The 57671-nt window shown below is 40.4% G+C and carries 46 protein-coding genes, 2 tRNA genes, 3 rRNA genes and 3 pseudogenes (1 of these 54 running past the window's edge); 19 read left to right on the plus strand and 35 right to left on the minus strand.

Features of this window, described 5'->3' with window-relative positions; all coding sequences use genetic code 11:
• Positions 1-239: pseudogene (locus tag F948_RS14465) on the plus strand (IS4 family transposase); the annotation flags it as partial.
• A 53-nt stretch (positions 240-292) separates the two neighbouring features.
• Here the strand turns inward: F948_RS14465 and F948_RS14470 are convergent.
• Positions 293-1048, minus strand: a complete 756-nt coding sequence (locus F948_RS14470; RefSeq protein WP_004965168.1) for an SDR family oxidoreductase — start codon at positions 1046-1048, stop codon at positions 293-295.
• Positions 1049-1170: 122 nt separating this feature from the next.
• Here F948_RS14470 and F948_RS14475 point away from each other — a divergent pair, with 122 nt between their 5' ends.
• Entirely contained in the window at positions 1171-2067 is an 897-nt protein-coding gene (locus F948_RS14475) for a LysR family transcriptional regulator (RefSeq protein WP_004965170.1), read from the plus strand.
• Between the two features lie 40 nt (positions 2068-2107).
• Here the strand turns inward: F948_RS14475 and F948_RS14480 are convergent, their stop codons facing one another.
• The 3 genes from F948_RS14480 to ilvD form a co-directional block, all read right to left on the minus strand.
• Positions 2108-2515 (minus strand): DUF4259 domain-containing protein, encoded by a 408-nt coding sequence (locus tag F948_RS14480; protein WP_004965172.1) that lies wholly within the window; start codon positions 2513-2515, stop codon positions 2108-2110.
• A 42-nt stretch (positions 2516-2557) separates the two neighbouring features.
• Complete coding sequence (locus F948_RS14485) at positions 2558-3844, minus strand: hypothetical protein (RefSeq protein WP_004965174.1); 1287 nt, start codon at positions 3842-3844, stop codon at positions 2558-2560.
• 161 nt (positions 3845-4005) lie between these two features.
• Positions 4006-5835, minus strand: coding sequence for a dihydroxy-acid dehydratase (gene ilvD / locus F948_RS14490; protein ID WP_004965176.1), 1830 nt, complete (start codon positions 5833-5835; stop codon positions 4006-4008).
• Positions 5836-6045: 210 nt separating this feature from the next.
• On the opposite strand from ilvD, the gene fmt reads away from it, so the two are divergent.
• Positions 6046-7008, plus strand: a complete 963-nt coding sequence (gene fmt / locus F948_RS14495) for a methionyl-tRNA formyltransferase (protein ID WP_004965177.1) — start codon at positions 6046-6048, stop codon at positions 7006-7008.
• Positions 7005-8312: a 16S rRNA (cytosine(967)-C(5))-methyltransferase RsmB gene (gene rsmB, locus F948_RS14500; RefSeq protein ID WP_004965180.1), complete on the plus strand. Its 1308-nt coding sequence runs from the start codon at positions 7005-7007 to the stop codon at positions 8310-8312. Before fmt ends, rsmB begins: the two co-directional genes overlap by 4 nt.
• 41 nt (positions 8313-8353) lie before the next feature.
• On the opposite strand, the gene F948_RS16255 is transcribed toward rsmB, so the two are convergent.
• The 3 genes from F948_RS16255 to F948_RS14510 form a co-directional block, all read right to left on the minus strand.
• Positions 8354-8497, minus strand: a complete 144-nt coding sequence (locus tag F948_RS16255; RefSeq protein WP_004910340.1) for a methionine/alanine import family NSS transporter small subunit — start codon at positions 8495-8497, stop codon at positions 8354-8356.
• Between the two features lie 12 nt (positions 8498-8509).
• Positions 8510-9988 (minus strand): sodium-dependent transporter, encoded by a 1479-nt coding sequence (locus F948_RS14505; RefSeq protein WP_004910343.1) that lies wholly within the window; start codon positions 9986-9988, stop codon positions 8510-8512.
• Between the two features lie 371 nt (positions 9989-10359).
• The gene (locus tag F948_RS14510) at positions 10360-11802 is read right to left on the minus strand and encodes an aldehyde dehydrogenase family protein (protein ID WP_004951060.1); all 1443 of its coding nucleotides are present in this window, start codon (positions 11800-11802) and stop codon (positions 10360-10362) included.
• A gap of 131 nt (positions 11803-11933) precedes the next feature.
• On the opposite strand from F948_RS14510, the gene F948_RS14515 reads away from it, so the two are divergent.
• Positions 11934-12629, plus strand: coding sequence for a TIGR04219 family outer membrane beta-barrel protein (locus F948_RS14515; RefSeq protein ID WP_004951059.1), 696 nt, complete (start codon positions 11934-11936; stop codon positions 12627-12629).
• A 283-nt stretch (positions 12630-12912) separates the two neighbouring features.
• On the opposite strand, the gene F948_RS14520 is transcribed toward F948_RS14515, so the two are convergent.
• From F948_RS14520 to tyrS, 8 genes are all read right to left on the minus strand, one after another.
• The gene (locus F948_RS14520; RefSeq protein WP_004965185.1) at positions 12913-13224 is read right to left on the minus strand and encodes an ankyrin repeat domain-containing protein; all 312 of its coding nucleotides are present in this window, start codon (positions 13222-13224) and stop codon (positions 12913-12915) included.
• 27 nt (positions 13225-13251) lie between these two features.
• On the minus strand, positions 13252-13884 hold the full coding sequence (locus F948_RS14525; protein WP_004965188.1) for a hypothetical protein: 633 nt from the start codon (positions 13882-13884) through the stop codon (positions 13252-13254).
• 91 nt (positions 13885-13975) lie between these two features.
• A 5S ribosomal RNA gene (gene rrf, locus F948_RS14530) occupies positions 13976-14090 on the minus strand.
• A 187-nt stretch (positions 14091-14277) separates the two neighbouring features.
• Positions 14278-17168 (minus strand): 23S ribosomal RNA (locus F948_RS14535).
• A 424-nt stretch (positions 17169-17592) separates the two neighbouring features.
• A tRNA-Ala gene (locus F948_RS14540) sits at positions 17593-17668 on the minus strand.
• A 70-nt stretch (positions 17669-17738) separates the two neighbouring features.
• A tRNA-Ile gene (locus F948_RS14545) sits at positions 17739-17815 on the minus strand.
• 59 nt (positions 17816-17874) lie between these two features.
• Positions 17875-19411, minus strand: a 16S ribosomal RNA gene (locus tag F948_RS14550).
• The 16S, 23S and 5S rRNA genes sit together here with 2 tRNA genes alongside, the layout of an rRNA operon.
• A 509-nt stretch (positions 19412-19920) precedes the next feature.
• Positions 19921-21153 carry a tyrosine--tRNA ligase gene (gene tyrS / locus F948_RS14555; protein ID WP_005404005.1) on the minus strand — a complete coding sequence of 411 codons (1233 nt, stop codon included), beginning with the start codon at positions 21151-21153 and terminating at the stop codon, positions 19921-19923.
• Between the two features lie 61 nt (positions 21154-21214).
• On the opposite strand from tyrS, the gene F948_RS14560 reads away from it, so the two are divergent.
• The gene (locus F948_RS14560; protein WP_004965193.1) at positions 21215-22348 is read left to right on the plus strand and encodes an anhydro-N-acetylmuramic acid kinase; all 1134 of its coding nucleotides are present in this window, start codon (positions 21215-21217) and stop codon (positions 22346-22348) included.
• Between the two features lie 50 nt (positions 22349-22398).
• Here the strand turns inward: F948_RS14560 and erpA are convergent, their stop codons facing one another.
• From erpA to F948_RS14590, 6 genes and pseudogenes are all read right to left on the minus strand, one after another.
• Complete coding sequence (gene erpA / locus F948_RS14565) at positions 22399-22734, minus strand: iron-sulfur cluster insertion protein ErpA (RefSeq protein WP_004914604.1); 336 nt, start codon at positions 22732-22734, stop codon at positions 22399-22401.
• 123 nt (positions 22735-22857) lie between these two features.
• Positions 22858-23862 (minus strand): putative solute-binding protein, encoded by a 1005-nt coding sequence (locus F948_RS14570; protein WP_004914600.1) that lies wholly within the window; start codon positions 23860-23862, stop codon positions 22858-22860.
• 277 nt (positions 23863-24139) lie between these two features.
• Complete coding sequence (locus tag F948_RS14575) at positions 24140-25147, minus strand: putative solute-binding protein (protein ID WP_004965197.1); 1008 nt, start codon at positions 25145-25147, stop codon at positions 24140-24142.
• Positions 25148-25362: 215 nt separating this feature from the next.
• Positions 25363-26364 (minus strand): putative solute-binding protein, encoded by a 1002-nt coding sequence (locus tag F948_RS14580; protein ID WP_017397501.1) that lies wholly within the window; start codon positions 26362-26364, stop codon positions 25363-25365.
• 222 nt (positions 26365-26586) lie between these two features.
• On the minus strand, positions 26587-27555 hold the full coding sequence (locus tag F948_RS14585) for a putative solute-binding protein (RefSeq protein ID WP_004965202.1): 969 nt from the start codon (positions 27553-27555) through the stop codon (positions 26587-26589).
• Positions 27556-27641: 86 nt separating this feature from the next.
• Positions 27642-28647, minus strand: a pseudogene (locus F948_RS14590) (putative solute-binding protein).
• A 211-nt stretch (positions 28648-28858) separates the two neighbouring features.
• Here F948_RS14590 and F948_RS14595 point away from each other — a divergent pair.
• Together F948_RS14595 and F948_RS14600 are read left to right on the plus strand one after the other, a co-directional pair.
• Positions 28859-30787: an ATP-binding cassette domain-containing protein gene (locus F948_RS14595; RefSeq protein WP_004965207.1), complete on the plus strand. Its 1929-nt coding sequence runs from the start codon at positions 28859-28861 to the stop codon at positions 30785-30787.
• A 305-nt stretch (positions 30788-31092) separates the two neighbouring features.
• Positions 31093-31650, plus strand: coding sequence for a VTT domain-containing protein (locus tag F948_RS14600; protein ID WP_004965210.1), 558 nt, complete (start codon positions 31093-31095; stop codon positions 31648-31650).
• A gap of 87 nt (positions 31651-31737) precedes the next feature.
• On the opposite strand, the gene cybC is transcribed toward F948_RS14600, so the two are convergent.
• The 5 genes from cybC to dnaA form a co-directional block, all read right to left on the minus strand.
• Positions 31738-32127 carry a cytochrome b562 gene (cybC, locus tag F948_RS14605; RefSeq protein WP_004965213.1) on the minus strand — a complete coding sequence of 130 codons (390 nt, stop codon included), beginning with the start codon at positions 32125-32127 and terminating at the stop codon, positions 31738-31740.
• A gap of 21 nt (positions 32128-32148) precedes the next feature.
• Positions 32149-34617 carry a DNA topoisomerase (ATP-hydrolyzing) subunit B gene (gene gyrB, locus F948_RS14610; protein ID WP_004950013.1) on the minus strand — a complete coding sequence of 823 codons (2469 nt, stop codon included), beginning with the start codon at positions 34615-34617 and terminating at the stop codon, positions 32149-32151.
• Positions 34618-34666: 49 nt separating this feature from the next.
• Positions 34667-35749 carry a DNA replication/repair protein RecF gene (gene recF, locus F948_RS14615; RefSeq protein WP_004914572.1) on the minus strand — a complete coding sequence of 361 codons (1083 nt, stop codon included), beginning with the start codon at positions 35747-35749 and terminating at the stop codon, positions 34667-34669.
• Between the two features lie 27 nt (positions 35750-35776).
• Positions 35777-36925 (minus strand): DNA polymerase III subunit beta, encoded by a 1149-nt coding sequence (dnaN, locus tag F948_RS16760; protein WP_004914569.1) that lies wholly within the window; start codon positions 36923-36925, stop codon positions 35777-35779.
• A gap of 90 nt (positions 36926-37015) precedes the next feature.
• Positions 37016-38410 (minus strand): chromosomal replication initiator protein DnaA, encoded by a 1395-nt coding sequence (dnaA, locus tag F948_RS14625; protein WP_004914566.1) that lies wholly within the window; start codon positions 38408-38410, stop codon positions 37016-37018.
• 672 nt (positions 38411-39082) lie between these two features.
• On the opposite strand from dnaA, the gene rpmH reads away from it, so the two are divergent.
• From rpmH to F948_RS14655, 6 genes are all read left to right on the plus strand, one after another.
• On the plus strand, positions 39083-39217 hold the full coding sequence (gene rpmH, locus F948_RS14630) for a 50S ribosomal protein L34 (RefSeq protein WP_000831329.1): 135 nt from the start codon (positions 39083-39085) through the stop codon (positions 39215-39217).
• A gap of 28 nt (positions 39218-39245) precedes the next feature.
• Positions 39246-39641: a ribonuclease P protein component gene (gene rnpA, locus F948_RS14635; RefSeq protein ID WP_004950005.1), complete on the plus strand. Its 396-nt coding sequence runs from the start codon at positions 39246-39248 to the stop codon at positions 39639-39641.
• Positions 39642-39650: 9 nt separating this feature from the next.
• Positions 39651-39971: a membrane protein insertion efficiency factor YidD gene (gene yidD, locus F948_RS14640; RefSeq protein WP_004950001.1), complete on the plus strand. Its 321-nt coding sequence runs from the start codon at positions 39651-39653 to the stop codon at positions 39969-39971.
• A 5-nt stretch (positions 39972-39976) separates the two neighbouring features.
• Positions 39977-41734, plus strand: coding sequence for a membrane protein insertase YidC (gene yidC / locus F948_RS14645; protein WP_004965220.1), 1758 nt, complete (start codon positions 39977-39979; stop codon positions 41732-41734).
• A 90-nt stretch (positions 41735-41824) separates the two neighbouring features.
• Entirely contained in the window at positions 41825-43180 is a 1356-nt protein-coding gene (gene mnmE / locus F948_RS14650; protein WP_026057420.1) for a tRNA uridine-5-carboxymethylaminomethyl(34) synthesis GTPase MnmE, read from the plus strand.
• Between the two features lie 89 nt (positions 43181-43269).
• Positions 43270-44016, plus strand: a complete 747-nt coding sequence (locus F948_RS14655) for an IS5 family transposase (RefSeq protein ID WP_004912080.1) — start codon at positions 43270-43272, stop codon at positions 44014-44016.
• Positions 44017-44094: 78 nt separating this feature from the next.
• On the opposite strand, the gene F948_RS14660 is transcribed toward F948_RS14655, so the two are convergent.
• Positions 44095-45270 carry a PilT/PilU family type 4a pilus ATPase gene (locus F948_RS14660; RefSeq protein ID WP_004914541.1) on the minus strand — a complete coding sequence of 392 codons (1176 nt, stop codon included), beginning with the start codon at positions 45268-45270 and terminating at the stop codon, positions 44095-44097.
• Between the two features lie 379 nt (positions 45271-45649).
• Here F948_RS14660 and F948_RS14665 point away from each other — a divergent pair, with 379 nt between their 5' ends.
• Positions 45650-46348: a DsbC family protein gene (locus tag F948_RS14665; protein WP_004965227.1), complete on the plus strand. Its 699-nt coding sequence runs from the start codon at positions 45650-45652 to the stop codon at positions 46346-46348.
• Positions 46349-46397: 49 nt separating this feature from the next.
• Here the strand turns inward: F948_RS14665 and F948_RS14670 are convergent, their stop codons facing one another.
• The 4 genes from F948_RS14670 to F948_RS14685 form a co-directional block, all read right to left on the minus strand.
• Entirely contained in the window at positions 46398-46649 is a 252-nt protein-coding gene (locus F948_RS14670) for a GlsB/YeaQ/YmgE family stress response membrane protein (RefSeq protein WP_004914533.1), read from the minus strand.
• A 227-nt stretch (positions 46650-46876) separates the two neighbouring features.
• Entirely contained in the window at positions 46877-47404 is a 528-nt protein-coding gene (gene hpt / locus F948_RS14675; protein WP_004914531.1) for a hypoxanthine phosphoribosyltransferase, read from the minus strand.
• 216 nt (positions 47405-47620) lie between these two features.
• Positions 47621-48946, minus strand: coding sequence for a guanine deaminase (gene guaD, locus F948_RS14680; RefSeq protein WP_004965234.1), 1326 nt, complete (start codon positions 48944-48946; stop codon positions 47621-47623).
• A 200-nt stretch (positions 48947-49146) separates the two neighbouring features.
• Positions 49147-49893 (minus strand): IS5 family transposase, encoded by a 747-nt coding sequence (locus F948_RS14685; RefSeq protein WP_004912080.1) that lies wholly within the window; start codon positions 49891-49893, stop codon positions 49147-49149.
• 98 nt (positions 49894-49991) lie between these two features.
• Here F948_RS14685 and F948_RS14690 point away from each other — a divergent pair, with 98 nt between their 5' ends.
• The gene (locus F948_RS14690) at positions 49992-50465 is read left to right on the plus strand and encodes a hypothetical protein (RefSeq protein WP_004914520.1); all 474 of its coding nucleotides are present in this window, start codon (positions 49992-49994) and stop codon (positions 50463-50465) included.
• Between the two features lie 61 nt (positions 50466-50526).
• Here F948_RS14690 and F948_RS14695 read toward each other — a convergent pair whose 3' ends face one another.
• The 3 genes from F948_RS14695 to F948_RS14705 form a co-directional block, all read right to left on the minus strand.
• Entirely contained in the window at positions 50527-51687 is a 1161-nt protein-coding gene (locus tag F948_RS14695) for a glutathionylspermidine synthase family protein (protein WP_004965236.1), read from the minus strand.
• Between the two features lie 14 nt (positions 51688-51701).
• A complete protein-coding gene (locus F948_RS14700) occupies positions 51702-52076 on the minus strand; it encodes a hypothetical protein (RefSeq protein ID WP_017397592.1) in 375 nt (124 codons plus the stop codon).
• A gap of 189 nt (positions 52077-52265) precedes the next feature.
• Positions 52266-53222, minus strand: coding sequence for a TerC family protein (locus tag F948_RS14705; RefSeq protein WP_004914511.1), 957 nt, complete (start codon positions 53220-53222; stop codon positions 52266-52268).
• 391 nt (positions 53223-53613) lie between these two features.
• Here F948_RS14705 and F948_RS16830 point away from each other — a divergent pair.
• Positions 53614-54777: pseudogene (locus F948_RS16830) on the plus strand (low temperature requirement protein A).
• A gap of 60 nt (positions 54778-54837) precedes the next feature.
• Here F948_RS16830 and F948_RS14715 read toward each other — a convergent pair.
• Entirely contained in the window at positions 54838-55752 is a 915-nt protein-coding gene (locus F948_RS14715) for a LysR family transcriptional regulator (protein WP_004965249.1), read from the minus strand.
• Between the two features lie 106 nt (positions 55753-55858).
• On the opposite strand from F948_RS14715, the gene F948_RS14720 reads away from it, so the two are divergent.
• Both F948_RS14720 and F948_RS14725 read left to right on the plus strand, forming a co-directional pair.
• Positions 55859-57088: an acyl-CoA dehydrogenase family protein gene (locus F948_RS14720; RefSeq protein ID WP_017397593.1), complete on the plus strand. Its 1230-nt coding sequence runs from the start codon at positions 55859-55861 to the stop codon at positions 57086-57088.
• Between the two features lie 13 nt (positions 57089-57101).
• Positions 57102-57671: the 5' portion of a phosphotransferase family protein gene (locus F948_RS14725; RefSeq protein ID WP_004965254.1), read on the plus strand. 552 nt of this gene lie beyond the right edge of the window; only the first 570 of its 1122 coding nucleotides appear in the window; the start codon lies at positions 57102-57104; its stop codon lies off the right edge, out of view.

Below are 57671 nucleotides of genomic sequence, written 5' to 3' on the forward strand. Positions count from 1 at the left end.
AACTGAAGTCATTTCTAGGTCGAAGCCGCAATGCGATACAAACGCAAATATGGATTGCATTAATTGCCTATTTGCTGGTGAACTTCGCTAAACACATGGCACAAGAAGGATGGAGTGTTCAGCGTTTACTGAGAATTATTCAGGTCAATTTATTTGAAAGGAAACTTTTAAGGTCACTCTTTGTGCCTGATAAAAAATGGCGAAAACAAGAAAAACCTCAATTGAGGTTCTTCTTGTGATATTTGTGGGACAGCAGTGGCATGAGCTGCCTTTTTTCACCCTGTTCAATTGGTTATACGATCCCACCATTTACTCGAATAGTCTGAGCATTAATCCAGTTACCATCATCACTAACTACAAAATTAAGTACCGCCGCAATGTCTTCAACTGTGCCCAAACGCTCAAGTGGGGATGCTTTTGCCAATTGAGCAATCAACTCATCACTTTTTCCTTCAAAAAATAATTCCGTTGCAGTTGGACCGGGTGCGACTGCATTCACAGTAATATTTTTAGCTCTAAGTTCCTTGGCTAGAATGGCAGTCAAAGACTCGATCGCAGCTTTAGAGGCTGTATACATTCCATATCCTTCTAGTTTCATACCAATCACACTACTCGATAAATTAATAATTTTCCCGCCTTGCTCAAGTCGTTTCGCTGCTTCTCGCATGGCATACAAAGAGCCTTTTAGATTAATCGCAATCACTTTATCGATTGTTGCATCATCCAATAGCGCAATTTTTTTGAAATTCATAATGCCCGCATTATTGATCAGAACATCTATTTTTCCATACATATTAATCACGTAATCAAACAATAATTCCACCTGATTTGATTGGCTGACATCCGCTTTAAATCGGCTCGCAGTACCTCCAGCCGCTTTAATATTTTCTACGATTTGAGTGGCTTGTTGATCATTATTGGCATAGTTAATCACCACCTTATGTCCTTGTTGCGCTAACAAAGTTGCGGTAAAAGCACCAATTCCGCGTGATGCACCTGTAATCAGAACAACTTTTTTATCATCGCGATCATTTGAAGATGTATTCATTATAGACCTCACATAAGTCAACTTATCATTGAATACCAATCATGATAATGTTCTGTTAGAGGCAAATAATCCTGATAAATTCGGCATCATTATCCGAAGAATACGAACAAAAGAAGGGCGCTATGGATAAACTCAATGCGATGTCAGCATTTATACAGGTGGTTGAGCATAAGAGTTTCACTAAAGCAGCGCAGTTCCTTAATTTACCTCGCTCGACCCTTACTGATGCTGTCCAGCAATTGGAGGCTCAACTCAATACACGTCTACTTTTTCGCACAACTCGTCAAGTGAGCCTGACTGATGAAGGTGCGATCTATTATCAACATTGCAAATATATTCTGGCTTATATTGATGAATCCGAAAATGACTTCATTCATGCTAAGCCTAAAGGCATATTAAAAATCGAAGTGCATGGAATCTTCGCATCTCATTTCATCATTCCACATTTACATTTATTTTTAGCAGAGTATCCAGACATACAACTTCATTTGACTGAAAGTGACCGATATGTCGATCTCATAAAAGAAGGAATTGATTGTGTTATTCGAATCGGACAACTGAATGACAGTGAACTTGTCGTTAGAGCACTAGGACAGGTTGAACAAATCACACTTGCGAGCCCTAAATACTTAGAAAAATATGGTGTACCAAAAACATTAGCGGATTTAAAACAGCATTTTATGGTCGGGTTTTATTCTTCAGCTCGACAAAAACCACTACCTTTAGAATTTGTAGTGCGTAATGAGTTAAAGCTATATGAGCTAAATTCAATGCTTCAAGTCAACGGCGCTCACTCATACTCAGCCGCAGCAATTCAAGGTTTTGGAATTATCCAAGCGCCTCGTTATGGTCATCTAGAAGAAATTGAAAATGGACTACTTTGCCCATTATTAACAGAATATATCGTCCCCTCTTTACCAGTCTCTTTACTTTATCCATCTAAATCATTGGTCTCGCCTAGACAACGTGTGTTTATCGATTGGGTTGTCCAGCATTTTAAAGATCATCCTTTAAGGTAGTACTCAAAAATAAAGAGCCACAAATGCGGCTCTTTTTCTTTTAATTTAAAGCATCTTTTAACTGCTGAATGTTCCCCAACCATAACTCATATTCATCGGACTCTAGCCACAATTCCTTGAGTTCAGAATCATCAGCAACTATTCGTTCCAAAACACGCTTCGCCAATGACAACAGATCATCACTTGGTTGCTCCGAAATGGTTTCTAACCATTGATCTACTTTCTCAGTGTAAACATCGGATTGAGTCCCTTTGCCAAGACGCTTTGCAATTACTTCAACCGCAGCAATGGCTTCCATCGCTAAATCAGCATCTAAATACTCATCGCCCTCATCAAGTGCCACCTGTAAAGCAGCCTCAATCACTGAAAAGTCTGTCGCATCCTCTAGTTCGTATGCCCAGTCATTTGCAGTGTCATTTCCAAACGATTCATGTGACCATGTTCCCATCATTTTTTCCTTTTTTATTGTTCAGTATTAAAATGCTCAAAGTTACTCTTGGCTTTGTTGTTTATACTTTTCTTCTAAAACATTACTAATAATGCTTTCAATCATCCACACTCGATACAAACTATTAAACACATAAGTTTGTCCGTCTATACGAAACTCTAAGACTGGAAAATCAGGTTGATGCTTTTCCTGACACAGAACATCATTTTGCTTTAAGTATTGTTCAACATCTTGTTCAGTCAGTTGGTCAATATCCAGACGCTTTTGCATTTTTTGAAAATGCGCCTTAAAGGATAAGTCTTTTCCACGTGTCCAAACCGCTTCTAAAATCTCATGCATGCAGTCGACTTGTTGCTCAACAGGGACGCTATAAAACAATTTTGCCATTTCATAGGTTGCCTCTTTGGTTGGTCGACAAAAAGGTGTAAATGCAACTTGTGTCCGCTTAGATACTCGTGTTGCCAAACTCCAATCAAACCAATCACGTCCGTGATAACTTAATGGATACACGCTTAATTGGATATTGTAATAATTTGCCAGTTCTTCTTTGATGTAGGCGAGTAATAGCCAGCTCATTGGATCTTCAAGAGCGATATATAAATCCAGCTCTGGATGCAAACCTTGAACTTCAGTTATAGACTCACCGTCATTGATTAAATGCTCTCGCCACTCAATATGATTAATCAAAAAGATGGGATTACCCGTAAGTAGTTTTTGTTGTTTTAAACGGCGGGTCAAACGTAATAAATCATCAACAGCTTGATACTTACGCTCACCAAATTCGAAATAGCTAGCAATCACTGGCACATCTTTAAAAATGCGTTCTGGGTAATTTTGTGGAGTTTGATGCTTGCTGGCCATGGCATGCAAAGTACGTAATTTTCCATATTGCTGCTGCCAAAGCATATGAAAAACATCTTCTAGTAAATGTAAAAAATTTTGTTCTCTTAATGGCGTATTTCTTAGAATTGTTTCTGCTTGTTGTAAGGCTTCTGCTGTTGGTATTTCAGGTGTATCGTCAAATCCAAAACGATGCTGTTTTGCTAGAATCTTGGCATCATTTAGACAATATTGAAGCCAATCTTCGGCTGTCATTCCATTTGGGGGTTCTGCACCCTGTCTAGATATAATCACCTTTAATGGTTTGAGTTCGTCACTCAAAATCTCATTCAACTGATCCAGTTGTTGTACCGCAAGATAACTATAAACATCGTCTAAACGAAGATAAATGCTTAAACCCTGTTCCGTGGGTAATTCCGCCTGCCGAGAAGGTTTTTGGTAAAACCAACGCGATCGGATGGGATCAAACCAACGACGTAACAAAGACATGTCGATAGCCTCTAATGGTCATAAAATCTGTAAGTGAATGAAATTGTACTCACGTATCAATTTATACGTCAGCAAAAATTATCTTCAGTATCTAATAAAATCAAAAAAAAATCCCCCTTTTATTGTAAGAGGGATCTCGCCGCTTTAAGCGGCGATCAGAATTACAGAACGCGAATAGCGCCTTTTGCTGCGCTCGTAGAGTGCATTGCATAAATCTTAAGTGATTTAGAAACTTTACGCTTGCGCTCTTCAGCTGGATGCCAGCCTTTCGCTTCTTGAACCGTACGACGATGAGCCATCGTTGCATCATCTACATTCAAGTGAATCGTACGATTTGGAATATCGATTTCAATGGTATCGCCATCTTCAACTAACCCAATCGCACCGCCTTCAGCAGCTTCAGGAGACACGTGACCAATTGATAAGCCTGAAGAACCACCAGAGAAACGACCATCCGTAATCAAAGCGCAGTCTTTACCTAAACCTTTTGATTTCAAGTAGCTTGTTGGATACAACATTTCTTGCATACCTGGACCACCGCGTGGACCTTCGTAGCGAATCACAACAATGTCACCTGCAACGATCTTATGATCTAAGATTGCTTCAACCGCTGAATCTTGGCTTTCAAAAACACGTGCTGTGCCGGTGAATTTCAGAATCGATTCATCTACACCCGCTGTTTTAACGATACAACCATCTAATGCGATGTTACCGTAAAGTACAGCTAAACCACCGTCTTTAGAGAAAGCATGTTCCGCATTACGGATTACGCCTTTCTCACGGTCACCATCAAGCGTTGAATAATAACGGTTTTGTGAGAATGCGACTTGCGTAGGAACACCGCCTGGAGAAGAGCGATAGAATTCATAAACATCAGGATCTTCAGTGCGAATAATATCCCACTTATCTAAAGCATCTTTCAGTGTTTTTTCATGTACGGTTGGGCATGAAGTATTCAGTAGATTGGCACGATCAAGCTCACCTAAGATCGCCATAATACCGCCCGCACGATGCACATCTTCCATATGTACATCAGATTTTGCAGGTGCAACTTTAGACAACACTGGTACTTGACGAGACAAGCGATCAATATCATCCATTGTAAAATCAACTTCAGCTTCATGTGCAGCTGCAAGTAAGTGTAATACGGTGTTGGTTGAACCACCCATTGCAATATCAAGCGTCATTGCATTTTCAAACGCAGCTTTAGTTGCAATTGAACGCGGCAAAATGCTGTCATCATTCTGTTCGTAATAACGCTTCGCAAGTTCAACAACTAAACGACCCGCTTTTAGGAATAATTTTTCACGATTGGCATGAGTTGCAACAATTGAACCATTGCCTGGTAATGATAAACCTAATGCTTCTGTTAAACAGTTCATCGAGTTTGCAGTAAACATACCTGAACATGAACCACAAGTAGGACACGCAGAGCGTTCGAAAGCAGCAACTTCTTCATCGGTATAGCTTTCATCAGCAGCAACAACCATCGCATCAACAAGGTCAATCGCTTTTTCATCGCCACGGAATTTAACTTTACCCGCTTCCATTGGGCCGCCAGAAACGAAAACCACTGGAATATTAAGGCGCATAGCCGCCATGAGCATTCCTGGTGTGATCTTGTCACAGTTCGAGATACAAACCATCGCATCTGCACAGTGCGCATTGACCATGTATTCTACAGAATCGGCAATTAAATCACGTGATGGTAGTGAATACAGCATCCCGTCATGCCCCATGGCAATCCCATCATCCACGGCAATGGTATTAAATTCTTTTGCGACACCACCAGAAGCTTCAATTTCTCGTGCAACCAGTTGCCCTAAATCTTTAAGATGCACGTGACCTGGAACGAATTGGGTAAATGAGTTGACCACCGCAATAATTGGTTTGCCAAAATCTTCATCTTTCATACCAGTCGCACGCCATAAACCGCGCGCGCCCGCCATATTTCTTCCATGTGTTGATGTTTTTGAACGATAATCAGGCATTTTGTATTCCCAACAAGTGTGTGCTCGAGATGAATAAGACATTCTCTCTGGCGAAATGATACTGAGCTTTTCCCATCATACTACAAGTTATCGTTTAACTGATGACCAGCGAACCTATCTTTTTTGTTCAAAGACAATTCCTTTCACCTAATTAGGGGCTAGTGGCTTTTTGGCTTATAATTTGGGGCAAATTTTCTGTGGATTATCTTTGTGAAGATCATTTTTGCTGGTACGCCTGAATTTGCGGCAACCGCATTGGCGGCATTATTAAAAACACCACACCAGATTATTGCGGTTTACACTCAACCTGATCGTAAATCAGGACGCGGACAAAAGCTTACACCTTCTCCTGTGAAGCAACTTGCACTTGAACATGGCTTACCTGTTTTTCAACCACTGCATTTTAAAGCGTCAACTGAAGAAGGTTTAGCTGCCCAACAAGAGCTAGCAGCTTTGGGTGCTGATGTCATGGTAGTCGCCGCTTATGGTCTGATCTTGCCACAAACCGTATTAGATACGCCTAAATATGGTTGTTTAAACATTCACGGTTCTCTATTACCTCGTTGGCGTGGAGCAGCTCCGATTCAACGTGCAATCGCAACAGGAGATGCTGAAACAGGTATCACCATCATGCAAATGGCAGCAGGTTTGGACACAGGCGATATGATGTACAAAACCTATTGCCCAATTACTGCAGAAGATACCTCTGCAACCTTGCATGACAAGTTGGCAACTCAAGGTGCTGAAGCCATTTGTACCGTGCTTGAATCTGAGCAAAGTTTGCAATCATTTATTGCCAAACGTGAAGTTCAAGATGAATCCCTGACGGTTTATGCACATAAATTAGTAAAATCAGAAGCACGTATTGATTGGACAAAAACTGCAATCCAAATCGACCGCAATATTCGTGCGTTCAACCCTTGGCCTGTGGCTTTTATTCAATTGGATGAAAATAACGCCTTACGTGTTTGGAGTTCAATGCCCTCCGAGATCAGTAAAGCAAATGCTCAATTAGGTGAAATTCTTGCAATTGATAAGCAAGGCGTACATGTCGCTTGTGGTGAAAACAGTGTCGTGTGCTTAACCAGTTTACAGTGGTCAGGTGGTAAAGCGCTCAATGCTGTCCAAATTGCCCAAACTCAAAAATTACATCTTGGACAAATTCTCCCATGAGCCAATCGAATCAATCATCTATAAAAAATCTGAATCTACGTGCGCAAGTGATCAAAACACTTTTGGCTGTTCAAAATGGACAATCTTTGACTTCCGTATTGAATCAACATATCAATATAGTCTCTGAACGTGATCGTGGTTTATATCACGAACTGACTTTAGGTTGTTTACGCCAGTGGTTTTCATTAAAAGCCATTACCTTACCATTGCTCACCAAACCGTTAGACAATGAAGCATTAGAAAGTTGTTTATATCTTGGCTTATATCAAATTTTATGTACCCGTATTCCTGTACATGCTGCAATCTCGGAAACTGTAAATGCTGCTAAGCAATTAGGTTTCGAGCCAATGAGTGGTTTGGTCAATGCGATTCTGCGTCGTGTTTCACGTGAAACAGATGAATTTCAAATAGCTTTGAATAGTACACATGGTTTACCAAGTTGGTTATTCAAACGAATCAAAAAAGATTGGCCTGAGCAAGCAGAGTATCTATGCCAAGCCTTAAAACAAGTCGCGCCACTCACCCTGCGCGTCAATGAACGCCAAGTTAGTCGTGATGAATATTTAGAGATTTTGGACGAAGAACAGATTGATGCTCGTCCTTGCATGCTTTCCGACGTTGGTATTGTTTTGGAACAAACGGGCAATATTACCCATTTACCAGGTTTCGAAGAAGGTGGCTTTTCTGTTCAGGATGAACATGCTCAATTGTGCGCCACGCTTTTACCGAACCTAGATGGCAAAGTGGTGGTTGATGCTTGTGCTGCACCAGGCGGAAAGACAGCACACATCCTTGAGCGCTTTAATCCTAAAAAGCTGATCGCATTAGATCATGATGCAAAACGTTTATTGCGTGTTTCTGAAAATATCGAACGTCTTGGCTTAGATCAAACTGAGGTGGAGATTATCGCAGCCGATGCCACCACATGGCAGGCACCAGAACCCGTCGATTGTATCGTGCTGGATGCACCTTGTTCTGCAACAGGTGTTATTCGTCGTCATCCTGATATTCGCTTGCTCAGACAATCCACAGACATCGCACAAACCGTGGCTTTACAGCAACAGATTTTGAGACAGATGTGGCAACAGCTTAAAGTTGGCGGTACGCTGCTTTATATCACCTGCTCAATATTAAAAGTCGAGAATGAGCAGCAGATGGTCGAGTTTTTTGCAGACCATCCCGATGCAAAAGAAATTAAAATCTCTGCGGATTGGGGTATAGAACAGATTCATGGTCGTCAGCTGTTGCCTTCAAATCAATCAGGTGATGGTTTCTACTATTGTCATATCCAAAAACAAGCGTAATAAAAAAGCAGGCTTAAAAGCCTGCTTTTTTTAAGAATCAATCATAGCGTATGCTGATCTTTAACTTCTTCAAGAACATCATCTAAATCTTCTGGATTCTTCATTAGGTGGCGAATCGACAAAGCGAGTCCACCCCATAAAAACACCATTGAAATAATCATCATTACGATTGCTGAAGTATTCATAATTTTATTCTCCTAGCGATCTTTCATTCTGCTTAAAACTAGCGCAACGACAGCACAGAAAATGACACTGCCCCATCCAAACACGCCTTGTAAGCTCATACTATAAGTATCGTAACCGTTCTTAATCAAGTTAATCACTGTCATGCTCAAAGTCGTTAACAGGATCAATGATGTGATCACAGTAAGCGTAAACGCCCAACCTTTACCTAACTGAATCGTAGAAATACGGTTCACATGATCACGAAGTTCAATCAAAGCAGAGCGTTTAAACCAAGCAATACTAATGATAGAAACCAATGCTCCGCCAATAATACCGATGTTATTGATGAAGTGATCCACAATATCCACCAGCTTAATGGCATTAACGCTTGAGAATAGAATCACTGAAACTAGCGCACTACCACCACCGATGATCGTTACTGCCTTCTTACGTCCCCATTTCAATTTATCCTGCATTGCTGCGATTGGCACTTCAAGAATACTCACCATCGATGAAATACCAGCAACAAACAACGATGAGAAGAACAACAGACCAAATACGTCTGCGCCTGCACCTAAGCTTGAAATAATTTTAGGGAATGCAATAAATGCCAGACCAATACCACCACTTACGACATCTTTAACTTCTGTACCCGCAGCATGTGCCATAAAGCCAAGTGCAGCAAAAATACCAATACCAGCAAGGATTTCAGTCGATGCATTGGCAAAACCAACGATCAAACCAGAGCCTGTTAAGTTAGTTTTAGGCTTCAAGTAAGATGCATAGGTCACCATGATCCCGAAGCCTACAGAAAGTGAGAAGAACGTATGACCATAAGCTGCTAACCAAACTTTATAGTCCATCATCGCTGCCCAGTTTGGCGTAAAGAAAGCATTTAAGCCTTGAACCGCACCAGGTAAACGTAAAGATTGAACAACAAGGATAGTGAACAATACGAACAGTAAAGGCATGAAAATCTTGTTCGATAGTTCAACACCTTTTTTAACTCCACCATAAAGAATGATGAGTGTTAATGCCCAAATTCCCACAATTGGCCAGAATAGATGACTAACAAACTGGAAATCAAAACCTGAAGCTTTTGAAGTTTGTAGGTAAGTATTAAAGAAGAAGCTTTCAGGATCACTACCCCACGCTTGCCCGATCGAGAAATAAATATAACTTCCCGCCCAAGTCAAAACACTAGCGTAATATAAACCGATGATAATACAGACACAGACTTGCCACCAACCTAATGTTTCACCGCCTTTAAACAAAGAACGATAAGCTTTCGGTGGAGAATTACGAGCACGATGACCTGTGGCATAATCTAAAAATAAAAGCGGTAAACCCGCAGTGATAAGTGCCAATAAATACGGGATAAGAAAGGCACCACCACCATTTTCATAGGCAACATATGGAAAGCGCCAGATATTACCTAAACCTACAGCTGAACCTACAGCTGCAATAATAAAACCAGATCGTGATGTCCAGTTTTCACGAGAATCTGCCATAGAACACCTAATATATTCATGTGGCACTTTTCAAACTGCGTTCACTTGTTATTATCCAACAGAGAGAAAAGTACCGTAAAAATCTTGTTTTGCTTGCATGAAAGTTCAACCTTGTGGGTCTCTTATTTCCATGTACAAACAAGCAAAAACCAAACCATCTTCCTTAAAGATTGGATTTTGTTTTTCTGCTTTTAATAGCTGAACAATACCTGTTTTTATTTCTTTTTACTGTAAATTCCTGACGAAAAAATCACACTTTTCGAGCGATTGATTATTTTTCAACTCAGTCAATAGTTGACCTTACAGTCAAATGATAAATTTAAGATACAGAAAACTATTAGGTGCAGAATCATAAGGTCTACCTGAATAATCTATTGCTTGATCGCCAGCAACCGTTCTTCCTGCATATCTCGAATCGCGGATTGAATTCCCTCTCGACCTAAGCCTGAGTCTTTCACACCGCCATACGGCATATTATCGACACGGAAGGTTGGCACATCATTGATAATTACACCTCCTACATGTAAATGGTCCCATGCATACAACATTTTATTGAGATTTTGTGTATAAACTCCTGCTTGTAATCCAAAACGACTTTGATTAATTGTTGCAATTCCTTGCTCGAAATCCTTATATTTTTCTAAAATGGCAACGGGGCCAAATGCTTCATCCTTATAAATTTCTAACTTTGAATCAACATTTTCCAATAAGGTGGGTTCAAAACAAACGCCATCTAAAACACCACCAACAAGTATTTTTGCACCTTTCTTCTCGGCTTTATCAATCCATTTTTTCAGTCGAATCGCTTCAGCTTCTTTAATCATTGGACCGACCAATGTCGTTGCTAAACTTGGATCATCAACTTTAATCTTTTTTAATTTTGTGATTAATTTCTTTTTTAGATCCGCATAAATATCAGCATGCACTAAAATCCGCTGCACGCTGATGCAAATCTGACCTGCATGACCATAAGCTGCACCAATTAAACGGTCAATCAAAGCATCATCAATGATTGCATCCGCCTCAATCATCACCGCAGCATTACCCCCCAATTCAAGCGTAACCTTTTTACGACCTGCTCGCGCTTTCATATCCCAGCCGACTTGATCAGAACCCGTAAAGCTGAGCAACTTAAAACGATCATCCGTAACTAAAATATCCGCCGCTTGACGATCACAAGGCAATACTGACCATGAACCTTTAGGCAAATCTGTTTCAGCCAATACCTCTGCAATTTTAAGCGAACTAATTGGCGTTAAACTTGCTGGTTTCAGTACAAAAGGACAACCCGCTGCAATTGCAGGTGCGATCTTATGCGCCACTAAATTCAAAGGAAAATTAAATGGACTAATTAAGGAAACTGCGCCAATCGGCACCTGTTTAACCATCCCACGATAACGAGAAGCTGCTGGTGTGACCGCTAAAGGTATTATTCGGCCATCATCCATTTGAGTCACTGCATCCGCAGCCAATTGGAAGGTATTAATCAGCCGTTCAACCTCAGCACTTGCTGCACCACGAGGCTTGCCGCCTTCCGCAATCAAAATCTCAGTCAATTCACCACGCAATTCATTGAACCGTTTAACGCAATGCAACAATATTTTTTGTTTTTCAAAAGGTTTTAAAGCAGCCATTTCAGCTTCGGCTTTAACAGCTGATGCAATTGCCTTTTCTAGAGTTTTAGCATCAGCCAAAGCAACTCGTGCGAAAACCTGAGTCTGATATTTATGATGTACATCTAACCACGCTGCTGTTTTTACCGCTTTACCAGCCAAATATAATGGATATTCAACAACGTTTTCTTGCTCTTTCATTTCTTATTCTCTTTTCAAAAAACTAAAATTAGACTACTGCATAATTTTACAGATCACTATATGATTCGCCCAATCTATGATGAATTCACAACAATTCATTACGGTTTACGCTCATAAATTAGGACTATACGATGAAAATTTTAAAAATATCGATGCTTGCTTTAGGAACAAGTCTTTGTGGTTTAGCACAAGCAGATGTTATTGGTGTCAAAGGTGATGTGAGCTACTGGGCATACGACGGTAAAGCAAATATGGCAACCCAAACTTCTGCTCAAGATCAAGACCTTGACCGTAAAGGGGCTGCACAAATTTCTCTTGCTGTTGAACACCCTGTTCCATTAATTCCAAATGCAAAAATCCGTTATGTGAATTTAAAAACACAAACTGAAAATGAAGTTTTAGGTCAACCTGTTTATGACTTAGATATCGATCATACCGATTTCATTTTATATTATGAAATTCTCGATAACGTTGTGAATGCAGATGTTGGTTTTGGTGCAACCAATTTGAATGGCGATGTCAAAACGTTGAATTTAACAAAAACTGATATCGATAAAACCATTCCAGTAATCTACGGTTCAGCTGGGGTCAAACTACCGTTTACAGGTTTGAGTGCTAAAGGTGAGTTACTCTACAGCAACTTTAATGATGCTAAAATCACAGATGCCCAAGCAGAATTACAATATAACTTTATTGATAATTTATTGGTCGATGTAGGATTGAAAGCAGGCTACCGTATCTTAAACATCGAATTAGATGATTATGAAAAAAATGATCTTAAATTTGATTTTAAAGGGCCATATGTTGGTTTAGACATTCATTTCTAAATCAAATTAATAAAAAGCGGAGTCTGATGATTCCGCTTTTTTATTATAAAGCATATATTTTCCATGTAAGCTTAAGCCTACAACCATCGTCGTCATTGGCGAATAGCTCAATTTAAAACTCTTCCTTATCATATAAAACATAAAGAGACAGGAAGTCTCATTGAAAATAACAAGATACGCAGGAAGCGGTCGTTGATAAGGAATATAAACGACAAGAAACTGAATACTAAGAAGCCCCGTCAGCATGATGGGGCTTCTTTTTATTTATCATTTTATGCGTGATTTAAAGACTTTTTAGGTAGACAACCACTTCGTCATGCTCTGCCATTTCTGCAAGCTGCAGCGCAGTATATTCGCCTTTATAAGCCACATTTGCCCCTTTACTCACTAGTAGCTTCACCACCGCCAAATGATCATTCTCAGCAGCAGCCTGTAACGCGCTATACCCTTCATCATCAGTCTGGTTTGGATCTATACCGTCAGCCAATAATTGTTCGACTTGTTCCATATCACCAAGAGAAGCCCAATAGACCAGTTCAGGAAGATGAAGTTCTTCATCATCTTCGGAGAGTGGAGAGAAAGAGTTTTGTTTCATAATAATTCTCTTTAATAACCTTTCAAATTAATAATTCTCAGCGATAAATTCGCCATGAGATTCAGCAACAAGAAATTGAACCACATTTTCACGTGTCTCTAGAACCCATACACCTGTAAATTCTGGTGTCCGTATTACAGTAAAATACAACTTAAAAAGATCACGGATGGAACTTATACCATCCCTTACTACTAAAGCAAAATCTTCCCATTCTTTATTGTTGCCCCAAGGATTATCAGCGTGTAAATATTTTCCTAATCGATCATACAATTTAATAAACTGATTTTTGTCAAAGAATTTTCCTGTTTTTCTATCAAAATGCCAAGTCCCATTCTCTAACTTCTCAGCTGGTAACAAAGGTATAGGGTAAAAGTCAGAATTTATTCCACTTAAAGCTTTTAAAATTGAGCTAGCTTTATAATCTTTTGTATAGTCAGGATTTTTATCAGCTTGAGCACGATATTCTTGATATTTAATTTTATTTGGGGCGATCGAAGCTAAAGCAAATATTTCTAATGCTTTACGTAAATGTAATATTGAGGATTCTAAATCTAATAAATCTTTGATTTCGAAATATGACTCTATAAGACTTTCACACTTCTGTAATCTAAAAAGTGCCTCGTTTACTTTATCAGTATAAATTTTTTGTAAATCTTTCATTTTAATATCTGTTTAAAATTCAAACAATATATTACTTTCGCAATAAAAAACACCCCCTCTGCAATAGCGGAGGGGGTGTTTTAGAATTAAAAGCTGGCGATGACTTACTCTCACATGGCAAACGCCACACTACCATCAGCGCGAAGAGGTTTCACTTCTGAGTTCGGGAAGGGATCAGGTGGTTCACTCTTGCTATTGTCGCCAGCAAACTGTTGTGGTGTTTTCGGGTCTTATTCACATTAATTAATAATGTTTGCCTTACTTACGATCCAAAGAGTTATTAACGGATTAGATATTGAGTCTAACTTTGTGTTCAGCATTTTAACTAGTTTATACACTAAATCAAGTTGTGTATTGAATTTATCTTGAATACAACAACTGTTTGGGTGTTGTATAGTCAAGCCTCACGAGCAATTAGTATTGGTCAGCTTCACACGTCACCGTGCTTCCACACCCAACCTATCAACGTCCTAGTCTCGAACGGCTCTTTAGAGGAATAAATTCCTAGGGAAATCTTATCTTGAGGTAGGCTTCCCGCTTAGATGCTTTCAGCGGTTATCCCTTCCGAACATAGCTACCCGGCGATGCCACTGGCGTGACAACCGGTACACCAGAGGTTCGTCCACTCTGGTCCTCTCGTACTAGGAGCAGATCCTCTCAAATTTCCAGCGCCCACGGTAGATAGGGACCGAACTGTCTCACGACGTTCTAAACCCAGCTCGCGTACCTCTTTAAATGGCGAACAGCCATACCCTTGGGACCTGCTTCAGCCCCAGGATGAGATGAGCCGACATCGAGGTGCCAAACACCGCCGTCGATATGAACTCTTGGGCGGTATCAGCCTGTTATCCCCAGAGTACCTTTTATCCGTTGAGCGATGGCCCTTCCATACAGAACCACCGGATCACTAAGACCTACTTTCGTACCTGCTCGACTTGTGGGTCTCGCAGTTAAGCGCGCTTTTGCCTTTATACTCTACGCGTGATTTCCGACCACGCTGAGCGCACCTTCGTACTCCTCCGTTACTCTTTAGGAGGAGACCGCCCCAGTCAAACTACCCACCAGACATGGTCCTCGTCCCGGATTACGGGACAGAGTTAGAACCTCAACATTACCAGGGTGGTATTTCAAGGACGGCTCCATTGGAACTAGCGTTCCAACTTCAAAGCCTCCCACCTATCCTACACAAGTAAGGTCAAAGTTCAATGTCAAGCTGCAGTAAAGGTTCACGGGGTCTTTCCGTCTAGCCGCGGGTACACTGCATCTTCACAGCGATTTCGATTTCACTGAGCCTCTGCTGGAGACAGCGCCGCCATCATTATGCCATTCGTGCAGGTCGGAACTTACCCGACAAGGAATTTCGCTACCTTAGGACCGTTATAGTTACGGCCGCCGTTTACTGGGGCTTCGATCAAGAGCTTCGCTTACGCTAACCCCATCAATTAACCTTCCAGCACCGGGCAGGCATCACACCCTATACGTCCACTTTCGTGTTTGCAGAGTGCTATGTTTTTAATAAACAGTTGCAGCGGCCTGGTTTCTGCGGCTGCCAACCGCTCAGGGAGCAAGTCCCATCACCGTCAGCAGCGTACCTTCTCCCGAAGTTACGGTACCATTTTGCCTAGTTCCTTCAGCAGAGTTCTCTCAAGCGCTTTGGTCTACTCGACCTGACCACCTGTGTCGGTTTCGGGTACGATTCCTGTGTAACTGAAGCTTAGAGACTTTTCCTGGAAGCATGGTATCAGCCACTTCACTGTACAAGTACAGCTTGCTATCGACTCTCAGCATAGAGCACCCCGGATTTGCCTAAGATGCATGCCTACGGTCTTCCACCTGGACAACCAACGCCAGGCTGACTTAACCTTCTCCGTCCTCTCATCGCATTACACAGAAGTATTGGAATATTAACCAATTTCCCATCGACTACGCCTCTCGGCCTCGCCTTAGGGGTCGACTCACCCAGCCCCGATTAACGTTGGACTGGAACCCTTGGTCTTTCAGCGAACGGGTTTTTCACCCGTTTTGTCGTTACTCACGTCAGCATTCGCACTTCTGATACCTCCAGCATACTTCTCAATACACCTTCATCGGCTTACAGAACGCTCCCCTACCACTTGACTAATGTCAAATCCGCAGCTTCGGCACATAGTTTTAGCCCCGTTACATCTTCCGCGCAGGCCGACTCGACTAGTGAGCTATTACGCTTTCTTTAAAGGGTGGCTGCTTCTAAGCCAACCTCCTAGCTGTCTATGCCTTCCCACATCGTTTCCCACTTAACTATGATTTTGGGGCCTTAGCTGGCGGTCTGGATTGTTTTCCTCTTGACTACGGACGTTAGCACCCGCAGTCTGTCTCCCGGATAGTACTCATTGGTATTCGGAGTTTGCATCGGTTTGGTAAGTCGGGATGACCCCCTAGCCGAAACAGTGCTCTACCCCCAATGGTATTCGTCCGAGGCGCTACCTAAATAGCTTTCGGGGAGAACCAGCTATCACCAGGCTTGATTAGCCTTTCACCCCTATCCACAAGTCATCCCCTGGCTTTTCAACGACAGTGGGTTCGGTCCTCCAGTTAGTGTTACCCAACCTTCAACCTGCTCATGGATAGATCGCCTGGTTTCGGGTCTATACCCAGCAACTAAACGCCCTATTAAGACTCGATTTCTCTACGGCTCCCCTATTCGGTTAACCTCGCTACTGAATATAAGTCGCTGACCCATTATACAAAAGGTACGCAGTCACCGAACAAGTCGGCTCCCACTGCTTGTATGCATGCGGTTTCAGGATCTATTTCACTCCCCTCACAGGGGTTCTTTTCGCCTTTCCCTCACGGTACTGGTTCACTATCGGTCAGTCAGGAGTATTTAGCCTTGGAGGATGGTCCCCCCATATTCAGACAAGGTTTCACGTGCCTCGCCCTACTCGTCATCATTATGTGTGCCCTTTCGTGTACGGGAATATCACCCTCTACGTTCGCACTTCCCAGAGCGTTCCACTAAAACACACATAACTTAATGGGCTGCTCCCCGTTCGCTCGCCGCTACTAAGGGAATCTCAATTGATTTCTTTTCCTAAGGGTACTGAGATGTTTCACTTCCCCTCGTTCGCTTCATAAACCTATGTATTCAGTTTATGATACCCGCCTTATAGCGGGTGGGTTCCCCCATTCAGAAATCTCCGGATCAAAGGATATTTGCCGCCTCCCCGGAGCTTTTCGCAGGCTATCACGTCTTTCATCGCCTCTGACTGCCAAGGCATCCACCACATGCACTTAATTACTTGACTATACAACCCCAAACAGTCGTTAACACATACAAGTGAGTGTTATCGTTGCAAACTTAATTGCTACTGGTTTGTTGTCTGTGAATTTAATCACCATACAGCTTCAATCTAAATTCATATACCAAAACGCTTGATTCAGTGTTTTTGCTAGTTCTCAGATTAAATATTAATTTAACAATTACTTGTTATCTTCCTATTTAATCGAGTTTGAACAATTTATTTCAGACTCAATTTTCTAATCTGTTAATGATTAACTACCACCTCGTCGGTGCGTAGTAAACTGTGATAAATCACAGAAGTTAAGAAGCTATTTGCTTACTAAGTTCTGTAATCTTTAGCTCCAAGCTTCGTTCTATGTGTGCCTGCGCACAGCATAGCTGTTTGCTTAAATTCTCGGACAAAGCGTTGCTTTGTTTACCCTCGAATTTGGTGGAGACTAGGAGAGTCGAACTCCTGACCTCCTGCGTGCAAAGCAGGCGCTCTACCAACTAAGCTAAGTCCCCAGCTTTAATCATAATGAACGACATATCTTTTTATCTAGCAGCTTGTGATTATTCATCACTTCGTCAGTAGTGGTGGGTCTGACAAGACTTGAACTTGTGACCCCACGCTTATCAAGCGTGTGCTCTAACCAACTGAGCTACAGACCCTCAGATACATCTTCGAAGAACAACTTGTTGTGGATTCTTACCGGTCACCAATCTTTCGTTAAGGAGGTGATCCAGCCGCAGGTTCCCCTACGGCTACCTTGTTACGACTTCACCCCAGTCATCGGCCACACCGTGGTAAGCGTCCTCCTTGCGGTTAGACTACCTACTTCTGGTGCAACAAACTCCCATGGTGTGACGGGCGGTGTGTACAAGGCCCGGGAACGTATTCACCGCGGCATTCTGATCCGCGATTACTAGCGATTCCGACTTCATGGAGTCGAGTTGCAGACTCCAATCCGGACTACGATCGGCTTTTTGAGATTAGCATCACATCGCTGTGTAGCAACCCTTTGTACCGACCATTGTAGCACGTGTGTAGCCCTGGCCGTAAGGGCCATGATGACTTGACGTCGTCCCCGCCTTCCTCCAGTTTGTCACTGGCAGTATCCTTAAAGTTCCCATCCGAAATGCTGGCAAGTAAGGAAAAGGGTTGCGCTCGTTGCGGGACTTAACCCAACATCTCACGACACGAGCTGACGACAGCCATGCAGCACCTGTATCTAGATTCCCGAAGGCACCAATCCATCTCTGGAAAGTTTCTAGTATGTCAAGGCCAGGTAAGGTTCTTCGCGTTGCATCGAATTAAACCACATGCTCCACCGCTTGTGCGGGCCCCCGTCAATTCATTTGAGTTTTAGTCTTGCGACCGTACTCCCCAGGCGGTCTACTTATCGCGTTAGCTGCGCCACTAAAGCCTCAAAGGCCCCAACGGCTAGTAGACATCGTTTACGGCATGGACTACCAGGGTATCTAATCCTGTTTGCTCCCCATGCTTTCGTACCTCAGCGTCAGTATTAGGCCAGATGGCTGCCTTCGCCATCGGTATTCCTCCAGATCTCTACGCATTTCACCGCTACACCTGGAATTCTACCATCCTCTCCCATACTCTAGCTTCCCAGTATCGAATGCAATTCCCAAGTTAAGCTCGGGGATTTCACATCCGACTTAAAAAGCCGCCTACGCACGCTTTACGCCCAGTAAATCCGATTAACGCTCGCACCCTCTGTATTACCGCGGCTGCTGGCACAGAGTTAGCCGGTGCTTATTCTGCGAGTAACGTCCACTCATCTAGAGTATTAGTCTAAGGAGCCTCCTCCTCGCTTAAAGTGCTTTACAACCATAAGGCCTTCTTCACACACGCGGCATGGCTGGATCAGGGTTCCCCCCATTGTCCAATATTCCCCACTGCTGCCTCCCGTAGGAGTCTGGGCCGTGTCTCAGTCCCAGTGTGGCGGATCATCCTCTCAGACCCGCTACAGATCGTCGCCTTGGTAGGCCTTTACCCCACCAACTAGCTAATCCGACTTAGGCTCATCTATTAGCGCAAGGTCCGAAGATCCCCTGCTTTCTCCCGTAGGACGTATGCGGTATTAGCATTCCTTTCGGAATGTTGTCCCCCACTAATAGGCAGATTCCTAAGCATTACTCACCCGTCCGCCGCTAAGATAAGGTGCAAGCACCTCATCTCCGCTCGACTTGCATGTGTTAAGCCTGCCGCCAGCGTTCAATCTGAGCCATGATCAAACTCTTCAGTTAAAATCATTTTGCACCTTAGTTAAGACAAGGTGCTAATTCTGGCTCATCAATTTTCTGACTAAAAATTCGCTCAAATAAACTTCGAGAAATTTCTACCATTCAATCAATGAAAATTATTTCGATCGATCAACCAGTAAAAATCCACACAAGTTGTTCTTCTATTCTCTTAATGATCTTCTCGATGATTCGTCATCATCAAGCTAGGTCGGCTATATTACTCTAAATTTCTTTAAAGTCAACAGGTAATTTAGATATTTTTAAAACTTATCAACCAACCCAAGAATCCAACCATTTTAGCCAAATCCTTGTTTCTCAACAAGTTTTTATCCGCATCACCGCCGATGGATGTGCATTCTACAGCATTTCTAATCGCTTGCAACCCTGTTTTTTATTATTTTCTTTTGCATGTTTCTTTTTTCTACAAATCTGATGTTTTCGTTGTTTTTATGATCTATTTATGTACAAAAAGCAGGCTCACGGCCTGCTTTTTATTTTTTCCATTGCCGTATTTAGTCAGTAAACGTCACACGGGCGATGGCTTTTTTACCAGACTGAATAATATAAGTTCCATTCTCTTTTACAGAGAAACTCATATCCACAACATTCCAATCGACTTTAACTGCACCACGTCCAACGGCATCTTTAGCTGATGCTGCATTCGGATTTAAACCCGCCACACGTAAAATAGTTGCAATAAATAATTCACCACCAAATTCAGCACGAGAAATGGTTACTTCAGGCGTATCTTCAGGAACTTCACCTTCAGTGATTCGATTCCCTGCACTCTTATGCGCATTTTCTGCTGCTTCTGCATCATGGAAACGTTCAACAAGCTCAAGTGCTAAGATGCGTTTGATTTCTTGTGGATTACGACCTGCAGCCATTTCCTCAAGTAGAACTTTAATTTCATCTAATGACTTAAAGCTAAGTAGATCAAAGTAACGTTCAATTAAACTATCTGGCATCGACAAGATTTTTTGATACATTGCACCTGGCGTGTCGAACACGCCAATGTAGTTGCCTAAAGATTTAGACATCTTATTTACGCCATCTAAACCTTCAAGAATAGGTACTGTAATACACACTTGTGATTCTTGACCATAACGACCTTGCAAGGTACGCCCCATTAATAAGTTAAAGGTCTGGTCTGTACCACCTAACTCAACGTCTGCTTCAAGTGCAATTGAGTCATAGCCTTGTACTAATGGATATAAGAACTCATGAATGGCAATTGGCTGATGATTGTTATAGCGCTTAGTAAAGTCATCACGTTCTAACATACGTGATACGGTTTGTTGGCTCGCCAATTGGATCAAATCAGCTGCAGACTTCTGATTGAACCATTCTGAGTTAAAACGGACTTTGGTTTTATTTGGATCTAAGATCTTAAAGACTTGTTCTTGGTATGTTTTTGCATTGGCAAGGACTTGTTCTTTTGACAACGGCGGACGTGTCGCACTTTTACCCGTTGGGTCACCAATCATCGCAGTATAGTCACCGATTAAGAATGTGACTTCATGCCCTAAATCTTGGAAGGTTTTTAACTTATTGATGAGAACAGTATGTCCTAAATGTAAATCAGGAGCCGTAGGGTCAAAGCCTGCTTTTACACGTAGTGGACGATTCTCTTTGAGTTTTTTCAATAAATCTTCTTCAGAAATAATCTCGTGCGTGCCTCGTTGGATGAGAGCAAGCTGTTCTTCGGCGGGCAAGAAATTTGACATCACAAAACCTAAACACATCAGTTATTCAATTTGTGCGATATACTAACATTTTTTCAGCGTCTTGCAGGGGAAGTTGTATATGAGCGCAATCTATATTGGTGTAATGACTGGCACAAGCATGGATGGTGTTGATATTGTTGCAGCTTCTTTTAATCCTTTAACTTTGCACGCAACCCTGACTGTTCCGTTTGATCCAGCGTTACGTGACGAATTGATGGCGCTCACTTTGCCTGATGATAACGAAATCGATCGTATGGGCAAAGCCGATGTGGCTCTGGCACAGATGATTGGACATGGTATCAATGAACTGATCAAACAAAATAATTTAGATCGAAATCAAATTAAAGCCATTGGTTCTCATGGACAGACCATTCGTCATCGTCCTGAACATGGGTTTACATTGCAAATCGGTGATCCCAATATTATTACTGAAATCACTCAAATCCCTGTTATTTCGGATTTTAGACGTCGAGATATGGCTGCTGGTGGTCAGGGTGCACCTTTAGTTCCTGCTTTCCATCAGGCCTTGTTTCAGCATGACAGTATTCATCGCGTCATCTTAAATTTGGGCGGAATTGCAAATGTCAGTATGCTACCTGCAAACAATGCGGACGGCGTATATGGATTTGATACAGGTCCAGCCAATATTTTGATGGATGCATGGTGTCATCGTCATACAGGTCATCCATATGACGAGAATGGTGACTGGGCTGCATATGGCAATCCCATTCGCTCATTGCTAGATCGTTTACAAACACACGAATTTTTTGCCAAAGAACCTCCGAAGAGTACGGGTCGTGAAGACTTTAATTTAGAGTGGTTGGATGAGCAGCTCAGCGATTGGCGAAGTGATTTAGAGTACGATGAACTTGAAGATACGCCAGAGAATGTTCAAGCAACCTTAATGAAACTGACAACTCGTGCAATTAAGAAAGCAATTTATCGCAGTAAAGATGCTATGCCGACAGGTGAAATTTATGTCTGTGGTGGTGGCGCATATAATTCATATTTACTTGAACAACTACGCTGGCGTTTGCGCAAGCATAATTGGTCTGTGCAAACTACAGATGCGCTGGGTCTTGCTCCAACATGGGTTGAAGCCACAGCTTTTGCTTGGTTAGCGATGCGTTTTATGGAGCAACTCAGTGGTAATTTACCAGCTGTCACGGGTGCATCAGGAAATCGTATCTTGGGGACAATTACGGCGGTGTAATAGCAAAAAAGCTTCTCATATCGAGAAGCTTTTTTATATCTTTTTTAAACTTAAATCGAGAAAGAAGATCCACAACCACACGTCGTTGTTGCATTTGGGTTTTGTACAACAAAACGTGAACCTTCCAAACCTTCTAGATAATCAACTACTGAACCGACTAAATATTGATAACTTAATGAGTCAACCAACATTTTAACATCTCCATTGGTAAATTCAGCATCGTCTTCATTGGCACTTTCTGCAAAGTTAAAACCATAAGAAAAGCCAGAACAACCTCCACCTGTTACATAGACACGTAACATAAGATCATTATTCCCTTCACTTTCGCGTAATTGGCGAACTTTTTTGGCAGCATTATCTGACAATTCAAGAGCTTGTGCGTTCATGATGGATATTCCTCGACTTTTCTTTGTCTTTCATACATAAAAGACCCGATATTCAGTATAGCATACTCAATATCAGGTCTGTATTTGAAGTTTTAAAGGGCTATTCAAAATACTTTTACAAGATTATTTGTAGTTTTCGTCTTGTAAGCCACATTCAAAATTCTTTGGATTTTCTTTACAACGGAATTGCCATAAAAGCTTCATCATGCGTTTATCGTAAATCCCTTTTGCTGTCAGGTTAATACGTGATTCTCGCATAAGTTTTTGATAGCCTGGCTTATCAGACTCAGGAACTTCCATCCAATATTTTTGCGGAATATCCGCCTTCATTTTACCAAGGATACCAAATGCACGTGGTAGTTGGCTTTTAACCCACTCGCGTGACTTTTGACCAAATCCTGCTGGGAATTTATCTGGATGAATAATCAAATTACCTGTCACTTGTAAGATCGGATAATTCACAATTGCGCCTTTTGTACCCAAACCTTTATGCAATTCCAAAGGTTTAAATGCAGCTGCTGGCGCACCAATAATATCAACCTGACCATTATTAAATTTTGCACCAAAGTTTGTAATATCTGAACTTACAGCCTGCGCTCCGACTTGTGAAGCCATAATTTTTTGTGCTTCATCATAGTCTAATACCGCAATTTTCTTACCTGCAGCTTTTGCCACCGTATTGATATTACGATCATTAACAAGTAAATAAGCATCACCGACTGGGATCACACCGACAACTTCATATTTGCCATTGACCATCGATTTTCCGAACACTGGGCTAGCAAGACCTTGCATCACTTTAACTGCAAGTTTTAAGTCAGTGATTGCGCCAATTGCATCGAGAGAACCTGTAAATTTATTGAATTGGCGACCACGCATTCCTGTGATACTCACACCATCACATTTTCCAGCTTTAAAGTCTTCAGCAATTACAGCCTCATTGGTGCCAACTTTCAATTCGATATCAGCGCCCCAAGTCTTTGCAGCGAGCTGATAATCTTTCATAAGTGCGTAAACATCGCCACTTTTACCAACAATATCAAATACACAGATTGTTTGCTTTGCTTGAGCGCCTGCGGATACGACTGCAACACCTGTTGCAAGCATTAATGTTTTAAACCATTGCATGTTCTTTTTTCCTTTGCATTTTGGTGATTGTTGTGACATCACACCCAAAATCGTAGAACCACGTTTAATTCCCTAATGGTATATAAACGAAATCCCTCATCATCAATCGTAAATCTTCCTGATCAAAATATATTTTAATCTTCACGATTTCATTTGATTTTTATCTCATTATGATTACGAGATTTTAAAGTAAAGGCTATGACTTAAATGACGATCACAAAAAAACAAAAAGCCTAGATAAATCTAGGCTTTAAGTGTCATTTTTGGCAATTACTGATTATTCACCAGGTAATGCACATTCAAAGTTTGATTTGTTCACTGAACAACGAGATTTTTTCAATACAGACATCATACCTGCATCGTAAATACCACGCTTAGTCAAATCCATACGACCATCACGTAATAATTTTTGATACTTCAATGTATCTTCTGCGCTTAAGTTCATTTTGTACTTCGCTGGAATTTCAGCTTCGTAACGTTTGATCATTGCGAATGCTTTTGGAAGTTGCTTCACAAAGTAATCACGAGATTTTTGACCAAAACCAGCAGGGAATTTTTCTGGACGAATAACAAGATCCGCAGTTACTTGTAAAACTGGGAAGTTGAAGATACCACCATTAGTACCTAAACCCTTGCTCAATTCTAATGGTTTGTATGCATAAGCAGGCGCACCTACCATATCAACTTGACCATTGTTAAATTTAGCAGCGAAGTTAGAAACGTCAGAAAGTACTGCTTGAGCGCCTACGCGTTGTACCATGATTTTTTGAGCATCATCGTAACCCAATACAGCGAATTTCTTACCAGCAGCTTTTTCAATTGAGTTAATGTTCTTGTCACGTACGAAGATATACGCAGCACCCAATGGAGAGATACCCGCTACTTCATATTTGTTACCACCAAGATTAGTCGTCATCTTCGCAGCATTACGAGCATCTAGAACGTAAGTAATCGCACGTTGAGCAATTTCATTGCTCGGCGCACCACCTAAAGAATCGATAGAACCCGCGAATTTGTTGTATGGGCGAGCACGCATTGCTGTCATTGCTACAGCAGCACATTTACCAGCCTTGAAATTATTGTCAGCAACTTGCTCATCAGTGATTGCTAGAAGGTTAACGTCAGCACCCCAACCTTTTGCAGCAAGTGCCCAGTCTTGCATCATTTTGTATGATTCACCTGACTTCCCTAATAAGTCGAATACACACACATCGATTTTTGCTTGAGCAGATGCTGACATGCCCATCATCGCAGTTGCTGCAATAGCTAATGCAATTTTTTTCATATTTTTCATCCTTTCACAAACTTTATGTTTGTCTCCTTGTTCGAAGCAAATATTAATCATGTTTTCTGAAAAAAAATAGAGCTTGTACTCTATTTTTATGTCAGGATTGTTTAATATTTGTCCTTTTTTATATCATCCACTTCTTTTATTAGACATTTTTGTGATAAGTCAAAAGTTGTACGCTAAGGTTCACGATTTGAAATAACGTAAAACTTCTATTCTCCACTCAATGTACATTCAAAGTTTGTACGTTCAACAGTACAACGTGCACGTTTGAGTACGTTCATCATAGTAGCATCGTAAACGCCTTGTTTTGTTAGATTCATACGCCCTTCTCGTAACATTTTTTGATAGCGTACTTTGTCTTCATTCGATAGGTTAATTTTTCGGGCATTCATGCCTGATTCTAAACGTTGCACCATGGCAAAGTTACTTGGAAGTTTATTGATGAACCATTGTCTCGATTGAGTACCAAAATTTGCAGGAAATTTACCTGGACGAATAATCAGATCACCTGTGATATTCACAACAGGAAAATTAAACAAAGCACCATTTGCCAATCCTTTGCTAATTTCCAAAGGTTTATAGGCATATGCTGGTGCAGCAATTACATCGACCTGACCGCTGTTAAATTTTTTCACAAAATCAGAAATATCGGATGGCACAGCAATCAGATCTAAGCTTTCAACAATTATTTTTTGTGCCTGATCGTAATGCAAATAAGCGAATTTTTTTCCTTTCGCTTTTTCTATCGTATCAATTCGTTTATCCCGCACAAAAATATAGGCAAGACCGACTTCAATGATTCCCGCAACTTCGTATTTTTCTCCATTGACGGTTGCAGTCAGACGGCTTTTATTACGTTTGTCGAGCACATAACTAATTGCTTTTTGCGCAATTGCATTACTCGTTACTGCACCCACAGCATCAATCGAACCAGCGAATTTGTTATATTTACGCGCACGCATTGAGGTCATGTAAACCCCATCACACTTACCAGCATCAAAGTCTTGTTCAGCTTTTTGTTCATCTTGATAAGCAATTAACTCAACGTCACCCTGCCAAGTTTTTGATGCAAGCTTCCACTCTTCAATCAGTTTATATGACTCCCCAGCCTTGCCTAACAAATCGAATACACAAATTTCTTGTTTTGCCTGCACAGAAGTGGTCATGGCAAAAAGCGTTGCAGCGCTCAGTGCCCAAAGTCCTTTTTTCATCTTGTTTTCCCTTAATTGCTGTTTTTGCATATTTTTCCACCAGCTAAGGACAAATATAGTCAGGTTTTATTTAAAAGCCTAGTCCTTTTGTCTACATATGTCGGGTTTTTCAGATATTTAACTATCCTGATCACACTTTCTAAAGAGTCAATTGACGATGTCTCATAGCAAAGCATTTGATTGAAATATTTGGACTAATCAGAACTAGGATCAGGATATTTACTATTCACCACCTAAGGAGCATTCAAAGTTTGTGCGTTCTACCGTACAACGTGCGCGTTTCAGAACACTCATCATAATCGGATCGTATACACCTTGTTTCGTCACATTAATACGTTCGTCTCTTAGTATTCGTTGATAGCGAACCTCATTTTCTTTACCTAAGCTCAATTTATATTTCGCGGGTATAGAGTCTTCTAGGCGTTTAACCATCGTAAAGCTTTTCGGTAGCTGCTTAACAAACCATTCCCGTGACTTTAATCCAAAATTAACAGGAAACTGTTCAGGACGAATAATTAAATCTCCTGTGATATTTACAACTGGGAAGGTAAACATGGCTCCCGACTTTGCAATCCCTTTTTCAATCTCGAGTGGCTTATAGGCGTACGCAGGTGCAGCAATCACATCAACCTGCTTGCTATTGAATTTTTTTACAAAATCAGAGATTTCTGAAGGTACTGAAATCATTTGTAAACTATCTACTACTGCTTTTTGAGCTATATCGTAGTGAAGATATGCAAACTTTTTTCCTTTGGCTTTTTGGATCGTATTTAAATTTTTATCTTGTACAAAAACATAAGCCAAACCAAATTGTAAAATGCCAGCAACTTCGTAGTTTTGATCATCAACTTTTGCCAGTAATCGGTGCTTATTGCGTTTATCTAAAGCAAAACTAATCGCCTTTTGTGCTACATCATTACTGGTCACACCACCAATCGCATCAATCGAACCTACAAAACCATTGTATTTGCGGGCCCGCATAGAGGTCATATACACACCTTCACAGATTCCTGACTCGAAGTCTTTTTGTGCCTTCGCCTCATCCTGATATGGGATCAATTGAATTTCAGCTTGCCAATTTTTAGCCGTGACAGCCCATTCTTGCGTCACTCCAAATGTTTCACCTGCTTTTCCTAATAAATCAAATACACATACTTTTTGTTTTGCTTGAACAGTCGTTGCAAACCCCATCAATGTTAAGATTGATAAAGCAAATAGCCCTTTTTCATTTTTCCCCCTATAAAAAAAATAAAAACACACTTTAATAAAACAAAAAATTATTCACCACCAAGACTGCATTCAAAGTTTGTGCGTTCAACCGTGCAACGTGCACGTTTTAAAACACTCATCATGGTTGAATCATAAATATCACGCTTGGTTAAACTGATTCGTGCTTCACGTAGAATTTGTTGATAACGGGTTTTATCTTCCTGACTTAAATTAATTTTGTATTTTGCAGGTAAATCCGCTTCCATGCGTTGTATCAAGGTGAAATTACTTTTTAAGCGTCCAAGAAACCAATCTCGTGAGTTTTGTCCAAAATTACTCGAAAATTTTTCAGGACGAATAATCAGATCCATTGTCATATTTACAGCTGGAAAGGTAATGATTGCTCCATCCTCTCCAAGCCCCTTATATAGCTCTAGAGGCTTATATGCGTAGGCTGGTGCTGCCATGATGTCAGCTTGACCACTATTAAATTTCTTTGCGATATCCGAAATATCTGACAATACTGCTTGCCCACCTAGACTTCGAACAACAATTTTTTGTGCTTCGTCATATCCTAGCACCGCAAATTTTTTCCCTTTGATTTTCTCAATGGTGTTGATCTTTTTATCTCGGACGAAGATATATGCCAAACCAATTTCTGATGTACCTGCAACTTCATAGCTCTGATTTCCGTCCCTACTTACCAAACGGCGCTGATTACGTTTATCTAAGGCAAAGCTGATTGCTTTTTGGGCTATTGCATAGGTTGGAACTGCACCAATTGCATCAACAGACCCAGCAAATTTATTGTAAGTTCGCGCGCGCATAGAAGTCATATACACGCCATCACATTTCCCTTGTTGAAAATCCTTTTCAGCCTGAGCTTCATTTTGGTAACTGATCAGATCAATATCACCACGCCAAACTTTTGCAGCTAACGCCCACTATTCAATCATTTTGTAAGCCTCTCCTGACTTACCTAATAGATCAAATACACAAACTTTTGCCGCATTTGATGATGTCTTTACCCCCAAAAATTAACATTGCCCCCAATGCCAAAATTCCCTTATTCATCCTGAATTCCTGTCGTATAGTTTTGGTCTTGTTACTTATTTTTTCATCTAAACTAAATAATATTCTGATTTTAAACACAGAAGTAGAGTTTTTACTCTATTTTTATCATCTAAATGCATTTGATTTCAGCTTTGCATAAATTCATATAAAAATTTGCAATCGCTTCGGATCACCTTAAAATGCGGCTATCTATTCGCTATTTTGCATACTCATGATCCAATTTGACCAAGTTTCTTTACGCCGTGGTGGGCGCGTTCTCTTCCAAAAAGCATCTATGCAACTTCATCCAGGCTGGAAAATTGGTCTCACAGGCGTAAATGGCGCAGGAAAATCTACGTTATTTGCAGCACTTTTAGGTGATTTAGTCGCTGATGAGGGAAATCTAAGTCGTCCGTCTGTTTGGACAGTGGCTCATATGGCACAAGAAATTAAAGCCTTAGATATTCCTGCCATCGACTTCGTACTTTCAGGTGACGAAGAGTATTGGACGATTCAAGAAAAACTCGCGCATCCTGATCATTTAAGTAATGAGGATTTGGCACAGCTTCATGGTCGTTTTGATGAAATTCATGGTTATGCTGCCCCTGCTAAAGCAGCACAACTGATGGCTGGACTAGGCTTTTTAGATCATCAAATTCGATTAAATGTAGCCAGCTTTTCAGGTGGATGGCGCATGCGACTTAATCTTGCTAGAACACTGATGAGTCGTTCAGATTTATTATTATTAGATGAACCAACCAACCATTTAGATTTAGATGCAATTTTATGGCTTGAGGACTGGCTTAAAGCTTATGAGGGTACTCTGGTTTTAATCTCACACGATCGTGATTTCTTGGATGCAGTGACTGATCATATTCTGCATATCGAAAACCAAGAATTAACCTTGTATACAGGAAATTACTCAACATTTGAGACCACACGAAGCGAACGTTTAGCACAACAACAACAAGCTTTTGAGAAGCAACAAGAAACACGTGCTCATTTACAGAAATTTATTGATCGTTTCAAAGCAAAAGCCACCAAAGCCCGCCAAGCCCAAAGTCGGATTAAACAATTAGAACGTATGCAGCAATTAGCACCTGCACATGTGGATACACCTTTCACCTTTAGCTTCCGTGAACCTACCAAAATGAGTTCCCCATTACTCAGTCTTGATGGTGCAACGATCGGTTACGGTGACAAAGTCATCGCTGAAAAAATTCGTTTGCAGATTACGCCAAGCTCTCGAATAGGCTTACTCGGAATGAATGGCGCAGGTAAATCCACTCTAATCAAAACCTTGGTTGGTGACTTGCCACTATTAGCTGGAGAGCGTAAAGCTTCTGAACTTCTTAATATCGGTTATTTTGCTCAGCATCAAATGGATGCTTTAGACGCGCATGCAAGCCCAATGCTTCAACTGGCACGTATCGCAGATAAACAAATCAGTGAAGCATCTTTACGCTCTTTCTTGGGTGGCTTTGGCTTCAGTGGTGAACGCATGGACACACCATGTGAGAGCTTCTCTGGTGGAGAACGTGCTCGTCTGGCTTTAGCTTTAATTGTTTGGCAACGTCCTAATGTACTGATTCTAGATGAACCGACTAACCATTTAGATTTAGATATGCGCCACGCTTTGACCATGGCATTGCAAGATTTTGAGGGTGCAGTGGTCTTGGTTTCGCATGAACGTCAATTGATTGCAAGTGTGTGCGATGATTTGTTACTTGTTCATGCAGGAAAATGCACAGAGTTTGAAGGTGATCTTCAGGACTATGCAAAATGGTTACGTGAAGCGCGCCAACAACAAATAAATGCACAGAGTGCTTCACAACAAGAGAGCCATTCATCTCAAGTTGCTGCTCCTAAAGTTGATAAAGAAGCTCAACGTAAAGAAGCTGCTCGCCGTCGTGAACTGACTCGACCTATCCGAAAAGACATGGAAAAAGTCGAATCACAGATTGGTAAAATTCAACCACGACTCATTGAGATCGAAGAACTTCTAGGCGACACGACACTTTATGAAGCAAATCGCAAAAACGATCTTATGAAGCTCATGAATGAACAAAATGAACTCAAAGCCAAATTGGAAAATTTTGAAGAGCAATTATTAGAATTCATGATGAGTTTAGAGGAACTTGAAGGCTCATTTGAAAACTAAGTAACATCCCCTAACCACACCAAATGTGTGGTTAGGTTTTTTCAATTTAATCAATACAAGAAAAATAGAAACTCAAACTCAATTACATCGATAATCCACATTTAAATACCATGTTTTTTCTATCTACTCAGTTAAATTAAAAAATGGAAATTTCCTCAAAAATTGAGCTTTGTGTTTAGGCTCGATATACTCAGCTCCCATCATTCTAAAGTTGTGACTTTCGATTGACGTTTAAAACGTCTACTTTCTTAATATTTTTTGTACTTCAATTTGGTAAGTACCCGATTTGGACTCATACAAACTGAATGAATTCTTTAGATTTTATTTTTAATTTTGAACATTTTCTTCCAATCTTGATCCAAGAATATGGCGTTTGGATCTACGCTATTCTTTTTTTAATTATATTTGCAGAAACCGCTTTTGTTTTTATGTTCTTCCTCCCTGGTGATAGTTTATTACTCACTGTTGGTGCACTCTGCTCAGTCATTGAAATGATGCATCTTGGCTATATGATTAGTTTATTGTTTGTGGCTGCAACATTGGGCTATATGGTGAATTATCATATTGGTCGTCATTTTGGTGATCGCATTTTTAAAATGGATTCACGCTTTATCAAACAAGAATATTTAAGAAAGACTAATACATTCTTCCTAACTCATGGTGGTAAAACGATTCTTCTCGCACGTTTTATTCCTTTTGCGCGCTCTTTTGCCCCTTTAGCAGCGGGCTCTGGCAACATGAATTATATGCGTTTCGTAGTCTATAACATTTTAGGCGCATTGTTATGGATCAGTGTTTTAGTCACCGCTGGATATTTATTTGGTCATGCCCTAATTCAGATGAATGATTTGGTTGACCAATAGCAAAGGTTCCACGTGGAACAAAAAAGAGCTTAAAACCAGTTTAGTTTTAAGCTCTATTTCATAATGATCTTAAAGTTAATCTAAGTATCATTTAAATTGTTGGTGATACTCATTGCGCAATTTAACCAACTCTAGTGCCTGTACTTTGGCTTGTTCGAGCTGCCCCTTTTCAACCAAAGCATTGACTGAATCAATTTGAGCTAACAATAGATCTAAGCCATGTTGATATGCTTTAAGCTGTTCATCATCTTTAGACACACCATCAAGCTTATGCGGTGAAGAAGCCTTTGATGCAACAGCTGCTTTGCGCATAAGCATCAATTGTTTCTTCGCTTCTGCTAAATCCTGAGTTTGAGCAAAAGCCGTCATACTTTTAGCCAATACTCGCATATCTGTTTCAAGTTGATGAGCAGATACACCTTGATTGAACATCAACACACTTGCAAATAAAGTAGCTAAGCAAAATCCTTTTTTCATTAAAAATATCCTTTTTAGCGCTTAAGCATCAATATCTGCATTCAAGGCATTCTCTTCAATAAATGCACGACGTGGTTCAACATCATCACCCATTAAACAAGAGAACATACGATCAGCTTCAATGGCATCATCAATCGTCACTTGGAGCATATGACGGTTTTCAGGATCCATCGTGGTTTCCCAAAGCTGCTCAGCATTCATCTCACCCAAACCTTTATAGCGTTGGATCATCATGCCGCGACGAGAATCTTGCAAAATATGCTGCCATACTTGATGGAAACTATTCACCTGAATACGACGATCACCCTTCTGCAAATAAGCGCCCGTTTCGAGCAACGTAAACCAGCTCTTCGCATTCTTCAGTAAGCGTGCATATTCAGCAGAGTTTAACAATCCTGCGTCAAGCAAATATGAATGTGGCAAGTTATGTACATACACGGTGACACGTGGCCAATAATGAGCTGATTTCTCGCCGTGAGAGTTCTCACGTTCAAATGATTCTAAAGAAATCTCTGGACGTAAACTTGGTTGGAGTTTCTCAATTGCAGCACGTAATTGTTCTGCCCAAGACTCCACATAATCACGCTCATGATTGTGATCCGCCTTAAAAGCTTCTAGTTCAAGCAGACCATCTAACAAACTCGCAGGATAACGTAGTGTTAAACGCTGCAAGCTTTTTTGCGACACTTGATAGTCTGCGATAACTTTAGCCAAAGCTTCACCCGTAATCGCAGGTGAATCTGCACTTATATGCAAAGCAAGTTCATCAATCGCATTCGAAATAAGGTAGGTTTCTAATGCATCATTATCTTTGATGTATTGCTCCTGCTTACCTTTCTTTAATTTATACAAAGGTGGCTGGGCAATATAAATATGACCACGCTCTACCAATTCTGGCATTTGACGGAAGAAGAAAGTCAACAACAAGGTACGAATGTGTGAACCATCAACGTCCGCATCGGTCATGATAATGATTTTGTGATAACGTAATTTATCAGGGTTGTATTCTTCACGACCAATACCACAGCCTAAAGCTGTAATCAGCGTTCCAACTTCCTGACTTGAAATCATCTTGTCAAAACGTGCTCGTTCAACGTTTAGGATTTTACCTTTCAACGGCAAAATAGCCTGCATCTTACGGTTACGACCTTGCTTGGCACTACCGCCCGCAGAGTCACCCTCGACTAGATACAGTTCAGACAATGCTGGATCTTTTTCCTGACAGTCGGCTAATTTTCCTGGTAAACCTGCAATATCTAAAGCACTCTTACGACGTGTCATTTCACGCGCTCGACGAGCTGCATCACGTGCACGAGCTGCATCAATAATTTTGCCCGCGATTGATTTTGCTGCTTGAGGGTTTTCAAGCAAATAAGCTGAAAACTCTTTATTCATTGCTTGTTCAACAGCAGGTTTAACCTCACTCGAAACTAACTTCTCTTTGGTTTGAGAAGAGAATTTTGGATCAGGAACCTTTACTGAAATAATTGCAGTCAAACCTTCACGAGCATCATCACCTGAAACGGCCACTTTCTCTTTTTTGAGTAAGTTTTCATTTTCCATGTAGCTGTTTAAACCACGGGTCAAAGCCGCACGGAAACCTGCTAAGTGAGTACCACCATCTTTCTGTGGAATATTGTTGGTAAAGCAACGAACATTCTCTTGATAGCTATCATTCCACTGCAATGCCACCTCTACACCAATGCCATTATCAGCATCAGTCGTGAAGTGAAAAATTTCATTGAGATGTGTTTTGCCTTCGTTAATGTATTTAACGAATTCTGATAAACCACCTTCGTAATCATAAACATTTTCGAGATTAACGCGTTCATCACGCAATACGATACGCACACCCGCATTCAAGAAAGAAAGCTCTCTTAAACGACGTGCAAGGATATCCACACTAAAAATGGTCTGACTAAAAGTAAGCTCACTTGGCCAGAAACGAACAGTTGTTCCTGTTTTATCTGTCTCACCCACAACCTTCAATGGATATTGCGGATCGCCATGGCAATATTCTTGCTCATGAATTTGACCTGCACGTTGAATGGTCAAATGCAATTTTTTAGACAGGGCATTTACAACTGAAACACCAACACCGTGTAGACCACCAGAAACTTTATAACTGTTGTCATCAAATTTACCACCTGCATGCAGGATCGTAAGAATCACTTCTGCCGCAGATACACCTTCTTCAGGGTGAATATCTGTCGGAATACCACGACCATTATCAGATACGCTAACAGATTCATCTTCATGAATCGTCACTAGAATTTCATCACAGTGACCTGCTAGTGCTTCATCAATCGCGTTATCGACCACCTCAAACACCATATGGTGCAAACCTGTACCATCATCGGTATCCCCAATGTACATACCAGGACGTTTACGAACCGCGTCTAATCCACGTAATACTTTAATGCTAGAGGAATCATAAGCCTTTTCATTTGTTTGTTCTGTTTGAGAGACTGATTGAGACTCTGAACTCATGGTTACTCCCTAGTTAATATCGAATCTATCCAAAAATGAGGAAATAAAATTATGGTGCAGCAAGACTGACTTGACCGTGTACAACATGGAACAATTGAAAGGAAATCGACAAATCATGTAAGTGTTTTAATACCGACGCATGGTCTAAGGTGGTCAGAAAAACCTGACTTCCTAACTGACTCAGTCGCTCAATTAAACGTTGTTGTGCAGCTACATCTAACTCTGCTGTCAGATCATCTAATAATACCACAGTTTCCTTATTACTCGCATGTAGCATTGCAATTTGTGACAGTTTTAATGCCATGATTAACAACTTTTTTTGCCCTCGAGACAACACATCATCAGCGTTACCTTGTGGGGTTTTTAGACGTAAATCAGCCCGATGCGGACCGTATTCAGTATATCGACGCTCAAGGTCTTTTTGATGCTGTTGAATAAGGTCTTGAAACAACCCTTGCTCAGTATGAAATCCTGAATAGTATTCGAGTTCAATATCAATATCTGGCAAAAGCTGCTGTAAATCCTCACGAAAATATTGATTCCATTGCTCAACGATACTGATCCGTTGTGAATGTAAAATTTCACCATATTCACTGAGCATTTTGTTCCACGGCTCAAGTTCAGACAAACTGAGATTTCGACGTGTTTTTAATAAACTGTTTCGTTGTTTCAGAGCACGTGAATAATACTGCCAAGCAAAATAAAACTCAGGTTCCACGTGGAACATCAACCAATCCAAGAGCTGACGACGAGGTTTAGCACCATGATCGATAATATCAGTACTTTGCGGATCAATATGCTGCAAAGGGAGCAACTTTGCTAGCTGCCCTTGCGTTGCAATCGTATCGCCATTGACCTTAATTAATTGCTCACCAGAAATGAGTTTTTTCATGCCCACACGTTCGGTTGCGGACTGAGCAAATACGATCGCATCATTACACTGATGCTGAATATAATGTTTTGGAATATGTGTGCGAAAAGAGCGTCCAGTTGCTAACAAATGAATAGACTCTAGAATTGATGTTTTTCCAGAACCATTCGCACCATAGAAAATATTAAACGGCTGCAACTCAGTGAGTGCAACCGTCTTCAAATTTCGTACACGTTCTATATTTAAACGCGTGATTTGCATGATTTAAACCTAATACAACAATGCAAATTAAACTCGCATAGGCATAACAACATAAGTTTGATCAGGATGCGCAGGATCTTGTACCAATACCGACTGATTCGCCTCTGTCATACTCATTCGCACATCATCACCATCAAGAACACTCAACACATCAAGGATATATTGAGCATTAAAAGACATTTCAAGAGGTGCATCTTGATATTGGATTACTAAATCTTCACTCGCCTCGTCCTGTTCAGGGTTATTGGCGCGTAATTGCAATGTATCTTGGCTAAAGTTCAAGAAAACACCACGCAATTTCTCGTTACTTAAAATTGCAACGCGTTGTAGCGATTGCTTAAATACATCATGTGCAATCAACACATGTTTGTCACCACCGCGAGGAATCACACGGCGATAGTCAGGGAATTTACCATCAATCAACTTAGTCGTAAAACGCACTGTAATATCACCCTGTTCCTTATCTCGACTTGGCGTATTGATAGTTACATTCAACAACTCACGACCGATTAATAAAGTGAGTTGTTCATCTTCAATACTGAGCAAACGTTGTAACTCCCCTACTGCCTTGCGAGGAACGATCGCTTGAATTGAAGATGTCGCTGTTGATGAAGCTAACACTTCACACAATGCTAAACGATGACCATCAGTTGTCACTGTACGTAACTGATTTTGATCAATTTCTAGTAATGTCCCTGTTAAATAAAAGCGAACATCCTGAACTGCCATAGCAAATGCAGTCTTTTCAAATAAACGTTTGAGTTCACGCTGAGTGACTTGAACTTGCGTGCCTAAACTATTCTCAGTAGAAAGTAGTGGATAGTCTTCAGCTGGAAGAGTACCCAATACAAAACGACTGTTACCTGATTTCAAGATACAACGTTGATCTTCTGTGATTTGTAAATCGATCAAAGCCGCACTAGGAAGTGACTTACAAATTTCGACTAATTTACGCGCAGGAACCGTCGTTTCACCTGCTTCTATACAAGCACCATCAGCTAAGGTCGTACTGGCTACCAACTCAACTTCCAAATCAGAACCTGTGATCGTCAAGGCCTGCTGTGTGGTTTGAATTTTAACGTTTGAAAGAATATTCAACGTATGACGGCGCTCCACCGCACCCACAACGTGTGACAAAACATTGAGTAAACTTTCTTTAGCGATTTTCAAACGCACGATTTTATTCCTCTTACAACGGAAGCCGATAAAAATGTTAGCAGTGTACTATGCTGCACTTAAAACGAGTTTGCAACTCTGAAAATGAGTTTAACTTTGTAACAGACGAAGTAGGTTTTTATAATCTTCATTAAAAATCGGATCTTCTTCGCGAAGACTTACAACCTTTTCACAAGCATGCATCACCGTACTGTGATCTCGACCACCAAAGGCCATTCCAATCTCAGGGAAACTATCCCCTGTCAATTCACGTGCTAGCCCCATTGCTAACTGACGAGGGCGAGCATAAATACGGGTACGCTTCGGTCCAACCAATTCTTTTAAGGGAATACGGAAATACTCACTCACGACACGTTGAATATTCTCGACACTAATCGTTCTCGCTCGAATCGCTAACACATCTTTCAATGATTCGCGTACCACATCAAGATCAATAGAGGTACCTTTAAAGCGAGAAATAGCGACAACCTTATTCAACGCGCCTTCAAGTTCACGAACGTTTGCCACTACTTGTTGAGCGATAAATAAAGCACAATTTCGAGGTAAATCAACACCACTATTTTCAGCTTTTTTAAGCAAAATCTCGATACGAGTTTCAATATCTGGTGGTTCTACACCCACCGATAAACCCCATGAAAAACGAGAAACCAAACGAGGATCCAATTCAGTTAATTCTTTTGGATAACGATCTGAAGTTAAAATAATTTGCTTGGATTCGTCTAACAGAGCGTTAAACGTATAGAAGAACTCAACAAGACTTGCTTCTTTACCTGCAAGTAAATGAATATCATCGACCAATAACAAATCTAGAGAACGACAGTTTTTCTTAAATTCTTCAACCTTGCCTTTTTGCAAAGAGCTTACAAAGTCTTGTACAAAACTTTCAGAAGTCATGTACATGACACGTGCATTCGGTTTTGCTTGTAACAGCGCATTTCCGACAGCTTGCATCAAATGTGTTTTACCCAAACCTGTAGGGCCATAGAGAAACAATGGATTATGTTGCGATGCACCAAGCTGCGTTAAAACTTTTCGACAAGTTTCAGCTGCCATCTGGTTTGAACGACCTTCGACAAATAAAGAAAAAGTGAATAAAGGGTTTAATTGTCTTTTCTTAGGAATTTTAGAAACTGGGGGATTCGCTTGAACCAATTCAGCTTCTTTTTTTACTTTCATTGGGGAAGGCACTGCTGTGCTCAAAGCAGCTGTCGTTGTTGCAGGCTGTTCACTCGAAGATAAAATCGTTCCAGGTCTTGAATCTACCAATATCTCTACTTGACGCACTCGCCCTTCAGACAGTTGTTCAGCCAATATAGAAATCAACTCGAGATGATTATCTTGAATATAACGAGTCCAATAAGGGTTGGGTGCATATAAACGCATCACACCATCCACTTCTTCTGCAACTAACGGGCGAATCCACATCGCAAAGACGTTATCAGATAGCTCTTGTCGCAAGCGAGTTAAGCAGTCTGTCCAGAGCATGTGCATCCCCTATATATCCTTTTTTTTAAATTTAAAAGTAAAAAAGCCTACACCCCACCTTTCGAAGGGGTCGCCATTCTAACCAAGTTATCCACATCTGTCAGGCAAATTTATGGGACTTTTGCCGAAAAAGAAAGCGTTTGTTTATAAATTTAAATTTAAAAGCACTTGTGAATAACTTTTAGCACAAGCTGTGGATATTTTTAACACCAAAGTTATCCACAAAGCATAAAACCATTAAAAACACACTTATCCACACCGTAATCTAATGATTAAAAATGAAAATAGTGTGATTTCCACAAAAAACACCAACCCTAATAGTAATAAATTTAAATTTTAAAATTTGAATTTATTTATAAGTGAGATTCCGAATGTGGATAACTAAAATGTTTTAAATTTAAATTCAAAATACCGAAACTAAATTTAAAATCAAAAATGAATTGTTGATAACCTTGTTGGTATGGTGTGAATATAAGGTATTTCATATAAAATTTAAATAGATAGCTTGTGAATAATTATTTTCCTTAATTTCATATATTTAGTTGAGAACAATCAACTTGCTGTAAAACAAAGCAAACAATATGTAAAGTTTTTGCATTTTGATTGACAGAATAAAGATTGCGCAATAAAATCGCGGACCTTTATAGAAAGATCATTTTTGGGAGTTTCGATATGAAACGTACTTTCCAACCATCTGAATTAAAGCGTAAACGCGTTCATGGTTTCCGTGCTCGTATGGCAACTAAAGCTGGTCGTCAGGTTTTAGCTCGTCGTCGTGCGAAAGGTCGTCACAGCTTAACTGTTTAATTACTGTTAAGCCGACCAGACTTGGGTGATGGCACTTTACAGTTTTGGCACTGAATCTCGTATTCGTTGTGCTGCAGATTATAAAAGTGTATTTGATGGTGCGCTTTTTAAAGTGCACCAGCCCCATTTCCTTTTTTTAGCAAAATTAACCGAACAGCCGAATAGCCGTTTGGGTATTGTCGTTGCTAAAAAAAAGGTGCGTCGTGCACATGAGCGAAATCGAATAAAACGTCTTGCTCGGGAGAGCTTTCGTTTACATCAAGCACAGTTTGATGCAGACATTGATATTGTGGTAATGCCTAAAGTGGGTATAGAAGCAATTGCGAATAAAGAATTACATCAGCAATTAGATTTTGCTTGGCAAAAATTACAACGTTTAGCAAAAAAGCATTCTAAAGTCGTTGTGACCTCCCTCCAAAATTAGAGATCTCCAATGGTACGTCTACTGCATTGGTTGATAAGATGTTATCAAATCGCAATCAGTCCATTATTGGGGCCTCGGTGCCGTTATATTCCAACTTGTTCACAATATGCGCTTGAAGCTTTACAAACGCATGGTGCGGCAAAAGGTGTATGGCTTTCTACCAAGCGGATTTGTCGTTGCCATCCATGGGGTGGATCAGGCTATGACCCAGTACCACCCAAAGCACTTCGTTTTATTTCGTTTCATCAAATAGATTCTCAAATGCATCACGTTGCTGTACCCTTTCGTGATCGTTTACTCAAGCAAAATCTCTCTAACCATTTGGGATAATAGATATGCAACAATGGGCCAGATTTGCAATTCTTGGAGCCATGTTTGTTACCGCATATTTGCTAATTTTGGCTTGGCAAAAAGATTATGGTCATGCACAACCTGCTCCGCAGCAACAAGCAGCAGCAGTCACCACGCATGAAGTATCTGCAGATTTGCCAAATGCTCAAAATGCAACAGCGGCTTCAGACTTGCCACAAGCAAATGTGACTGCATCACAAACCACAGAAAAGCCATCTGTGAATCAGCAACTGATTTCTGTTAAAACGGATCTTTATCATCTTTGGATTAACCCAAAAGGTGGAGATATTGTCCGTGTTGAACTACTAAGCCATGATGAAAGCAAAGACAGCGAAAAGCCGTTTGTTATGCTTGAAAGTGATGCGAAACGTACTTACGTCGCTCAATCCGGTTTAATAGGTTTGAATGGTCCTGACAGTAGCCGTAGTGGTCGTCCGACTTATGATGTTGAAAAAACAACATATACTTTGGCTGATGCAAAAAGCATAACGACGCAGGATGGAAAAAAACAACAGGTCTTAACAGTACCTTTGGTTTTCAAAACACCTGAAGGCGTAGAGATCATCAAATCATTTACCTTCACGCAAGGTGATTATCCGATTACAGTCAAGCACCAAGTCATCAACCGTAGCCAGCAAAACTGGCAAGGTCAAATGTTTGGTCAGCTGAAACGTGATAATTCTGATGATCCAGGGAAGTCTTCTCAAGGTATCTTCACTTTGGGAACTTATCTTGGGGGTGCATGGGGCACGCCAGAGGAGCATTATAACAAGTTGAAATTTGAGAATTTCAATGATGAAAAACTGAATGTCGAAGCCAAAGGCGGCTGGGTGGCCATTGTTCAGCATTATTTCGTCAGTGCCTGGATTCCTGGGAATTTAAAACTGACACAAGCTGATGGCCAACCTTATACTGCCAAGCTGGAATCACGCCAGTCTACTGATGGTATGAATATCATCGGCTTCACCTCTCCAGTGATCAATGTACCTGCGGGTACCTCAATGGAAGTGGATGCGAAACTGTATTCAGGCCCTAAAATTCAGTCTGAACTTAAGGATTTGGCCGATGGTTTAAACCAGACGGTTGATTATGGCTGGTTATGGCCAATCGCCAAGTTATTGTTCCTGGGCTTGCAATTCTTCCATAACCTTGTGGGCAACTGGGGATGGTCAATTATCTTATTGACGATCTTGGTGAAGTTGATTTTATGGCCACTTTCTTCGAAAAGTTATCGCTCTATGGCGAAAATGCGTGTGATTGCACCTGAAATGCAACGCATGAAAGAAGAGTTTGGCGATGACCGTATGCGTTTCTCTCAAGAAATGATGGCATTGTATAAGCGTGAGCAAGTTAATCCGTTATCAGGTTGTTTACCATTACTATTACAAATGCCAATTTTCTTGGCTTTGTACTGGGTATTGATGGAATCTGTAGAGCTACGTCACGCACCTTGGTTAGGTTGGATTCAGGATTTATCTGCGATGGATCCATGGTTTATTCTGCCGTTGATCATGGGTGTCACCATGTATGTTCAGCAGATGCTTAACCCACAACCAACTGATCCAATGCAAGCAAAAGTATTCCGTATCATGCCGATCATGTTCACGGTGTTTATGTTGTTCTTCCCAGCAGGTCTCGTGCTTTACTGGATTGTGAACAACAGTATTACTATTTTGCAGCAATCGTTCATCAATAAAAGCGTTGAGAAAGATCGTCTGAACAAGTCAGAGTCAGCGTCTTAATCTCGAACTTTTACTGAATAAATCCGCTTAAGATGGTAATCTTAAGCGGATTTTTCTTTGGCTGTTTTTTGGATCTTTTAGATGAACACTATGCAACATCAAACCACTATTGCGGCGATAGCTACTCCCTTAGGTCGTGGCGGTGTTGGCGTAATTCGTTTGTCAGGACCAAAAGCGTATGCGATCGCTGAACAACTTACAGCGAAAGGTTTACCAGCAGCTCGTATGGCTGGATTTCGTCAGTTCTATGATGCTGATGGTACGGTCATGGACGAAGGAATTCTCTTATGTTTTCCAAATCCACATTCCTTTACAGGTGAAGATGTGGTGGAAATACAGGGACATGGTGGTCCTGTCATTCAAAATGCATTACTTGCCCGATTACTTGACTTAGGTGCTGTAGCAGCCAAAGCAGGTGAATTTTCAATGCGTGCCTTTGAAAATGGCAAAATGGATTTAGTACAAGCTGAAGCGATTGCAGATTTAATTGATGCAAGCTCTCAAGCGGCCGCACGTTCAGCAGTTCGTTCACTACAAGGTGCGTTTTCCACCAAAATCAACACAGTATTAGAAAAATTAATTCATTTACGCTTGCATGTCGAAGCTGCAATTGATTTTCCAGAAGAAGAAATTGATTTCCTTGCGGATGGGAAGATTCTAGCATTGCTGGATGATGTACAAAATTCAGTTAAGGCAGTACAACAATCTGCGCGTCAAGGTCAGTTGTTACGCGAAGGATTACAGGTTGTGATCGCAGGTAAACCAAATGCTGGTAAATCGAGCCTCTTGAATGCGCTCGCAGGACATGAGCGTGCGATCGTTACCGATATTGCTGGTACGACACGTGATGTGTTGCATGAAAAAATTAGTTTAAATGGGTTACCGATCACATTGACGGATACAGCAGGTTTGCGTGAAACAGGAGATATTGTTGAACGTGAAGGGATCCGCCGAGCAATCAAAGAAATTGAACAAGCTGATCTATTGTTACTGGTTTATGATTTAAACCAAAACGATGATCCATTGTTGTTGGCTCAAGAATATTTTGCTGAACATTTAGAGCCGAAACGTTTACTTTTAATTGGAAACAAATGTGATTTGACAGGACAAGCGGCCGAATTAAGCGATTATCAGGGCTTCCGTCATATTCGTGTTTCAGCAAAACAAGATATGGGTGTTCAGGCATTGATAGATGCGATTACAGCGCATGCTGGCTTCCAACCAGAAGAAGATACCTTTATTGCGAGAACTCGTCATTTAGACGCAATGAAGCGTACTCAGCGCTATTTAGCAGAGGCGCGTGAGCAACTCGTTGTGTTTAATGCAGGAGAATTGGTTGCTGAATCATTAAGACTTGCTCAAAATGCCTTGGGCGAGATCACAGGTGATTTTAGTGCTGATGATTTGTTGGGTAAGATTTTCGGTTCATTTTGTATTGGTAAATAATAAAAAAGCCTAGGGTGTGTTGACACTTTTAGCTTAAAAAATAGCGAAGTAGTAAAATCAAATCGCCAAACCCAATTTTACTATTCGCTATGCCTCGTACCATGCTGACAGATCAACACTGGCAAAAGTTGAAAACTATTTTGCGTAATTTATCTATTCATCACAACTCAAATTTACGTAATTTTATTGAAGCTATTCTCTATAGAATTAGAACAGGCTGTCCGTGGCGAGATATTCCTTCCTATTTCGGTCAATCAAACTCTATTTTCAAACGTTTTAATCGTTGGTCAAGCAGCGGTAAGTTGCTTAGATTATTCAAATTATTAGCATCATGCCCCGATATGGAGTGGATTTTTATTGATGGCTCTCACGTACGTGCTCATCAACATTCTGCCGGTATAGCGAATCAATCCATTTCTAAAAGTGTAGGAGGAAACTCCTCAAAAATACATTTGATTGTTGATTCACATGGCAATCCTATTGATTTCATGATTACCGATGGCACTACACATGACATCAAAGTTGCACCTGATTTAATAGCAACATTAGATTTAAAAGAGACAGAAGTGGTATGCGCAGATAAAGGCTATGATTCAGAACCACTGCGTGAGCAGATCAGAAAAACAGGAACAAAAGCGAATATACCAAAGAAAATAAATAGCCAATCGAACAATGATCATATGGACTGGTATTTATATAAAATCAGGCATTTAGTTGAAAATATGTTTTGTAGATTAAAACAATTTAGAGGGATAGCTACTCGATATGACAAGCTCAAAAGAAATTATCAAAGTGCTGTTGCCTTAGCCTGTATATTTTTATGGCTACCTTTATAGGTTTAATTATGAACAGTAAATGTCAACAGACCCTAGTTACTTTACAGGTAACTAGGCTTTATTCTTGTGTCAAAATTATTAAGCTTCTTCTTGCTCCTCAACTTCCTCTTCTTTGACCATGTTCAGTGAAGTGGTTGAAACCGGCATCCCATCTTGGCGTGAACTTTTTAATTTAATTTGCAAGCGTAACTCATTGACAGAGTCGGCGTTACGCAATGCTTCATCGTAACTAATTGCACCTTCGTTATATAGATCAAACAAAGCCTGATCAAAGGTCTGCATACCTAACTCGCGAGATTTGGTCATGATCTCTTTGAGCACATGGAATTGCCCTTTCAAAATATTGTCTGCGATTAATGGCGTATTGAGGAGGATTTCAATGGCAGCTCGACGACCTTGACCATCTTGAGTTCGCACGAGACGTTGAGAAATAATCGCTTTCATATTGGATGAGAGATCCATCAACAGTTGATTGCGACGTTCCTCTGGGAAAAAGTTAATAATACGATCCAGTGCCTGATTGGCATTGTTGGCGTGCAGTGTTCCCAAACATAGATGCCCTGTTTCAGCAAAAGCAATCGCATGTTCCATCGTTTCAGTATCACGTATTTCACCAATTAAAATCACATCTGGTGCTTGGCGTAGCGTATTTTTCAACGCGTGATGCCATGTATGACAATCAACTCCAACCTCACGGTGCGTGATCATGGATTTTTTGTGTTTATGGACGTATTCAACAGGATCTTCAACGGTAATGATATGTCCAGCAGAGTTCTCATTTCGATGATCAATCATGGCTGCTAAAGAGGTTGATTTTCCTGATCCTGTTCCGCCAACCACCAGTACCAAACCTCGTTTTTCCATAATCACATTTTTTAGTGATTCTGGGAGTTTTAGTTTTTGAAAGGTTGGAATTTCAGACGTAATGGTTCGAATCACCATGCCTATTTGTAATTGTTGTTTGAAAACATTGACCCGAAACCTTGAAACATTCGGGACATTAATGGCAAAGTTACATTCCCAATCATTTTCGAAGTCTAGACGTTGTTTGTCATTCATTAAACTATAAGCAAACAACTTGGTTTTTTCTGCAGTAAGCGCTTGTTGTCCTAAAGGGCGCATCAAACCCTGTAACTTAATGCTAGGTGGGAAATCTGCGGTAATAAATAAATCAGATCCCCCATACTCAACTACTTTAGTGAGCATATGAAACATAAAGGTTTTGGCTTCTTCTAATAATTCAGTGGTATACATGGGTCAACCTAACGTAAAAACGAGACTAATGAGTGTTGTTTGTTGGAAAATGGTTCATCAAAAGAAAACATCTCCTTGTTTCTTTTAAATGAAGGACAACACGGTTTTTTGAATCATCAGATTATTTCAAAAAGCGACTAAACGTTCTACTTTTAATGTATTTTTTGTTTTTATATCAATGTGCTGTGATAATTTTTGTCGCTTTTTTACTTCGCGTGTTTGTAAAAGTGTGATCCATTTCAAATCGAATTTAGCGCTATGATGTTCCACGTGAAACATTGCTGTATTTAGTTCAAGTTTGGTTGTATCTCGGTAAGCTCAGCTACCCCTTAAACATGATATGCGTACAATACGGAAAACCTTTTATTCGAGTTGCACTATGCTAAAAAAAATTGGAATGCTGGCTGTGTTGGGAGGAGTGTCTACCCTAGCAATGGCGAATGTTGAGACATTGAAAAGCAATTTAAGTAAACAGTATCCAAATATGGAGATCACAAATATCCAAAAAACAGAAATGTCAGGCTTGTATAGTGCCAATCTTGATAATCAAATTATTTACTTGGATGAAAATGCACAACATATGTTCATAGGATCTATGATTCGCCTACAAGATCAGAAAAATCTGACCAAGGATTTAGTGCTCAAACAAAACTCTATTGATTGGAAACAACTTCCTTTTCTGGATGCAATTAAAACGGTAAAAGGTAGTGGTAAACGTCAGTTGGCTATTTTTTCAGATCCGAATTGCCCGTACTGCAAACAGCTAGAAGCAGAACTTGATAAACTCAATGATGTGACCATCTATACATTTATTTATCCATTAAAAGCACAATCACTCACTGTATCTAAGCAGGTCTGGTGTGAGCAAAATCAAAGTGTAGCGTGGAAAAACTTGTTGCAAAAAAATGTTCAGCCGAAAGCAAAAACATGTGAAAACCCAATTGAGAGAAACCTGAGCTTAGGACGTAAATTGGGTGTGAATGGTACACCAACGTTAATCTTTTCAAATGGTTTAAAAATGGTGGGTGGGCGAAGTGCCGCTGATATTCAAATGATTTGGAAAGAACTAGGTTTATGACATCAGATGCTCCCAATTCAAGTTAATGATTTGGGAGCTATCAGATTGATTAGGTCTTTTTCATAATTAAATTATAAATAAACAGAATAATCACTGCCCCTATCACAGAAGCAATAAATCCTGCTGCTGAATTATCGCCATAAAGCCCCAACAGTCGGCCACCATAAGTCGCGAGTAAAGAACCTGCGATACCAAGCGCAGTCGTCACTATAAAGCCTGCTTTATCATTTCCTGGATGCAAAGCGCGAGCAATCAAACCCGCAAAGAAACCAACGACGATTGCTACAATCAGAGACCACATTGTATTTTCTCCTTGTTTTAACATTAGTATTTTGTCTTATCCTGCTAGATTTCACCTTGAAATGTCTGTAGTCAATTGCCCACTTATGTCGTATTTTTGTGCAAAATTGAACAGTGTTTGATGAAAGCTCAAGCAAAAAAAAGGTACGCAAGTGTACCTTATCAATATTTAATCTGCTTTTAGTTATGACAGCATCGTTATTAAAAAATGCTAAGAACCTATGCCAATTAAAGACCAATTTCTCCAATGAATGGGAGATGACGGTACTTCTGATCGTAATCTAGGCCGTAGCCGACAATAAAACGATCTTCGACTTCAAAGCCTAAGAATTTCACTTCTAAATCAATTTCACGGCGTGATGGTTTGCTCACCAGAGTACATAGTTCGATTGAATTTGGATTACGTGTTTTGAGCATTTCAACAACTTTGCTCAAGGTATTCCCAGAGTCAATAATATCTTCGACAACGAGGACATCTTTGCCGTTAATCTCACCATCGAGATCTTTTAATATTTTGACATCACGCGTGGAAACCGTACCACCGCCATAACTTGAAACCGTCATAAAGTCGAGTTCATGTGGCTTTTCAATTGCACGGCATAAATCTGCCATGAAAATGACTGAACCACGCAATAAGCCAATCAATACCAGTTCTTTATCACTTTGAGCATAGTGTGCGTTGATTTTGTCACCAAGTTGTTTCACTTTGGCTTGGATCTCTTCACTGGAAATCATTACGCGCATTGCAACAGTCATCGATAGATTCCTAAAACTTTAAAAATGGGAAAATAAAAAAGGTGTTGACCTGCAACACCTCGAAATCTTGAGTTAATACGAGAATTTTAAAACAAAATGAATTTTCATGCATCTTTTGATGCTGATGAAAATGTATCATTTTGAGAGGAATGACTGTCTCGTCGAAGTAAGACAGCACATTCGATCGCCAATAAGAGAAGTCCTAAGCTTTTTGAATTAAATGCTTTGGTTTTGCTGATAGGCCTTTTGTCCATAGATATAAGTCGCCTCAATATTGCGGTCATCGCCCATGGTAAATAGTGCAAACAAACTATCTTCGATGGATTTAGCACGTGATTGACGCAACTGTTGTAATGCCGTTGCTTTAAGATCAAGTACTACAAAATCCGCTTCTTTACCTACAATAAAGTTACCCAGCTTATCATCTAAATCTAGCGCTTTTGCGCCGCCTAAAGTGGCATGGTACAACGATTCATATGCGGATAATTTATCGCCTTGTAGTTGTTGTACCTTGTAGGCTTCATTGACTGTTTGCAATAGGCTAAACGAAGTTCCTGCACCAATATCTGTACCGAGTCCAACTTTGACTTGCTGATCCCATGTTTTCTTTAAGGGAAATAAGCCACTGCCTAAGAACAAGTTTGATGTTGGACAAAAAGCAATTGCTGAGTTTGTATCATGCATACATTTCCACTCAGTATCCTCTAAATGTACACAGTGTGCGAAAACGGAGCGTTGACCTGTTAAACCATAGTGGTGATAAACATCAAGATAACCATTTTGATGAGGAAATAAATCTTTCACCCATGCAATTTCATCTTTATTTTCACTTAAATGTGTGTGCACATACACATCAGGGAACTCTGCTTTAAGTTGCCCTGCTCGTTCAAGTTGTTCTGGTGTCGAGGTTGGTGCAAAACGTGGGGTAATCGCATAAAGTGCGCGACCTTGACCATGCCACTTCTGTATTAATGCTTTAGAATCAACATAAGCGCTTTCTGCGCTATCACATAGCGCTTCAGGTGCATGACGATCCATCATTACTTTGCCTGCGATTAAACGCATTTGGTGCTGTTCTGCGGCTTCAAATAAGGCATCAACAGACTCTGGATGTACGGTACAAAAAACTAAAGCTGTGGTCGTACCATTTTTGAGTAGTTCATTAACAAAAAATTTGGCAATTTCTTGTGCATAGGCTTTGTCTTTAAACTGGATTTCTGTTGGAAATGTATAGGTATTTAACCAACTTAATAATTGTTCGCCATAAGCACCCACCATTTCAGTCTGTGGGAAGTGAATGTGCGTATCAATCATTCCAGGGATGATCAGTTGTTCTGGGTAATGTTGAATCTCAACATCTGTAGGAAGATGATCTTGAGCAGCTTCCCAAGGGCCAAACCAGCGAATTTTGCCCTGTTCAGTGATCAGAACACCATCCTCAATATAACGAACCTGCTCTGCGATCTCTGTCGCGTGTGAAACTATGTTTTGAATATCTAAGAAGCGACCACGAACAACCGTGATGGGAGTAGCCAAAGTCATAACAACCTACAATTTTACTTTTTTCGGTTGATTGTACCTGATTTTGATCATTTTACTGGATTGTTCTCATATTTTGACGCAGTAAAATGGATTGAAGTGAACTAATCATCTGAATCAATTCACTTTACTTTTAAGCTCAAATGAGTAAATTGTCAGCAATAATTATAGGGTCTGTTGACATTTACTGTTCATAATTAAACCTATAAAGGTAGCCATAAAAATATACAGGCTAAGGCAACAGCACTTTGATAATTTCTTTTGAGCTTGTCATATCGAGTAGCTATCCCTCTAAATTGTTTTAATCTACAAAACATATTTTCAACTAAATGCCTGATTTTATATAAATACCAGTCCATATGATCATTGTTCGATTGGCTATTTATTTTCTTTGGTATATTCGCTTTTGTTCCTGTTTTTCTGATCTGCTCACGCAGTGGTTCTGAATCATAGCCTTTATCTGCGCATACCACTTCTGTCTCTTTTAAATCTAATGTTGCTATTAAATCAGGTGCAACTTTGATGTCATGTGTAGTGCCATCGGTAATCATGAAATCAATAGGATTGCCATGTGAATCAACAATCAAATGTATTTTTGAGGAGTTTCCTCCTACACTTTTAGAAATGGATTGATTCGCTATACCGGCAGAATGTTGATGAGCACGTACGTGAGAGCCATCAATAAAAATCCACTCCATATCGGGGCATGATGCTAATAATTTGAATAATCTAAGCAACTTACCGCTGCTTGACCAACGATTAAAACGTTTGAAAATAGAGTTTGATTGACCGAAATAGGAAGGAATATCTCGCCACGGACAGCCTGTTCTAATTCTATAGAGAATAGCTTCAATAAAATTACGTAAATTTGAGTTGTGATGAATAGATAAATTACGCAAAATAGTTTTCAACTTTTGCCAGTGTTGATCTGTCAGCATGGTACGAGGCATAGCGAATAGTAAAATTGGGTTTGGCGATTTGATTTTACTACTTCGCTATTTTTTTAAGCTAAAAGTGTCAACACACCCTACTTTTTGGAAAAATAAGCATGTATTTTTGGAATACCAAAGCACTTGCACATGAACTTGCCGAAGATACTTTGAGCAAACAGCATTATAAAAATTATTATTTAGCTGCGGCTTTGGTCGTGAGTGTGGTGTATTACTATGGGATGTATTCTCCTTATTATGATGTACGTGTGATTAGCCTAGAAGCCATTTTAACTTTATTGATTATGCTGATTGGTATTCAACGAACTTATCAAGCCAATGGTGCTGATGAGGGAATCAATTTTTTGAATCGGATCACCGCCCTCTCCTTTCCGATCTTGATTCAAACCACGGTTGCTGGTGTGGTTTTTGGAGTTGTTCTTTTGCTGATCTATCAATATTTTGGATTGGCTCAAACTGCATTTGCAATATGGTATGAATGGTGTGTGTCAGCCTTTACAATTTTTCTGCAAATTTTATTTTTTACACGTTTAGTGTCTTATATGAAACGTGTGGCAGCACATACGATTTAAACTTGATACGGTCAGGATGTATGTCATTAAACCCTGACCGATTGATGATTGTTATCTAGATTTAATCTATAAAATAATGCGCTGCGAAATGTGCATCATTGCCAATAATGTCATAACAGTCTTCACGAATCGACATGCCTGCACATTGATGTCCGACCATCCATAACCCCAGTGTCGGTAACTGACCAGAAAATAACGGCGTGTCGACCCACTTCTGAATCACATAACCATATTTGTCATAATCATCAAAATAAAAACTACCTGAAGCAGCGCCCTGATCCTGACCATCTTGCAAGACACGGATATTTGCCCCTTCTCTCGCCAAGATTGGTTTTTTTACCCATTTTCCACTGAAGTTTTGTTCAGGGTCATAGGCATAGGTTTCAACCAACAGTGGGTGATTTGGATACCGCTTCCATAGCTCAACTAAAATCGCTTTATTGGAGAGCAACATTTTCCAACACGGTTCGATCCAGTTCGTTTCTGGCTGAAGATACTGGGCAAATGATTCTTCCCAAATCCATTCCCACGGATATAACTTAAATAGATTTTGAATCGGTCGATTGTTTAGATCTACAAAACTCTGACCATTCCAACCAATATTTTCCATTGACAGTTCAGAGACCTGTAAATGAGCTTGAAAGGCAGTATCCATTAAGTATTCTAAATTGCCCCAATCTTCTCGCCCTGCTTCCTGACAAGCTGCAAAGTGGAGATGGCTTCCCCGAGGTAAAATAGTTTTCCAACGCTTAATCAGGTCTTCGTGAATGCTGTTGAATTGATCTCGATTTGCAATGCCTGAGACTTGTTCGATCCATAGCCATTGCGCTACAGAGGCTTCCAATAAACCCGTGGGTGTATCAGCATTGTATTCCAGCATTTTGATCTGCAGTCCATCATAGGCGAAATCAAAACGTCCATAGAGCATTGGACTATTCCGTCGCCATGAATGCTCAATATGTGGAATAGCAGCCTGTGGAATCTGGAAATAATTGGGATAATCACCACGTTGAATTAAATCCCCTACTACAGCTAAACACATTTGATGAAGTTCGTTTGCTGCATCTTCCAACTGTTCGATTTGTTTTAGCGTGAACTCGTAGGCGACACCTTCCGACCAATAAATAGAACCGTCCAATGAAGGTAGATTAAAATAATCGAACCCAATCTTTTGGTGTTCAAGCTGCCAATCGGTACGTGGGGAAAATAATTTTCTTTTCATATTGTTGTTCTAATTTAACCACCGAAAGACATGCCACCACGTCCAAATCCGCCACGGATTGGAGAAGATAATGAAGAGCTTTTCAGCGTAGTTGAAACGGTGGGTTGTCCCACACTAAGATTGCTTCTAGGTCGTAAAGTATGACCTCTAAACGAGACCTCACGATTATTTTGGTAGTATTGTGGTCCTAGATAACGGTTTGATCCATAACTACCTGCATAATAACCACTACTCGCGTTGTTATTCTCTTCTTCACAAGTGTCAGTATTCCAGTCAGCTGCGCAGTCATATTGGTTGTTGTAAACATCTTGAACCAATGGACCATCATTATGGCTACATGCAGTTAATAATAGCGGGACGACAACGAGATTGATTTTTTTAGAACGCATAATCTGCCACTCATTTAATTTAGTTGTAAGCGCCTTCATGGCGAACCAACTTTGTTTATTATGTTTCTAATCAGAAAGATAAAAGCGTAAAGCCGACATATCATATTGATCTGTTTTTTTAATGTACAGTCTAATTTTTAGTTTTTAAATCTCAAGACATCTGAAGCTCAGATGTCTTGAGTGATTCGCTTAGGATTGTAGCTGTTTTTTGTTATGACGCAGAGAAAGGTAAGCTGTAATGCTTAAGACGAGGACGATGAAGCCTAATGAAATCCAAATCGGCATGTGGAACACGTCGAGCATCAGCATTTTTGCACCAATAAACAGTAAGATAATCCCTAAACCGTATGGTAAGTAATGCAATTTAGTTGCCGCACCAGCCAACAAGAAGAACATTGCGCGTAAGCCTAAAATCGCCATTAGGTTTGCAGTCAATACGATAAATGGATCACTTGTTACCGCAAAAATCGCTGGAATTGAGTCGACCGCAAAGATAACGTCGGAACCTTCAACCAAAATCAGAACTAAAAATAATGGTGTTGCCCACAACAAACCATCACGGCGAACAAAGAATTTTTCACCTTCAAGTTGTGGCGTGATACGCATATGTTTGCGTAACCATTTTAAGGTTTTGATATCTTCGATATTGGTTTCTTCGTCTTGTCCTTTTAGGAATTTGAAACCTGTATAGACCAAGAACGCACCGAAGATGTAAAGAACCCATGAAAACTCTTGAACGAACCATGCACCAATAAAAATAAAGATGGTTCTTAATACGATGGCACCTAATACGCCGTAGAGTAGGATTTTACGTTGCAGTGCAGAAGGAATCGCAAATGCAGAGAAAATCATTAACCAAACAAAAACGTTGTCAATCGCTAAAGATTTTTCTAACAAATAACCTGCAAAGTATTCCATGGTTTTTTGGTTGGCTATACCTACCCCAACAGTTTGTTGTAAATAGAACCACAAACCACCACCAAACATTACCGCAACTGAAACCCAAGCAATACTCCAATAAGCCGCTTGCTTAATTGGAACATCCTGATTTTGCTTTTGTTTAAAGCCCAAAAAATCGATCAGTAGCATCACGATGACGATGCCAAAGAAGATGGCATATAGCCATATATTACCGATAGTGTCCATCACAACTCCCTATCTGGCAAATGGGCATAAAAAAACCTTGACCAGTTGCCAGATGAATAAAAAACATCTGTTTCAACATGATCAAGGTCTTGCCTACATCACAATGTACTGTGATGCTCAGAGTCCGACTTTTTGCAAAGTGTAATGACGAAACTCTGACACCGAAGGCATGATATGCACTTGGGCTTGGAGGAGGCTACTCCCCTTGTCAAACTAATTCTGTATGGACGGTAACATCCAAATATGTACATAGGATTACATAATTTGTGTGTTTGTGCAATTTTTGAATGAATAAATTTTCAACAATATTTTATCATGCTCGTTGTTGCCCTTTCATTCTGAAGGATTTTCTTAGCAATGATGAACAAAATACAGCGTAGAGAAAAAACATATGAGTGCTGAAAAACTTCACCACACAACATTAAAGGCATTTGCCCCACGAGATCCCCAAGAATCACATCGTGCCGCTACCCCTTTGGAGTTGTTATTTGATTTGGTTTTTGTTGTTGCGATTGCAACTGCAGGTCAACAACTGCATCACGCTATGATCGAAGGTCATTTGTGGCATGCTTTACCGACCTACTTTATGGTGTTTTTTGCACTTTGGTGGGCATGGATGAACTTTTCTTGGTTTGCTTCAGCCTAGACAATCACGATACGTTGTATCGTTGTTTGACCTTTGTACAAATGGCTGGTTCTTTAGTGATGGCGGCTGGTATTCCTGCGGTATTTCAGCAGCATAATTTTGACATGATCATTATCGGTTATGTGATTATGCGTTTGGCTTTGGTGACCCAGTGGATTCGTGTCGCTAAACATGATCCTTTACGAAAAGTAACCGCCTATCGATATGCCATCGGCATTGTATTAGTTCAATTCATCTTGGTCCGTTGCTCTTTCTAGTGTTGGTGATATGTGAATTAGCAGTACCATTCTATGCCGAAAACATGCGATCACACCTTGGCACCCACATCATTTTGTGGAGCGTTATGGCTTGTTGACGATTATCGTATTAGGTGAGTCGATTATTGGATGTTTTGCTGCTACTCAAGATGCATTTTCGAATCAGGTATTGAATCTTGAAGAGATTTTTCTGATTGTAGATGGGCTATTGATGATGTTTGCGATGTGGTGAGTTTATTTTGATCGCAGTCATCACCACCATCAACGCCGTGGTGTACAACCATTTTTATGGGGTTATGGGCACTTTCTCATTTTTATTAGTATTGCTGTGTTAGGGGCTGCATTAGCCGCTGCGGTCGATGTTTCAACGAAACATGCCGAAATTTCAGCTCAAATGATGGGTTTGATTATTGCCGCAAGTTTAGTTGTTTATAGCACCTGCGTATGGCTATTTTATGAAGCGTTTTATTTAAAGGGATGGAGACGTTAGATTTATCCAATCACGGTTTTTATTCTATTGTGTATGCCATTTATCTTTAATCAGATTGGACACATTGTGTTTGCGATGGCGATTGTCTACATCCTTCGTCTTATGTTGTCTAAAGCTTTTTTGATGAATTGTGATGATGAGCAAAGCATCACAACGCATTAAGCTTCCTTTCCATTTGAACTACCACCAAGTTTGGCGTTTTAATACGCTAACTTGGTAGGCTCAAAAAATTTTCAAAATTTCATTTCGAAGAAACTGATGGCGAGGATTCTTTCTGACGTGTTCGTGCCAATACATCCCCATTTTAATTTTAGGCAGCTCGATGGGTAACTGATGTATTTTTAAATCTTGTGCATAATGCAGATGTTTTAAAATACTATGAGGAATGGTGAGAATCGCCTTAGGATACTGAGCCAAGACTTGTAAGGCAGTGGAATAGTGCTGACAGCGCATAAAAATTTGTCGAGAAAGTTGCTGTCGATTGAGATAAATATCTTCAAGCAATAATCCTGTTCGCCGAGAGGACACACCGATATGTGGTGAGGATAAATAGAGCGATAAATCCATCTCTGTTTGAAGTGTACACGCCACAAAATGATCTTCAATCAAGTTTTCAAACTGTAAATTTTCTTGATAGGGTTGTACTAGATCAATCACAAAATCAATTTGTTGTGCTGAAAGATCAGCCAGCATATTTTTTCGATCAAGTTTGGAACTCAAAAACTGAATATCGAGATTGAGTTGACTAAAATGATGCACTAATTGAGGAAAAATAATCGGTTCAATTTCATCATGAATTGCGATTTTCACGCTTTTCAGCATGCTAGGATCAAAGTCGTGTTGTGGAATCGCAATATTTTGAATCGTTGATAACGCCGTTTGAATCGGTTGATAAATTTGTTCGGCAAAAGGTGTGGGAAGCATTTTTTGTCCACTACGCACAAATAATTCATCTTTAAGTTGCAGACGCAAACGTTGTAAAGCATGACTGACCGCAGATTGACTAATACAAAGAAGTTGAGCGGCCTTAGAAATACTTTTTTGCTCAAAAATCGCAATAAAAAGTGGATACAGATTGATATCAATACGATGGAAGTTACCCACTTCTAATGGGTTTATATTATGAATATGATTCATAGTGTTGAATAAAATAAAATCATTTCATTCATAATAAGTTTTCGCTTAAGGTGATGTAAAGCAGCGAATTCAGTTTCGCCACATATTTACCTTGAGGGAAATGATGATGTTTGCATTATCTGAACGTGCACAGGATTTTATTGCTCGCACACAGGCGTTTATCCAACAAGAAATAGAACCAATAGAAAAAGCATTTTGGGATGAAACACATCGTTTAAATGTCGATGGTGATTGGACCAAATGGCAATGGCCAGCACAACTTGAACAACTCAAAGCGAAAGCCAAAGCAGCTGGCTTATGGAATATGTTTTTGCCTGATGCTGAGTTAGGTGCGGGTTTATCGGTTCAGGAATACGCACATATTGCTGAACTCACAGGACGAAGTTTACTGGCTCCGACAGTATTTAACTGTAATGCACCTGATAGTGGCAATATGGAGCTGCTATGGCGTTATGGCAGTCGGGAACAAAAACAACAATGGCTGCAACCACTACTGAATGGTGATATTCGCTCTGTATTCTGCATGACTGAACCTGCGGTCGCATCGAGCGATGCGACTAATATGCAAGCCACGGCAGTGATTGATGGCGATGAAATTGTTCTGAATGGCCGTAAATGGTGGTCATCTGGCTTGGGTGATCCGAATGCCAAAGTGATTATTTTCATGGCTTATACCCCTGACTCAAACAAAGATCGTCATCATCAACACTCAATGGTATTGGTGCCAATCGACACGCAAGGCGTAACGATTGAACGGATGTTGCCTGTGTTTGGTGATTACGATGCACCGCATGGACATGGACAGGTCAGTTTTGACAATGTGCGTGTACCTGTGAGCAACTTTATTGGTGGTGCGGGTCAAGGATTTGAAATTGCTCAAGGGCGCTTAGGACCTGGTCGTATTCATCACTGTATGCGTTGTATCGGTGCAGCGGAAAAAGCGTTAGAACTCATGATTGATCGTGGCATGTCACGCAAGGCATTTGGTAAAGAAATTCTTAAACTTGGCGGCAATTTAGAACGTGTCGCGGAAGCCCGTGTGCAGATCGATCAAGCTCGCTTATTAACGCTGTATGCTGCTTATAAGATGGATACCTTAGGTAATATGGCAGCACTCACCGAAATTTCTGCAATCAAAGTCGTTGCACCGACTGTATTGCAAAACGTCGTTGATATGGCGATCCAAATTCACGGTGGTGAAGGTGTGTCACGCGATACTCCGCTGACAGCATTTTTCAATCAAGCACGCAGTTTACGTTTAGCTGATGGACCTGATGAAGTGCATAAGGGCATGATTGCTAAATTAGAATTGAAAAAACGTGGCTATGGTCGTTAATAAGGATAAAAAAATGACAATGATTGATATCGGCGGTCAGGTTCGTCACGGTGAAGAATTGGATATTTCCGCTGTTGAAAAGTGGTTAAAGGATCAAGGTGTTCAACTGCAAGGTCAAGCACAAGTCACTCAATACTCAGGTGGCGCTTCGAATTGGACCTATCGTTTGCAATACGACAATCAAGATTTAATCCTACGACGTCCACCGAAAGGCACTAAAGCCAAATCAGCGCATGATATGGCTCGTGAATACAATGTGCAGAAGCATCTTGCACCGTTCTACCCAGTCCTACCTGAAATGGTTGCATTGTGTCAGGAAGAGAACGTAATAGGTTGTGATTTCTATGTCATGAAGCGGATTGAAGGCATCATTCCGCGAGCTAATTTACCCAAAGAATTACAATTGGATCAGTCACAAGTTCAACAGTTGTGTCTGAATGTTTTGGATAAATTAATTGAATTGCATCAAGTGCCATATCAAGGTACAGAACTGGAAAAACTGGGCAAAGGCGAAGGCTATTGCCGCCGTCAAGTTGAAGGTTGGGATGCACGTTATAGTAAAGCGCTTACGCCAAATGTACCT

The sequence above is a fragment of the Acinetobacter junii CIP 64.5 genome, assembly GCF_000368765.1.
GTDB classification, from domain to species: domain Bacteria; phylum Pseudomonadota; class Gammaproteobacteria; order Pseudomonadales; family Moraxellaceae; genus Acinetobacter; species Acinetobacter junii.

Coding starts and splice junctions, on each gene's coding strand:
- F948_RS14470 (WP_004965168.1), bottom strand. CDS start 1,048: ATGAATACATCTTCAAATGATCGCGATGATAAAAAAGTTGTTCTGATT.
- F948_RS14475 (WP_004965170.1), top strand. CDS start 1,171: ATGGATAAACTCAATGCGATGTCAGCATTTATACAGGTGGTTGAGCAT.
- F948_RS14480 (WP_004965172.1), bottom strand. CDS start 2,515: ATGGGAACATGGTCACATGAATCGTTTGGAAATGACACTGCAAATGAC.
- F948_RS14485 (WP_004965174.1), bottom strand. CDS start 3,844: ATGTCTTTGTTACGTCGTTGGTTTGATCCCATCCGATCGCGTTGGTTT.
- ilvD (WP_004965176.1), bottom strand. CDS start 5,835: ATGCCTGATTATCGTTCAAAAACATCAACACATGGAAGAAATATGGCG.
- rsmB (WP_004965180.1), top strand. CDS start 7,005: ATGAGCCAATCGAATCAATCATCTATAAAAAATCTGAATCTACGTGCG.
- F948_RS16255 (WP_004910340.1), bottom strand. CDS start 8,497: ATGAATACTTCAGCAATCGTAATGATGATTATTTCAATGGTGTTTTTA.
- F948_RS14505 (WP_004910343.1), bottom strand. CDS start 9,988: ATGGCAGATTCTCGTGAAAACTGGACATCACGATCTGGTTTTATTATT.
- F948_RS14510 (WP_004951060.1), bottom strand. CDS start 11,802: ATGAAAGAGCAAGAAAACGTTGTTGAATATCCATTATATTTGGCTGGT.
- F948_RS14515 (WP_004951059.1), top strand. CDS start 11,934: ATGAAAATTTTAAAAATATCGATGCTTGCTTTAGGAACAAGTCTTTGT.
- F948_RS14520 (WP_004965185.1), bottom strand. CDS start 13,224: ATGAAACAAAACTCTTTCTCTCCACTCTCCGAAGATGATGAAGAACTT.
- F948_RS14525 (WP_004965188.1), bottom strand. CDS start 13,884: ATGAAAGATTTACAAAAAATTTATACTGATAAAGTAAACGAGGCACTT.
- tyrS (WP_005404005.1), bottom strand. CDS start 21,153: ATGTGTTTAGGTTTTGTGATGTCAAATTTCTTGCCCGCCGAAGAACAG.
- F948_RS14560 (WP_004965193.1), top strand. CDS start 21,215: ATGAGCGCAATCTATATTGGTGTAATGACTGGCACAAGCATGGATGGT.
- erpA (WP_004914604.1), bottom strand. CDS start 22,734: ATGAACGCACAAGCTCTTGAATTGTCAGATAATGCTGCCAAAAAAGTT.
- F948_RS14570 (WP_004914600.1), bottom strand. CDS start 23,862: ATGCAATGGTTTAAAACATTAATGCTTGCAACAGGTGTTGCAGTCGTA.
- F948_RS14575 (WP_004965197.1), bottom strand. CDS start 25,147: ATGAAAAAAATTGCATTAGCTATTGCAGCAACTGCGATGATGGGCATG.
- F948_RS14580 (WP_017397501.1), bottom strand. CDS start 26,364: ATGAAAAAAGGACTTTGGGCACTGAGCGCTGCAACGCTTTTTGCCATG.
- F948_RS14585 (WP_004965202.1), bottom strand. CDS start 27,555: ATGGGGTTTGCAACGACTGTTCAAGCAAAACAAAAAGTATGTGTATTT.
- F948_RS14595 (WP_004965207.1), top strand. CDS start 28,859: ATGATCCAATTTGACCAAGTTTCTTTACGCCGTGGTGGGCGCGTTCTC.
- F948_RS14600 (WP_004965210.1), top strand. CDS start 31,093: ATGAATTCTTTAGATTTTATTTTTAATTTTGAACATTTTCTTCCAATC.
- cybC (WP_004965213.1), bottom strand. CDS start 32,127: ATGAAAAAAGGATTTTGCTTAGCTACTTTATTTGCAAGTGTGTTGATG.
- gyrB (WP_004950013.1), bottom strand. CDS start 34,617: ATGAGTTCAGAGTCTCAATCAGTCTCTCAAACAGAACAAACAAATGAA.
- recF (WP_004914572.1), bottom strand. CDS start 35,749: ATGCAAATCACGCGTTTAAATATAGAACGTGTACGAAATTTGAAGACG.
- dnaA (WP_004914566.1), bottom strand. CDS start 38,410: ATGCTCTGGACAGACTGCTTAACTCGCTTGCGACAAGAGCTATCTGAT.
- rpmH (WP_000831329.1), top strand. CDS start 39,083: ATGAAACGTACTTTCCAACCATCTGAATTAAAGCGTAAACGCGTTCAT.
- rnpA (WP_004950005.1), top strand. CDS start 39,246: ATGGCACTTTACAGTTTTGGCACTGAATCTCGTATTCGTTGTGCTGCA.
- yidD (WP_004950001.1), top strand. CDS start 39,651: ATGGTACGTCTACTGCATTGGTTGATAAGATGTTATCAAATCGCAATC.
- yidC (WP_004965220.1), top strand. CDS start 39,977: ATGCAACAATGGGCCAGATTTGCAATTCTTGGAGCCATGTTTGTTACC.
- mnmE (WP_026057420.1), top strand. CDS start 41,825: ATGCAACATCAAACCACTATTGCGGCGATAGCTACTCCCTTAGGTCGT.
- F948_RS14655 (WP_004912080.1), top strand. CDS start 43,270: ATGCCTCGTACCATGCTGACAGATCAACACTGGCAAAAGTTGAAAACT.
- F948_RS14660 (WP_004914541.1), bottom strand. CDS start 45,270: ATGTATACCACTGAATTATTAGAAGAAGCCAAAACCTTTATGTTTCAT.
- F948_RS14665 (WP_004965227.1), top strand. CDS start 45,650: ATGCTAAAAAAAATTGGAATGCTGGCTGTGTTGGGAGGAGTGTCTACC.
- F948_RS14670 (WP_004914533.1), bottom strand. CDS start 46,649: ATGTGGTCTCTGATTGTAGCAATCGTCGTTGGTTTCTTTGCGGGTTTG.
- hpt (WP_004914531.1), bottom strand. CDS start 47,404: ATGACTGTTGCAATGCGCGTAATGATTTCCAGTGAAGAGATCCAAGCC.
- guaD (WP_004965234.1), bottom strand. CDS start 48,946: ATGACTTTGGCTACTCCCATCACGGTTGTTCGTGGTCGCTTCTTAGAT.
- F948_RS14685 (WP_004912080.1), bottom strand. CDS start 49,893: ATGCCTCGTACCATGCTGACAGATCAACACTGGCAAAAGTTGAAAACT.
- F948_RS14690 (WP_004914520.1), top strand. CDS start 49,992: ATGTATTTTTGGAATACCAAAGCACTTGCACATGAACTTGCCGAAGAT.
- F948_RS14695 (WP_004965236.1), bottom strand. CDS start 51,687: ATGAAAAGAAAATTATTTTCCCCACGTACCGATTGGCAGCTTGAACAC.
- F948_RS14700 (WP_017397592.1), bottom strand. CDS start 52,076: ATGCGTTCTAAAAAAATCAATCTCGTTGTCGTCCCGCTATTATTAACT.
- F948_RS14705 (WP_004914511.1), bottom strand. CDS start 53,222: ATGGACACTATCGGTAATATATGGCTATATGCCATCTTCTTTGGCATC.
- F948_RS14715 (WP_004965249.1), bottom strand. CDS start 55,752: ATGAATCATATTCATAATATAAACCCATTAGAAGTGGGTAACTTCCAT.
- F948_RS14720 (WP_017397593.1), top strand. CDS start 55,859: ATGTTTGCATTATCTGAACGTGCACAGGATTTTATTGCTCGCACACAG.